At 70.7% G+C, this 44,562-nt stretch carries 35 protein-coding genes; 13 read left to right on the forward strand and 22 right to left on the reverse strand.

What is annotated here, in order from left to right; translation table 11 throughout:
- Window positions 1-557: 557 nt before the first annotated feature.
- Complete coding sequence (locus tag K8638_RS41805) at window positions 558-1,043, reverse strand: gluconokinase (protein ID WP_223760374.1); 486 nt, start codon at window positions 1,041-1,043, stop codon at window positions 558-560.
- Window positions 1,044-1,216: 173 nt separating this feature from the next.
- Between K8638_RS41805 and K8638_RS41810 the strand changes: the two genes are divergently transcribed.
- The 3 genes from K8638_RS41810 to K8638_RS41820 all read left to right on the forward strand — a co-directional run bounded on the left by K8638_RS41810 (window position 1,217) and on the right by K8638_RS41820 (window position 5,118).
- The gene (locus K8638_RS41810) at window positions 1,217-2,323 is read left to right on the forward strand and encodes a DNA ligase (RefSeq protein WP_223760375.1); all 1,107 of its coding nucleotides are present in this window, start codon (window positions 1,217-1,219) and stop codon (window positions 2,321-2,323) included.
- A gap of 354 nt (window positions 2,324-2,677) precedes the next feature.
- Window positions 2,678-4,078, forward strand: coding sequence for a serine/threonine-protein kinase (locus tag K8638_RS41815; protein ID WP_223760376.1), 1,401 nt, complete (start codon window positions 2,678-2,680; stop codon window positions 4,076-4,078).
- A 164-nt stretch (window positions 4,079-4,242) separates the two neighbouring features.
- A complete protein-coding gene (locus tag K8638_RS41820) occupies window positions 4,243-5,118 on the forward strand; it encodes a hypothetical protein (RefSeq protein WP_223760377.1) in 876 nt (291 codons plus the stop codon).
- Between the two features lie 21 nt (window positions 5,119-5,139).
- On the opposite strand, the gene K8638_RS41825 is transcribed toward K8638_RS41820, so the two are convergent.
- The 4 genes from K8638_RS41825 to K8638_RS41840 form a co-directional block, all read right to left on the reverse strand.
- The gene (locus tag K8638_RS41825; protein WP_223760378.1) at window positions 5,140-5,766 is read right to left on the reverse strand and encodes a hypothetical protein; all 627 of its coding nucleotides are present in this window, start codon (window positions 5,764-5,766) and stop codon (window positions 5,140-5,142) included.
- Window positions 5,767-5,867: 101 nt separating this feature from the next.
- The gene (locus K8638_RS41830; RefSeq protein ID WP_223760379.1) at window positions 5,868-7,916 is read right to left on the reverse strand and encodes a neutral/alkaline ceramidase; all 2,049 of its coding nucleotides are present in this window, start codon (window positions 7,914-7,916) and stop codon (window positions 5,868-5,870) included.
- 126 nt (window positions 7,917-8,042) lie between these two features.
- On the reverse strand, window positions 8,043-10,220 hold the full coding sequence (locus K8638_RS41835) for a PAS domain S-box protein (RefSeq protein WP_223760380.1): 2,178 nt from the start codon (window positions 10,218-10,220) through the stop codon (window positions 8,043-8,045).
- A gap of 154 nt (window positions 10,221-10,374) precedes the next feature.
- On the reverse strand, window positions 10,375-11,034 hold the full coding sequence (locus tag K8638_RS41840; protein ID WP_223760381.1) for an acyltransferase: 660 nt from the start codon (window positions 11,032-11,034) through the stop codon (window positions 10,375-10,377).
- A 127-nt stretch (window positions 11,035-11,161) separates the two neighbouring features.
- Between K8638_RS41840 and K8638_RS41845 the strand changes: the two genes are divergently transcribed.
- Window positions 11,162-11,776, forward strand: coding sequence for a DUF488 family protein (locus tag K8638_RS41845; protein WP_223760382.1), 615 nt, complete (start codon window positions 11,162-11,164; stop codon window positions 11,774-11,776).
- A gap of 30 nt (window positions 11,777-11,806) precedes the next feature.
- Here the strand turns inward: K8638_RS41845 and K8638_RS41850 are convergent, their stop codons facing one another.
- The 4 genes from K8638_RS41850 to K8638_RS41865 all read right to left on the reverse strand — a co-directional run bounded on the left by K8638_RS41850 (window position 11,807) and on the right by K8638_RS41865 (window position 16,115).
- On the reverse strand, window positions 11,807-13,555 hold the full coding sequence (locus K8638_RS41850; protein WP_223760383.1) for a histone deacetylase: 1,749 nt from the start codon (window positions 13,553-13,555) through the stop codon (window positions 11,807-11,809).
- 327 nt (window positions 13,556-13,882) lie between these two features.
- Window positions 13,883-15,094: a hypothetical protein gene (locus K8638_RS41855; protein WP_223760384.1), complete on the reverse strand. Its 1,212-nt coding sequence runs from the start codon at window positions 15,092-15,094 to the stop codon at window positions 13,883-13,885.
- A 390-nt stretch (window positions 15,095-15,484) separates the two neighbouring features.
- The gene (locus tag K8638_RS41860; RefSeq protein ID WP_223760385.1) at window positions 15,485-15,946 is read right to left on the reverse strand and encodes a hypothetical protein; all 462 of its coding nucleotides are present in this window, start codon (window positions 15,944-15,946) and stop codon (window positions 15,485-15,487) included.
- 19 nt (window positions 15,947-15,965) lie between these two features.
- The gene (locus K8638_RS41865; RefSeq protein WP_223760386.1) at window positions 15,966-16,115 is read right to left on the reverse strand and encodes a hypothetical protein; all 150 of its coding nucleotides are present in this window, start codon (window positions 16,113-16,115) and stop codon (window positions 15,966-15,968) included.
- Window positions 16,116-16,590: 475 nt separating this feature from the next.
- Here K8638_RS41865 and K8638_RS41870 point away from each other — a divergent pair, with 475 nt between their 5' ends.
- Together K8638_RS41870 and K8638_RS41875 are read left to right on the forward strand one after the other, a co-directional pair.
- Complete coding sequence (locus K8638_RS41870) at window positions 16,591-17,190, forward strand: hypothetical protein (protein WP_223760387.1); 600 nt, start codon at window positions 16,591-16,593, stop codon at window positions 17,188-17,190.
- Window positions 17,180-18,154 (forward strand): hypothetical protein, encoded by a 975-nt coding sequence (locus tag K8638_RS41875; protein ID WP_223760388.1) that lies wholly within the window; start codon window positions 17,180-17,182, stop codon window positions 18,152-18,154. The genes K8638_RS41870 and K8638_RS41875 overlap by 11 nt, the downstream gene beginning before the upstream one ends.
- A gap of 351 nt (window positions 18,155-18,505) precedes the next feature.
- Here K8638_RS41875 and K8638_RS41880 read toward each other — a convergent pair whose 3' ends face one another.
- On the reverse strand, window positions 18,506-19,225 hold the full coding sequence (locus K8638_RS41880) for an SGNH/GDSL hydrolase family protein (protein WP_223760389.1): 720 nt from the start codon (window positions 19,223-19,225) through the stop codon (window positions 18,506-18,508).
- Between the two features lie 178 nt (window positions 19,226-19,403).
- Between K8638_RS41880 and K8638_RS41885 the strand changes: the two genes are divergently transcribed.
- Entirely contained in the window at window positions 19,404-19,583 is a 180-nt protein-coding gene (locus K8638_RS41885) for a hypothetical protein (RefSeq protein WP_223760390.1), read from the forward strand.
- Between the two features lie 71 nt (window positions 19,584-19,654).
- Here K8638_RS41885 and K8638_RS41890 read toward each other — a convergent pair whose 3' ends face one another.
- The 4 genes from K8638_RS41890 to K8638_RS41905 all read right to left on the reverse strand — a co-directional run bounded on the left by K8638_RS41890 (window position 19,655) and on the right by K8638_RS41905 (window position 25,849).
- Entirely contained in the window at window positions 19,655-24,454 is a 4,800-nt protein-coding gene (locus K8638_RS41890; protein WP_223760391.1) for an RHS repeat-associated core domain-containing protein, read from the reverse strand.
- A gap of 184 nt (window positions 24,455-24,638) precedes the next feature.
- Entirely contained in the window at window positions 24,639-25,061 is a 423-nt protein-coding gene (locus K8638_RS41895; RefSeq protein WP_223760392.1) for a biopolymer transporter ExbD, read from the reverse strand.
- Window positions 25,062-25,072: 11 nt separating this feature from the next.
- Entirely contained in the window at window positions 25,073-25,495 is a 423-nt protein-coding gene (locus K8638_RS41900; RefSeq protein WP_223760393.1) for a biopolymer transporter ExbD, read from the reverse strand.
- Window positions 25,496-25,606: 111 nt separating this feature from the next.
- Window positions 25,607-25,849, reverse strand: coding sequence for a hypothetical protein (locus K8638_RS41905; RefSeq protein ID WP_223760394.1), 243 nt, complete (start codon window positions 25,847-25,849; stop codon window positions 25,607-25,609).
- A 140-nt stretch (window positions 25,850-25,989) separates the two neighbouring features.
- On the opposite strand from K8638_RS41905, the gene K8638_RS41910 reads away from it, so the two are divergent.
- Window positions 25,990-27,405, forward strand: a complete 1,416-nt coding sequence (locus K8638_RS41910; RefSeq protein WP_223760395.1) for an NAD-dependent succinate-semialdehyde dehydrogenase — start codon at window positions 25,990-25,992, stop codon at window positions 27,403-27,405.
- A gap of 52 nt (window positions 27,406-27,457) precedes the next feature.
- On the opposite strand, the gene K8638_RS41915 is transcribed toward K8638_RS41910, so the two are convergent.
- Window positions 27,458-28,630: a hypothetical protein gene (locus tag K8638_RS41915; protein WP_223760396.1), complete on the reverse strand. Its 1,173-nt coding sequence runs from the start codon at window positions 28,628-28,630 to the stop codon at window positions 27,458-27,460.
- Window positions 28,631-28,844: 214 nt separating this feature from the next.
- On the opposite strand from K8638_RS41915, the gene K8638_RS41920 reads away from it, so the two are divergent.
- Complete coding sequence (locus K8638_RS41920; RefSeq protein ID WP_223760397.1) at window positions 28,845-31,814, forward strand: sigma-54 dependent transcriptional regulator; 2,970 nt, start codon at window positions 28,845-28,847, stop codon at window positions 31,812-31,814.
- Between the two features lie 515 nt (window positions 31,815-32,329).
- A complete protein-coding gene (locus K8638_RS41925) occupies window positions 32,330-33,307 on the forward strand; it encodes a COX15/CtaA family protein (RefSeq protein WP_223760398.1) in 978 nt (325 codons plus the stop codon).
- 7 nt (window positions 33,308-33,314) lie between these two features.
- Here K8638_RS41925 and K8638_RS41930 read toward each other — a convergent pair whose 3' ends face one another.
- From K8638_RS41930 to K8638_RS41945, 4 genes are all read right to left on the reverse strand, one after another.
- Window positions 33,315-34,802 (reverse strand): glycine betaine ABC transporter substrate-binding protein, encoded by a 1,488-nt coding sequence (locus tag K8638_RS41930; RefSeq protein ID WP_223760408.1) that lies wholly within the window; start codon window positions 34,800-34,802, stop codon window positions 33,315-33,317.
- 95 nt (window positions 34,803-34,897) lie between these two features.
- The gene (locus K8638_RS41935; RefSeq protein WP_223760399.1) at window positions 34,898-35,650 is read right to left on the reverse strand and encodes an ATP-binding cassette domain-containing protein; all 753 of its coding nucleotides are present in this window, start codon (window positions 35,648-35,650) and stop codon (window positions 34,898-34,900) included.
- 22 nt (window positions 35,651-35,672) lie between these two features.
- Window positions 35,673-36,653: a hypothetical protein gene (locus tag K8638_RS41940; RefSeq protein ID WP_223760400.1), complete on the reverse strand. Its 981-nt coding sequence runs from the start codon at window positions 36,651-36,653 to the stop codon at window positions 35,673-35,675.
- 88 nt (window positions 36,654-36,741) lie between these two features.
- Complete coding sequence (locus tag K8638_RS41945) at window positions 36,742-37,413, reverse strand: DUF4142 domain-containing protein (protein WP_223760401.1); 672 nt, start codon at window positions 37,411-37,413, stop codon at window positions 36,742-36,744.
- 249 nt (window positions 37,414-37,662) lie between these two features.
- Between K8638_RS41945 and K8638_RS41950 the strand changes: the two genes are divergently transcribed.
- The 3 genes from K8638_RS41950 to K8638_RS41960 all read left to right on the forward strand — a co-directional run bounded on the left by K8638_RS41950 (window position 37,663) and on the right by K8638_RS41960 (window position 40,645).
- Window positions 37,663-38,607: a metalloregulator ArsR/SmtB family transcription factor gene (locus tag K8638_RS41950; RefSeq protein WP_223760402.1), complete on the forward strand. Its 945-nt coding sequence runs from the start codon at window positions 37,663-37,665 to the stop codon at window positions 38,605-38,607.
- 40 nt (window positions 38,608-38,647) lie between these two features.
- Window positions 38,648-40,126 carry an adenosylhomocysteinase gene (gene ahcY / locus K8638_RS41955; protein ID WP_223760403.1) on the forward strand — a complete coding sequence of 493 codons (1,479 nt, stop codon included), beginning with the start codon at window positions 38,648-38,650 and terminating at the stop codon, window positions 40,124-40,126.
- A gap of 162 nt (window positions 40,127-40,288) precedes the next feature.
- A complete protein-coding gene (locus K8638_RS41960; RefSeq protein WP_223760404.1) occupies window positions 40,289-40,645 on the forward strand; it encodes a hypothetical protein in 357 nt (118 codons plus the stop codon).
- Between the two features lie 402 nt (window positions 40,646-41,047).
- Here K8638_RS41960 and K8638_RS41965 read toward each other — a convergent pair whose 3' ends face one another.
- From K8638_RS41965 to K8638_RS41975, 3 genes are all read right to left on the reverse strand, one after another.
- Window positions 41,048-41,485, reverse strand: a complete 438-nt coding sequence (locus tag K8638_RS41965) for a hypothetical protein (protein WP_223760405.1) — start codon at window positions 41,483-41,485, stop codon at window positions 41,048-41,050.
- Between the two features lie 236 nt (window positions 41,486-41,721).
- Window positions 41,722-43,560, reverse strand: a complete 1,839-nt coding sequence (locus tag K8638_RS41970) for a hypothetical protein (protein WP_223760406.1) — start codon at window positions 43,558-43,560, stop codon at window positions 41,722-41,724.
- Between the two features lie 142 nt (window positions 43,561-43,702).
- Window positions 43,703-44,050 carry a hypothetical protein gene (locus K8638_RS41975; protein ID WP_223760407.1) on the reverse strand — a complete coding sequence of 116 codons (348 nt, stop codon included), beginning with the start codon at window positions 44,048-44,050 and terminating at the stop codon, window positions 43,703-43,705.
- Between the last annotated feature and the right edge of the window lie 512 nt (window positions 44,051-44,562).

Consider the following 44,562-nt stretch of genomic DNA (forward strand, 5'->3'; position numbering starts at 1 on the left):
GGTTCGCGCGCTGGCCCGTGGCGAGGAGGCGTCGCTGGTCGAAGAGGACGTCAACGCCGCGGGCCGGGCCCTCTGGAAGGCTTTGGCTGCGGAGGAGGACTCGCCCTCCCGAGGCTCCGACACGCCTCCTTCTGGGACGGCGAGAACGGAAGACTCCGAGCCCGGAAGCGCCAGCGCGCCAGCGCCCGGAGCGGAGCAAGTCGAGGCCGCGAAGACCGGAGAGCTCGCGTTGGCCACTGGAGCTGCATCACCAGAGGCGCCCATCTCCAATGGAGTGGGGCGAGGCCAGGCCCCCCGAGAAGAGGGCGTGGCCTCAACGCGCGCGGCGCTCCCGTGCGATGCTCGACAACGCGAGCGTCTGGCCGTGTCACCCGGCCGTCGCGCCGCCTGGCCTCCGAGAAACAGGTGTGCCCGGGTCCTCGATGGAGGGATGCGAGGGTCGAGCGCCTTGGCTCCCGGATGGCTCAGGCATCCAGAACACTGGCCTCACCACAAGCGTCCTGGCACAGCCCGGATGGAAGCAGTGCTGTCGATGACCAGGGCCGGCGAGTCCCCCGTCAGAGCCCCAGCCCTTCGCGGATGCGCGCCACCACCTCGCTCACGGGTGACGACACGTCCACCCGGAGCGCACCGGTGGGCACCTCCAGCGTGGCGAGCTGGCTGTCCAGCAGCGACGGCGGCATGAAGTGGCCGCGCCGCAGAGCCAGCCGGCGCGCCAGCACCTCGCGCGGCGCGTCCAGGTACACCCAGCGCACCCGCGCCGGGTCCACTTCCAGGACCTTCCGGTAGGACTCCTTCAGCGCCGAACACGCCACCACCAGTCCCCCGCCCTGCCTCAGCGCTTCCCCAATCACTCCCGACAGCATCCACAGCCAGGGCCACCGGTCCTCGTCCGTCAGCGGCACGCCCGCCGCCATCTTCGCCCGGTTGGACTCGGAGTGCAGGTCGTCCGCGTCCAGGAAGCGCCAGCCCAGCGCCGCCGCGAGCCCGTGGCCCACGGTCGTCTTCCCCGCTCCGGACACCCCCATGACGATGACGACCATCCCGTCCGTCCTCCCAGCACGGTGAAAACCGCCGCCATCCTGCGGCCCCGAGCCCCCCGCGCGCCACCCCCTTGGATGCCGGATGCCCACCCCGTCACGTCCTGGGAATGTCAGACCCCACCGGTACTCTTCCTTTCGTCGCCGCGAGTGACGCGGCACGGAGGGGGAAGTTCATGGCGGACATCGCGGACGGCGAGCAACTCTCGCTCCAGGGCTCCGGCTCCAAGCCCTACATCCTCAAGAACACCGGCGGCGTGTACTCGTGCACCTGCCCCGCGTGGCGCAACCAGTCGGTCGCCATCGAGCGCCGCACCTGCAAGCACCTGCGCAAGGTGCGCGGGGACGCCGCCGAGGACGCGCGCATCGGCGCCCCGGCGTCCGGCACCAGCGCCGCTCCCGCGAGCGCGTCGAAGAGCACCGCCAAGGCGAAGAAGGCCGGCGCCTCCGCGGAGTCCACGGAGGCGGAGGACAAGGCCCCGCCGCTGCTGCTGGCGCACTCGTGGGAGAACGACGTCGACCTCACCGACTGGTGGATGAGCGAGAAGCTCGACGGCGTGCGCGCGTACTGGGACGGCAAGCGCTTCTGGTCGCGCCAGGGCAACGAGTTCTTCGCGCCCGAGTGGTTCACCGCGGGGCTGCCGGACTTCCCGCTCGACGGCGAGCTGTTCGGCGGGCGCAAGCGCTTCCAGCGCACGGTGAGCATCGTCCGCCGGCAGGACCGGAGCCACGACTGGAAGGAGCTCTTCTTCGTCACCTTCGACGCGCCCTCCGTGGACGCGCCCTTCGAGGGACGGCTGGAGCACTGCCGCAAGTGGATGGAGGACGCGAGGCCCGCGTACGCGAAGTGGCACGCCCACGAGCGGTGCCGGGGCACGGCGCACCTGCGCGAGGAGCTGGAGCGCGTGGAGTCCCTGGGTGGCGAGGGGCTCATGCTGCGCCAGCCCGGCTCGCGCTACGAGGCGGGGCGCTCGCACACGCTGCTGAAGGTGAAGAGCTTCAAGGACGACGAGGCGCGCGTCATCGGCCACGTGCCCGGCGCCGGCCGGCACAAGGGCCGCCTGGGCGCGCTGGAGGTGGAGCTGCGCAACGGCAAGCGCTTCAGCGTGGGCACCGGCCTGTCCGACGCCGAGCGCGAGGCCCCGCCGCCCGTCGGCACCATCATCACCTTCCGCTACATGGAACTGACCGACGACGGCGTGCCGCGCTTCCCGACCTACGTGGGCGTGCGCATCGACGCGGCCCCGTTCCCCGAGAAGCCGAAGTCCCGCGCCCGCGCGTAGGGCCACGGCCGCGAGGTGGGGCACCCGAGGGCCCCACCCCGCTGCCCGAGGTCCCGGTCCGCTGTTCGACGGAACCGCCGCGCAGTGCCTTCTGCCGGAAGGCAGGCGAGTTCAGCGAGCGGATGCGCGCGCGAATGCACTGGACGGAGCGCGCGTCCACCGCCCTGCTCGAAATTTCGCGCTTACAGGAAACGACCTCGTGCGCCTGTGCGGTAGCGGTCATCGCAACGCCGCGAACCGGCGTCTCGTACCGGCGGCCGTCCTCTCCTGGAGACTCGCGCGGTCTAGAGACAAACGGTGCAAGCCCTTGCAGAAGCCAGCGACGCCCCATCCTGGTGTCTGCTTTAGACGACCATGCACTGCGAGCTCTGTCTGTCCGACCATCCCGAGGACGTACTCTGCGACAACGTGTGCTGGACACAGGTGGGCCTGGCCACCGAGGAGGTGGAGCCTCCCGCCGTGGACCTCACGGGCCAGACGCTGGGGCACTACACGCTGGTGCGCCGGCTGGGCGCCGGCGGCATGGGCACCGTGTACCTGGGGGAGCAGACGCGCATCGGCGCGAGGGTGGCGGTGAAGGTGCTGCACCCGCACCTGGCCCATGACGAGAGCCTGCGCGCGCGCTTCTACGCGGAGGCCCGCACCGTCAACGTGGTGAGCCACCCGCACATCGTCCACGTCTTCGACATCAGCGAGGCGCCCGGCGGCATCCACTACTTCGTCATGGAGTACCTGGAGGGCGTGCCGCTGTCGCGCCTGCACCGGCCCATGGCCCCCACGCACCTCGTTCCGCTGCTGGCCCAGGCCTGTGATGCGCTGCACGCCGCGCACCGGTGCGGCGTGGTGCACCGGGACTTGAAGCCGGACAACCTCTTCGTGGTGCGCAACGGGGTGGGGCCGCCGTCGCTGCGCGTGCTGGACTTCGGCGTGGCCAAGGCACGCCGCCCGCCCACCGAGGACGAGACGGCGGCGGGCATCGTCCTGGGCACGCCGGCGTACATGGCCCCGGAGCAGTGGGCGGGACAGCCGGTGGACGGGCGCGCGGACATCTACGCGCTGGCCGTGACGGCCTACTACATGGCCACGGGGCAGCTTCCCTTCGAGCGGGGGCAGATGGCGGAGCTGGCGCTGTCCCCGGGGCCGGTGGACCCGCCGCCGCCGCACGTGCTGGCGCCCGCCGTGCCTCAAGCCCTGTCGGACGTGCTGCTGCGGGCCCTGGCGCGCCGGTGCGAGGACCGCTACCCCACCGCGCTGCACTTCAAGGAGGCCCTGCTCGCCGCCACCCTGCCCCCCTCCGCGGTGGCCCACCCGGTGGCGGAGCTCTCGCGGGGGCTCACGCCCGTGCCCTCGCTGCCGATGCTGGAAACGGAAGGGGCCACACCGGAGCCGGGCACCCTCACCCCGCCACTCACCTGGGTGGCCCGGGTGCGCCGCCGCGCCGGCTCCGGCGACGTGGAGGTGCGCTGCACGGAGCTGAACAAGGGCGGCCTCTTCATGTGCTGCGCGGAGCCCTTCCCGCGCCTCTTCACCCGGCTGGAGTTCACCCTGCTGCTGGCCGGCGAGGAGGTGGAGTGCGTGGGCGAGGTGGTGCGGCACGTGGACTTCGCCCAGGCGCGCACCTGGAACATGTCGCCGGGCGTGGGCGTGCAGTTCATCAACCCCTCGCCCCGGCTGAGAGACCTCATCCACCGGGTGCAGCCCCACCGCCGGGGCACACCGCCGCCACCCGCTCCACCTCCCGAAGCCCACCTGTGAGCCAGGCCCCGGCCCGGAGGTACCGGGGTTCCCCGGGCACACTGGCGCTTTCGTTCATGAGTATTCCATCGCCGCGTGCCTTCGTTCCCTTCCCGACGCGTATGGGGTTTCCACGCCCGGGCGGGGCTTCCAGGGAAGTCCCAACCCGCTAGCCTCCGAGCATCATGACTCGCGAGGGTGTGGGTACGGGCCGGAGGCACGTCCGGCCCAGGGGAGTCGTCCTGGTCATGGCGGTGCTGGCGCTGCTGGCGGCGAGCGCGTGTCAGGACGCGGCGAGGGCGGCGGGGACGGCGCTGTATGTGACGACCGAGTTCGACCCGCTGCTGCAGCTCACCCAGTTCCGGATGTCCGGCCGGGTGGACGGTGGGGACCTCCGCCCCGCGCTGCTCCCGGAGCACCCCGGGCGCATCCTCCAGAGTGGCGAGACGTTCCGCGTGCTGCTGCCGGACGCGCCGGACGGCGCCCGCGTGACGCTCCGGCTGGAGGGGATGCGCGGGAGCGAGCTCGCGGCGCTCGGCACGGTGGATGCGGCGGTTCGCGAGGGGTACGAGGTGGACGTCCAGGTGCGGCTCGCGCCCTGGCCGGAGCGCCCCGACGCCGGCACTCCGGACTCCGGCACGCCAGACGCGAGCACCTTCTGTGTGAGCTGCCCGGACGGCTGCTGCCGGAACGGCTACTGCGTGCCGCGAACCTTCCAGTCGTGCGGCGTGGGCGGGGTGGACTGCACCGTGTGTGACGGGGCGCGGGCCAATGCCTGTTCGGCCCTGGGCACCTGCACCTGCGGCGGTGGCCCGGCCTGCACCGGAACCCATGTGGACCGGTGCGCCGACGGCCAGTGCAAGTGCGGCGGCAGCGGCCCATGCGGGGCGGGCCAGGAGTGCGTCAACGGCGAGTGCCGCTGCACTCCCGGCTCCTGCCCCGACGGCTGCTGCGTGGGCAGCACCTGCGAGCCCGGCAACGAGCAGTCCAAGTGCGGCACTGCTGGCCAGGCCTGCCAGCAGTGCCGCAGGGAGTGCACCGCCGAGCGCGTCTGCCGGTAGACGCGCCGGTCCACGCGGGCCCTACTGCTTCGGCTTCTCCTCGCCCTGGGGCTGGCCGGCGCCGCCGACGCCGGCGGGCTGCTCGTCACCCCAGCCCGGCTCGAAGAACGCCTTCCACTTCCACTGGCCCTCGCGCTTCACCAGGAGCCCGGCGCTCCGGCCGTTCCGCTTCTTGCCCTCCATGGTCGCCGTGTAGGTATCGGTGTAGCTGACCATGGAGTCGGACAGCACGGTGATGTCCAGCTTGTGGTTCACCTGCATGTCCGCGGGCATCTGGTCGAAGAAGGGCTTCATCATCTCCGAGTACTTCTGACGCTCATACGACTCGGCCGAGGGAATGCCCTTGCTGTTGTCGGTGGCCATGAAGATGGGGAAGTCGACTCGCTCGAGCGACGCCTGGAAGTCGCGCCGCTTCATGATGGCGTCCTCTTCCTTGATGAAGGCCTCCACCTCCTTCCGCGTCTTCGATTCGTTGGTCGGCTTGCGGGTCCATGGCCCCATCTTCGACATGTCCATGGGCGCGCCCGAGCCGCCCGTGGCGGAGGGAGACACCTGCTTCTCCTGCTGCTTCTCCTGTTCCTGCTCCTGCGCCCAGACAGGCGAGCAGAGAGCGAACGAGACGAGTCCCAACGCGATTCGACGCATCATGACGTCCTCCTTCCTTCTCGCGCGAAGGTCGTGGCCCACCCGTCCCCGGACAACCCGGCCCGTCCGAGGCCGCCCGTCCCGGGCGTCTCCCCGGACGTTGGCTACCGCACGGAGAAGGGGCGCGAGCTGCCCGAGTACGGGCGCACGCGCCCGTCCCAGCCGGACTTCCAGTTCCCGTCGTGGACCAGGCGATAGGTGCCCGCCTCCGCGTCCGCGGGGATGTCCCACTCCACGGTGACGTGCGAGCAGGCCAGCGTGGGCACGCAGTTCTCACGCCGCCAGCGGTAGCGCGTCTCCCAGTCCCAGTCGTACGCGACGTCCACCCACTCCCCGCCGGGGCCCAGCCGCTGCACGCGCAGGTACGTGCCCTCCAGGCGCAAATCGTTCTTCGGGTGGCCGCCCCAGAAGGTGACGCTCACCGTCTCGCCGCGCGAGTAGGCGCCGCGCGCGTCGGTGACGACCTCGCCGAAGTCCACCCACAAGAGCTTGTCGTCGAAGACCACGCCCGGCTGGAGGCTCGCCAGGACGGAGCGCAAATCCCGGGGCGTGGGCCCCGGGGGCACGGGCTTCCCGTCGCGCAGGGCCACGGCCAGCGTGTCGAAGCCCTGCTGGAGGGCGGCCAGCGTCCACGGGCCGAAGTGCGTGGAGGCGCCCTCGTAGGCCTGGCGTGCGTACTCCTCGCGGGTGGCGACGTAGCCCGCGTACGCGTTGGACAGTCCGGCGATGACCACCTCCGTCACCCCCACGGGCGCCAGCCGCTCCAGCACCGTGCGCCGCAGCCGGCGCCCGGCCATGGTCGTCACCTCGAAGGGCACCGCCACCAGCGCGAGGCTGCCCACGGTGACGAGCTGCAAGGGGAGCACCTCCGGCGTCCACGGGTAGGGCGTCATGCTGCCCATCTCCAGGACGATGGGCTTCTCCCCCTGGCAGGGCGTGGTGAAGACGGCGCAGGTGAACTGGCTCCACACGTCGTGGATGGCGGCGCAGGAGGCGCCCTCCACACCGAAGCCCGGCCCGTCCTCCGCGCCCGCCAGCATGGACAGGCCGATGGCGGCGGGACAGGTGCGGCGCGGCGTGCCGTCCGTCCAGGCGGGCGCCACGTCCACCGCGTCCATCTTCAGATAGAGCTGCCGGAAGTCCACCCCGCCCGTGATGGGCGTGTTGGCGATGGCCCACAGCCGCGCGGCGAAGTCGTGCTGCCGGCGGGCGGAAATCTCCGTGTCCTCGAAGTCGTCCGCGCCGCCGCCGTCCGTCCCGCCGAGCACGTTGGGCGTGACGTCGCCCTCGTTGGAGTTGGCGAAGGCGGCGACGAAGCCCCCGCCGCGCGCCTTCTCGAAGAGGTACGAGGCCAGGCCCTTGTTGTCGCCGCTGATGAGGGTGTTGTCGTTGCCCATGGACGTGGCGTGCACGGCGAACCAGTTGATGAAGCCCACCTCGGTGCCGTCCGCGCGGGTGAGGCGCACCAGCGTCATCCGCGGGTCCACGTCGTGCGGGTACCGCGCGCGCTCCTCGGGCGGGTTGAGGCGGTAGGCCTCCGGCGAGCGGTTGCGGCTGGCGCCGAGCAGCTCGCCCGCGGCCAGCCGCAGGGTGCCCTCGCCCAGGCTGGCGTGGGCGCGGTCGATGGAGGCGACGATGCCGGAGACGATGGCGTCGAAGTTCCGCGGCACGAAGCCGAGCGACGTCAGGTTGTAGAAGGTGTAGTGCGAGAAGCCGCCCGGGCCCGAGTGGGTGTGCGTGGCGCTCAGGAGGACGTTGTCATCCGAGTAGAGGCCGCCGTAGCGCGAGCGAAGCTTCTCCACCACCTGCTGCTTCACGCCCTGGAACACCATGCCCAGGTCCGCGCTGACGAACACCACCCGCTTGCCGTTGCACGGCGAGGCGATGACGAAGGCACGCGAGCGCAGCCGCTGGTGGATGCCGGACGTCTGCTGCGCGAGCTGGCCGTAGCCCATCATCCCCACCTCGGCGGCGGGGCCGGTGATGTCGCCCATGCCGGCGCCGATGAGGAAGCGCTGCTGGCCCGCGCACGCGCCTGGCGGGCTGGCCGCCATGCCCTCCGGGGCAGGCACCGAAGCGGGGGGGGTCGCCCGGGCCGCCGGAGCGAGCACGAGGACGAGCGCCAGGGTCAGCCGGACGAGGTGTGTGCGCATACCCATCTCCGGGCGCCTGGGGTGGACGCCTCCTGTAACGAAGATGGTACCGGCGCGCCGGCCCGGGCAGGGGCCTTCAAGGGCGCGCCGTCATGCGGACCACAGTCGCGCGCGGGGAGGCGCCGCTCACGCGTCCGGCCGGCCCGCCGCGCCCTTGGAAGGCGCGGGCGGGGCGACGTTCAGCGCCACGCGGAAGGTGGTGCCCGCGCCCACGGACGACTCCACGGAGATGTGGCCGCCCATCCCGTTGATGATGGTGTCGCAGATGGACAGGCCCAGGCCCGTGCCCAGCCCGGAGGCCTTGGTGGTGAAGAACGGGTCGAAGATGCGGCGCAGGTGCTCCGGGGGGATGCCGTGGCCGGTGTCCCGCACCGCCACCACCACCCGCCCCCCGTCGTCCAGGTAGGAGGTGAGGCGGATTTCGTTCGACTCCGAGTGGCCCTCTTCGATGGCCTGCGCGGCGTTGATGACGAGGTTGAGGAACACCTGGAACAGCTTGCCCTCGTTGCCTTGAACGGGGGGCACCTCGCCGTACTCCTTCACCAGCTTCGCGCGCGCGCGCACCGTGCTGGCCGCCATCTGCGTCACCGAGTCCAGCACCCGGTGCACGTCCACCGCGTCCTCCTTGCCGTCGTCCACCCGGGAGAAGACGCGGAGCTGGCGGACAATCTGCCGCATGCGCTCGGCGCCCTCGCGGGCGTCGTCCAGCACCTGGCGGCACTCCACCAATTCGTCGTGCGAGAGGGGCCGCGAGCGGGGGCCCACCGTGCCGTGGAGGTAGTCCAGGTTGGACAGCACGTAGGCCAGCGGGTTGTTCAGCTCGTGGGCGATGCCGGCGGCCAGCATGCCCATGGAGGCCATGCGGTCGGTGAGCATGAGCTGAGCCTGGGTGCGCTTGCGCTCGGTGAAGTCGCGCGCCACCGTCACCCGCGCGGGCGCCCCGTCCACGACGACGGCCAGCGTCACCAGGTCCGCCACCACCACCTCGCCGTCGCGGCGCATCAGCGGCATCTCCACCGCGCGCGCGGAGCGCTGGCCCTCCATGGCCTGCCCCAGGTGGAGCCGCGCCGCGTCCCGGTCCTCCGGCCGCACCAGGTCCAGCACGTGCCGGCCCGCCAGCTCGGAGGCGTCGCGGTAGCCCAGGTACTGCACCAGGGCCGGGTTCACCGACAGCAGCACTCCGTCCCCCACGTGCACCATGACGGGGTCCGGGAAGGCCTCGATGAGCAGGTGGACACCGGCCTCGGTGCGCCGCAGCGTGCTCTCCGTGCGCACGCGGAGCGCGTTGTCGGTGCGCTGCTCCAGCGCCAGCGACAGCGCGCTGGCGGCGCCGGACAGGAGATTCACCTCGACGGGGCCCCACGGCCGCGCCTCGCGGCAGTTGTCGAAGCCGATGACGCCGAAGAGCTGCCCGTGCACGTGCAGGGGGAGCAGCAGCACGGACTTGACGCCCTGGCCCTCCAGCACCGGCGCCAGCATCTCCGTGAAGCCCCGCGGCAGGGCCTGGACAGGGAGGCCCCGCATCAGCCGCCCGGACTGCTCGGGGTGGAGCGCCTCCAGCAGCGGCAGGCCGTGCATCTCCGGGTCCTCCAGGTTGGGAGGGACGCCGGCCTCGCACCACTCCGCGCGCTGGGAGGCCAGCAGGTTGCCATCCGGGCCGCGGTGCATCTCGAAGACGTAGACGCGGCTGGCGGCGGACACCCGGCCCAGCGGCTCCACCACGGCGCTGTACAGGTCCTGGGGCCGCTCGTGCGGCATCATCCGCCGCTGCACCTCCACCATGACCTCGAGGTAGCGCTCTCGCGTGGTGACGGCCTCCTCGGCCCGCCGCCGGGCGGTGACGTCCGCCAGGGTGCCCACCACCTCGCCGGGCGCGGCCGGCAGGGCGCGGGCGGACAGCGCCACCCAGCGCATCCCCCGCCCCTCCGCCGCCTCGATTCGCAGCTCCTCGCGCGGCGCCAGGCTGCGCTGGGTGGCCGCGGACTCCAGCAGCGCCCGCGCCCGCTCCTGGTCCTCCGGGACGAAGACGTCCACCAGCGGGCGGCCGAGCCAGGAGCCCACCAGCATGCCCGTGAGGCGCTCCCAGGGCTTGCTGACGTGGGTCAGGCGCCCGTGCGTGTCGAGCTGGAACACCACGTCCTGCATCAGGTCATCGAGGATGCGCGCGCGCTGCGCCTCCACCGACACGCCGGGCGGAGAAGCCGGAAGTGCCCGGGACGAGTGCGCCTCGCACTCGCCGGTACACGGCTCGGGAACCGGCCCTGGGGCGTCGTCGCGCCCCGCTCCCCGCTGCTCGTCCGCCAAATCCGGCCTCCTGTGCCCACGGCGAGGGGCCGGAGCCCTGACAGCACCGAAGGCTGCCGGGAGCACCTCCAGACCCTGATCCCCTCCCGGTGGCGACGTCGTCCCGGAGTTTACGGCGACCGAATGTCCGGAAGTCAATGAAGGTGAGTGGGGTTCACACTCCGTCGTCGGGCTCCCACCCCCCAGGAGCACCCGAGCGAGGGCGCTGCCGGCGGTCTCCCATGACACGGGCGGGCACGCCCCCGACGATGGCCCAGGCGGGCACGTCCCGGGTAACGACGGCCCCCATGGCCACCACGGCATGGTCCCCCACGGTGACGCCGTCGGTGATGCCGGCGTTGGCGCCCACCCAGACGTCCGCGCCAATGACGATGCCGCGCGAGGTGACGGGCTGGTCACGCACGGCCCGGTCCGGCGCCAGCCCGTGGTCGAAGGCGTAGAGGGTGGCGCCGGTGGCGATGCGGGTGCCCTCGCCGATGCGGATGCCCGCCGCCCCACCGTCCAGGCTGGCGCGGGCGTTGAGGCTCACCCGGGGGCCCAGCACCACCGGCCCGTGGAGGAAGACGTCCGCGGCCACGCTGCAGCCGGGGCCGATGGAGACGGTGCGCCCGGGCTCCGCGAAGATGCGCGCCTCCGGGGCGATGAAACACCCCTCGGCGATGTCCACCGTCTCCAGCTGGCGCAGCCGCTCCTGCACCTCGCGCTGCCAGGCCTCCGCCCACTCGCGGTGGCGGGGCTTGAGGGAGAAGTAGAGCCACGGCATCCAGGAGAGCCGGAGCTTGTGCTGCTCGCGGCGAAGCGCGTCCAGGTCCACGCCCCCTGACTACCATGCCCCGGGCCCACTCCGGTGCCGCTCGGCCCCTCCTTCTGCCGCCGGGCCCCGGGGCCTGCATCGCCGCGCGGCCGGCACCATCCTCCCGGGGAAGGAGGGCTCCAGGGACATGGCATCCGCGCTGCCCAGGCGGGCATGGGGGTGGGGCAAGGCCCGCATCTTCGCGGTGGGCCACTCCACGCGCACGGCGGAGGAGCTGGTGGCGATACTGGAGGCGCACGGCGTCGGGGTGCTGGCGGACATCCGCACGGTGCCGCGCTCGCGCACCAACCCGCAGTTCAACGCGGACACCTTCGCGAGGACATTGGCGCGAGTGGGCATCCACCACCACCACCTGCCCCGGCTCGGCGGCCTGCGGCATCCCCGGAAGGACTCGCCCAACACGGCGTGGCGCAACCCCAGCTTCCGCGGCTTCGCGGACTACATGCTGACGGAGGACTTCGAGAAGGGGCTGGAGGAGCTGCGGGTGCTGTCGCGCGAGGGGCCGGTGGCGATGATGTGCGCGGAGGCACTGCGCTGGCGCTGCCACCGCTCGCTGGTGGCGGACGCGCTGTGGACGCGCGGCGTGGAGGTGCTGCACCTGACGAGCGCAACCCGCGCCGAGCCGCACCGGCTCACCCCCTTCGCACGGGTGCACGGCACGCGGGTGCTGTACCCGGGCACTCCGGAGGAGGCCCACCTGAGGCCGGTGGCGGAGGGACACGGCGGGCACCCGGCGCCGTGACGGTGGGCTGGAAGCGAACGTGGCGCCGCGCTACGTGGCCGGCACCATCGTGAAGTGGCAGCGCTCGCGCTCGGCGGCGATGACCTCCACGTCCGCCGCCGTGGGCTCCACGCGCGACACCATGTCGTCCGGCTCCCAGCGGTAGGGCTCGCCGTTGAGGAGCACGCGGCCGTCCACCACCGCGCGCGTGGCATCCAGCAGCGCGTGGCCCGCGAGGTCCCTCACCATGGCCTCGAAGCGGCCCTGCCGCAACGGGTCGGCGAAGCGGAAGCGGAAGCGCGCCAGCGCGGCCAGGTGGAACCACATGGGACGGAACGCCACGCCCGCGAGCGCCAGCCGCTTCGCCATCAGCAGCAGCATCTCCGTGGCCTCGCGCGCCAGGCCCAGCCCCGGCACGTCCTGTCCGGGAAGCTGAGGCCGCAGCTCGCTGAAGCGCGCGCGCGGGTGGCGCAGGCTGAGCCAGTTGACGAAGAGGAAGGGCTCGTTCGCGATGGTGCGCCGCTCCACGACGACGTCCACCAGCAGGTGCTCCTGCCCGGCCGACCGGCCCATCAGCTTGATGCGGTCCCCCGCGCCCGTGGAGCCCACCTCCACGCGCAGGCGGCTGTAGCCCAGCCGCTCCAGGTGCGACAGCAGGCCGTAGCGGAACAGCGCGTACTCCAGCGACTGCGCCGTGTAGTAGCCCAGCACCTTCGGCTGCAGCGCTCCGCCCAGCCCCAGCGAGCCCTCGAGGTCCTCCAGCGACAGCGTGATGTCCTGCGACTCGCCCTCCTGGGAGAGCAGCCGGGAGATGCGCTGGTAGCGCGCGCTCAGCGGGTCATAGCGCGCGGTGATGCGGCGGGAGCCCTTCCCCGCCAGCACCAGCACCGTACCGGCGAAGACCTTCCAGGAGTCGGCGTGGTAGCCGCCGCCCGGCAGCCACACGCTGGGCACTCCGCGCAGCGCGTGCGCCAGCGCCCTGTCGCGCCGCCGCGCGCCTTCCAGCGTCAGCCCCACCCGGCCGAAGCGGTCCCCCGAGAGCACGTCACCACCGGCAATCACGAAGGCCACGTCCGGCCGGGGCATGCGCGCGAGCAGGCCTTGCAGCAGCGCCAGGTAGTCGTTGTCGCTGGTGCCCTCGGGGACGCGCGTCTCGTCCACCTCGAGCGGGAGGGCGCCCCAGTCGCTGCCGGACAGCGAGCCAATCCACGCCTTCTCCTGGCCGGCGAGACACTCCGCCGTGCCGTCGGGAGGGTGCGCGTCCAGGTCGAGCACCACCGCCTGCCCATCGAAGCCGTCCGCGTGGAGCGCCGCGAGCGCCACCGCGATGTCGTTGATGGCGCAGAAACCGCCGCCCCGGCCCGGCGCCGCGTGGTGGAAGCCGCCGGCCATGTTCACCACGGGGCCCCGGCGCGCCATGGCCAGGCGGGCCGCGCCGATGGTGCCGCCGCACACCAGCCGCATGTTGGACAGGAGCGTGTCCACGGGGATTTCGGACGGGTCGGTGGCGAAGATTCGCGCCAGCGTCTCCGGCTGGCCGAGCGATTCGAGGTACGCGGGCTCGTGCACCCGGGCCAGCTCCTTGTAGCTGGCCGGCATCGGCCGGTGCACGTCGTCGGGGCGCACCACGCCCTTCTCCAGCAGGTACCAGGTGGTGAAGTCCACCCCACGAGGCTCGATTCCCACCGAGGACTCGATGCCGGTGAGCGGCAGCCGGTAGGACTCGTCGTAGAAGATGGGCACCGACGTGCCGCGGCTTCCCCCGGGCACCCACCGCGCCAGCCAGTTCCACACGCTCATGCGCGACACCTCGCGCAGGGCCAGGAGGGGGACGGATGGAGCGATGGAGCGAGGCGGGGGCTGTGCACGGCGACGGCAAGCTTCGCGCAGGACACGGCGCTCCGGGGGCTTTTTTGCGTCCCTGGACTGTCCCGCGATTCACTCCAGGCGGAGAACGAGGACTGGAGTGCAACGCGCCAGCCCTCCCGGGCTACTTCTGCACGGAGAGGATGAGCCACCTGCGGGTATCCACCGCGTAGATGATGGGGATGTCCGAGAGTGGCGGGCCTTGCAGCTCGCCGAAGCTCGGCCAGCACGAGCGGAGCGGCTGCTGGGAGGCCGAGCGGACTACCGGACCCGGGCGACGACCGAGGCCGCCCCCGCATCCCAGGCCTTCCCGCCGTTGATATCGGAGGTGTGCTCTCCGGTCCCGACCACGAAGAGCCGGTACGGTTTGACCTCGGCGTGGGGGCTCCCCTTCAGCGTGACACGCGCCTGGAGGTCGGCTCCGGCGGGCACCTTCAGCTGGAGCCAGTCCGCGCCGTCGCGCAGGCTGGACCGGCCGATGACCTTGCCGCTCGTGTCGAGGATTTCAAGGTCGAAGTCGTCGAAGTGCTTCGCGAGGTCCGCGGCGGAGTCCTTCCCCGCGGGGCCCGCCTCGGGCACGACGGCGCCCGTCGTCGGAAGGACGAGGACGGTGACGTACTGGTCGACCCGGGAGTGGAAGTTGTAGGTGTCCGAGTCCCGCTTCTTCTCGAGCTGGCCCTCGACCATGAAGGAGGTGTCGTTGTCCTTCATGGCCTTGGCGTGGGCCTCGGTGTAGTTCTCGAACAACTCCTCGGTCTTCACCGCGTCCAGGCCCCAGTTGACGTTGAGGGTCCGCTGGACCTGTCCCTTCGAGTTCTCGTATGCGCCCGCTTCATTGGCGCGGAAGCCATGAGCCCCCGTGGGGCCCAGGGGACCGAGGGCGCCCAGCGCGCCCAGGGGACCCGCGGGCCCCAGGACGGCCTCGGAGCCACCGGGCCGCAGCGGCTCCACCACCCCATTGGAGGCCTGCTGGCTCAAGGGCCCGTACTTTCCGAGAGGGCCCAGTGAGCTGAGGGGCCCTCCCAGCATCGTGTTGAGCTGGGCCCAGGACTCCCAACCGAAGCTCCCGGTGATGTAGCGGGAGGGGTTCCAGGCGTTGCGGCCCACGGGGCCCATGGCGCCCAATGGACCGCTGGGACCGACGGGCCCCAGGTAGCCCAGCTCGCCGGCCGGGTTCTTCAAGCGCAGCGTCACCTGGGGCGCCTTGGTCTTGGCCTCGGCACTGACCACCGGATCGATCTTGCTCACCCCCCGCGCGCCCGCGGCGCTGCCTCCGACAGCCCCGGGGGCGTTCGTGCCCGGCTTCTTCTCACTGAAGCCGTCCCGCGCGACCGCGGCGCTCTTCACGCCGGTCGTCGGGGGCGCTTCCTTTTTGCTCGCGGGAGCGTCCACACGGGCGCCGACCTTCTTCGCGTCGGGCTGCGGGGATGTGAGAGGGGGGGTGCTGCGGTCCGTGGAGCGAACTGAGGACATGTGACCTCCTGGAGGGAAAGGAATGGAGCCGTGGAACTGGCGGCCCCCATGTGTTCGGGACTCCTTGTGGCAGCCACATTGACGGAGCGTGAAAACTGAATCAACATTCAAGTAAAGAATTCCGCGCGCAAAATGTGCGCCGGGAGCAACCGGGGACGCGGCGGAGCGATGGGTCCCCGTCTGTCGTGGCACCGCGCTTCGCCCGGGAAGCCGTGGGTCATCACGTCCGACCCGCCTCACGTTGGACAGCAGCGTGTCCACCCGCACCTCGTGGAGGAGCTCACGAGAGAGGAGTCCGACCGCCTCCACGCCGAGGCGCCTCCTGGCTGCCCGCCTTGAGCCGCCCGCCCCGCGCGAGCCATCACGCGAGGCGGGCGGCGAGCGGTCCCTTCAGAACAGGGCGGCGCTCATCGTCGGAATGGTGAGTCCATACAGCGACACCGAGCCGCGCTCATCCAGGTCGGTCAGCCTCATGTCCGCGGTCATGACGCCGCTGCACCACTGGTAGTGCATCACGCTGGACGGGTCATACGGCGTCAGCGCGCGCCAGTCCGAGTCCTCGAAGCACGTCCCGGACGCGGGGTGGGTGTGCTCATGACGGAAGCCCAGGATGTGGCCCAGCTCGTGGCGCAGCACGCCCTCCGTCGTCATGTTCGGCGCGAGCGTGTCCCAATCCGGATTGGTGTCGAAGTCGTCGTAGTCGATGACCAGCGGCCGGGCGACACAACCCTCGCCGCTCGGCGTGCTTGATACGGTGGTGGTCTCCTGGTCCGCTGGCCCGCAGCCCGCGAGCGCTCCCAGCAGGACCATGGACGCCAGCCCCCGCCACGGAGGTCTGAATTGTCTTGTCATGATGGCGTCTCCCCGCACATCACATCTCGGCCAGGAGCATCTTGATGTAGCAGGTGCCGCTCACACCCTCGTACGCGATCTTCATGTTGCGGCGCGCGAGGCCGCCCGTGAGGATGCTCTTGGAGAGCTGGTCGAACAGCGGGGGGCTGGGAGATGACCAGACCGTCATTGCCAGGACACGGGTTCACGCCATTGGCGTCCGGGAAGTCGTTGATGCGCGTGCCGGCGCTGTTCTCGACAGACCTGCCAGACGTAGTAGTTGCTGGTCGGCGTGGTCTTCCCGGGCATGTATTTCGCATCGCGTGGATGCCTATCACCGCGTTTCCGTCGTGGGAGCCGGCGCAAGACGCAAAGGTGGGGGTGGTCCAAAAACGGGTCCACTCCACTGCCTTGGTTTGCGACAGGTGTTCGCCGTGACCCGGAACAGGTGTTCGGGCCCGTCCGGGGCACGCACCTGAATCAATAGCCAGACCGCGCTTCCCCATCCGTATACAGGTCAGCCCGGAGACAGTCCCGGGTTCAACCCAATGAGGGGGAAGATGAAAATCATCATGAATTCATGGAGTCGGCGAGCAGCGATGCTCGCCCTGGTGTTCTTGGGAGGCGCCAGCAATGCCCAGACATCCGCACCGACGAATGAGGAGGTGGAAGTCCGGGCAGCCATCTGGGGCTTGCGCACCGCGCGCCTGGAGCGGCTCGACCCGGGCACGACGGCCCGCATCCAGAACGCCGAGGCACTGCTGCGGAAGCATCCCGAGACGGCCATGCGCCTGTTGACGAAGCAGTACAGCGAGCTTTCGCCGGAGGCCGCGGGAGAGCGCAAGGAAGTCATCGTCGCCATCGCGGCAAGCAACTCGCCGCTGGCCGCGGACTGGCTCGCCACGCTCATCCGAGAGCCCCTTCCCCCGCTTCCCCCCCGGCCTCCCGCCTCCACGCAGACCGAGGTGATGGGGAGCCCTCGCGAGGAGGAGCTCGTCGTCCGCTACGCCGCGTTCCGGGAGCTGACGCGCCTGGCCCAGGGCGGCCAGCGCCGCGCGGTGGTGCTGCTGGAGTCGCTCACGGCGGAAGCCGACGCGGACCGGATTCTCCCGGCGGCCCAGCACCTGATGGAGGTCGCGCCCGAGCGCCTGCGCATCCTCCGCGACCGGAGCCATGGCGAGCGCCGCAAGGTGCTCAGCTTCGTCATGGGCGAGGGAAGCGCCGAGCTCGCAGTGGACTGGGAGGCATTCACCCGTGGCAACTGACAAGACGATGACGATGTTGGGCGTGCTCACGGTGGCGCTGATGGCCTCCACCCCCGCCCTCGCACAGGAGACGTGCTCGTTCCCGGCGCCAGACCCCTATCACCACGCAATGGACAACTTCGTGTGGGACTACTGGCGGTGTGACCCCGCCGTGTGGCAGGACTACGACACGCGCTTCCAGCTCTCCGACGGAGAGAACTGGGAGGGCTACGGCCTCCACGAGAAGTGCAACCTGGACCTGCCCTATGCGCGCACGCTCAACGCGCTGTACCTGGTCCAGCACTCCGCGCCGGCGTCCAGCGTCGGGACGGGCAAGATGAACACCGGCTGGTCCTATCTCGACGACAAGATTCCGCGCATCGGCGCCGGGTGTACCTGCGACTCCGGCTGTGTCGCCAGGTACTCTCCCGGGTTCTGGCCCTTCGCGCTGGAGCGCGTGCAGGTATTCACGCCCTTCTACTACTCGCGCACCGTCTCTCATCGCGCGGCGGTCCTCATCCATGAGGCCCGTCATGACGAGAAGAGCCACAACGAGTCCGACAGTGCCTGCGGGTCCGGCGGGAGCTGCGACAGCGACTGGGCCTATGACGGCTCCAACCGCTGGCACATCTCCTGGCTGTCGGACTTCGAGGTCTGGGGGAACATCCGGAACCAGGCGATGCGCGATGACGCGGTCAGCTGGGCCAACTACCTCATCGATAATCGCTTCAAGTACACGCCCGACCTCAAGCATGTCCCCGGTGTCGGGCTCAAGCAGAAGTGCTACCCGAACTGCGTGGTGCATACCTGCCAGGAGTACGGGCTGTGCGGCACCTACCCGAGCTGCTACAACTGCAATCCCTGCTACCGGACGGGCGATAGCTCGACTGGCACCTCCGAGGCCGCGGCGTTCTCCAGCCAGGATGGCAAGGCGGGCAGCACCGGGCGGGACGCGCCGCTGCCTCCTCCGGAATGCATGCTCTGAGCCGGTAGCACGCCCCTGGCTGCCTCACGGAGCCGGGGTGCCTCCTCGAGGGCTGGCCCGAGATGATGGGCCGCCGCCAGGCGGCTGGTGAAGGAGCACAACCCCGTGGCGCCTTGCTGGCGCCACGGGGCCCATTCTTTCAGACCAGCAGCAGCGTCCGGTAGCGCCGCGCCAGCACGAGAAACCGGTGAGTGTCAACGTGGGTGACGCGAGAAAGGATTCAGCCGTGCGATTCAACTCCGGCACTGCCTGGATGGGGGCGGAGAGGGACCGAGGCCCCCATCTCCAGCAGCGTGCATCGCGCGACCGCCCCCTTGCGCCTGCATGGGGGCGGCCGGTCCCCAACCGTGCTCAGTGCAGTGCCCAGTAGAAGAATCGAGCCAGTTGCAGTGCGCCCGTCGGATTGGGATGGGCGCCGTCAATCGTGTAGCCGCCAGGTGCCGGCGAATAGGCGTTTCCGAAGTTCACCACCTGCACATACTTCTCCCCCGGGCCGCGGTCCTGGTTGAACGCGTTCGCCGCGCTGATGATGGCCTGGTTCAGGGCAACCGCGTTCTGCGCGGCCTCCGTGCCCGAGGTCTCCCAACCCTCCCAGGTCACCGCGGATGGATCGATCGGTGGGTAGGTCACGGCGATCGGGGTCGCGCCGTAGACATCGGCGATGGTCGTCCAGACCGAAACAATGCAGCTCACCGTTTCCTGGACGGTCCGGCCGCCCAGGTTGACGTCATTGATGCCAATCATGACCGCGATCGCCGCTTCGTTCCTGTCCTGCAGGCGGTCGCTCAGGGGCTGGGGATTGTTGCTGGCACCCAGGCAGGTGCTGCCACCGACGCCGTCCACGGCGACGACATCGAACACCGGCGTCGTCGTCCACGAATACGGATGAGCGACATAGCTGACGAAGGAGGAGTCGGCGCGGTAGGCCGCACATTGTTCGGACGTCATGCCAAGGCCATCGCAGTTCCAGCCGCTGCGGTAGGTGAAGCTGTCGCCGTAGAACGAAATCGTGGACCAGGCATGCGCGTTGCCGGCCAGTAGCAGGCCGGCCAGAAGGAACTTCTTTCTCATCGGGTCATGACTCCAGGAAGGTGAAGGCCAGAGAACCGGCGAAGGAATGTTAGACCGCCGCCCTGTCGTGCAGCCATGCCGAACACAGGTCAGCCCTGGTGTGCTTGATACCTCCGCTGGGCACTCTGAGAATCCTTTCCTCCCGTTCCCGGCTCCAAGAGGAAACGAGGAGGTCGTCATGTGCAGCCAGGTGAAGTGCGGGAAGTGCGGGAAGCCGACGTGGAGTGGGTGCGGGCGCCACGTGGAGCAGGCGCTGGCGGACGTGCCGCACGAGGCGCGCTGCCGCTGCCGTGAGGAGCGCGGGGACGCGGACAAGGCCGACACGGCGCCCCGCCGCCGTCTCTTCGGGCGCTTCTGAGTCAGCGACGCCGGGCGTGGCCTCCCGAGGCCCGGGGCTCCTCGGGAGGCGCTCCGCTCAGGTTGCCTCGCTCATCTGAACTCCTCATCGAGCTTCGGCTGCTTCTTGTCCGGTGGTGGAGCCGCGACGGCTCCAGATGCGACGGACATCAACTCCGAGGCCTCAGCTTTCAAATAATTCACCGTCTGCACTACAGCAGCAGCAATCACGCCCGTTGGTGACATATCGGGTGGTCCGTCGACATTGGCGACATCCATTGCCACGGCATCCACAACAACCCCGATCTTATCGGCGTTTTGTGCAACAGCGACGCCAGCCCTCGTGGAGGCGGCCTGCTGGACGGCGGTTTCGGCACCTGCCACTGCCGTGCGGACGAGGGTGGCGCCTGTGGCGACTGTCCCGGTAGCGGCCAGGGCCCCTCCCGTGGCCCCCAGCACGGCAGGGGCCGCGACCACCGCCATGAACTCCTTGTCTCCCCTGGATGCCCCAGGAATGGGCGTGTACACCGACCGTTCGTTCGGGTTGATTCCGAAGAAAAGCAGCATGGAATCACGGAAGTCACGCCCGTCAGGGTCGACATAGCGATAGGGATTGTTCCCGGCGTACGCGTACCGGTTGAAGCTCTCTCCCGTGTTCGAATCCGTCTTGACCGGGTCGGCGGACAGGAACCGTCCAAGCATCGGGTCCTGGTACCGCTGCTGCATGTAGACCAGCCCCGTCGCCGCATCCATGGCGTGACCGGTGAAGCCAATGCCATCCACGCCGCCGCTCACGGGCAGGCCGTAGGGGGCGTACTCGGTGCGGTCCAGCACGGCGCGGTTGGCGTCCGTGGTCGCGATGGGGCTGCCCAGCGCGTCGGTGTGCTTGTACGAGGGCGTGAGCGCGCCGTCGCTCCAGCGGAAGAACACGTCCGCCACGACGTGGTTGCCCAGGTACACGTGCGTGGTGGCGCCGGCCTTGCGGTTGTCGGCGGTCAGGCGCAGCTTGCCGTCCAGGGCGTACACCGGCACGGCGCCGGTGCCGTCGGCCCGCCAGATGACGATGCGGCGGCCGTGGCCGTCGTACTGGTAGCTCTCCTTGCCCACCACGCTGGCCAGGCGGTTGGCCCGGGTGAAGCTGTACGTGTTTCGCCCGTCCGCCGTGATGTTGCCACGGGCGTCCACGCTGTAGCTCCAGGCCGGCGAGCCACTGCGGGTGACCGAGGTCGGGAGATTGGTGGTGGTGTCGTAGGCGTACGTGTACTGGGTGGTGCCCAGGCTGCTGGTGCGCAGGTTGTCCAGCGCGTCGTAGGTGTAGTTCGCCGTCCCCCAGATGCCGGGGGCCGAGGCCTGGGTCAGCCGGTCCAGGTCGTCATGGGTCATGGCCCGGTCGCGGGCGGTGTTGGCCAGGTCCTCGATGCGGGTCACGTTGCCGTTGGCGTCATAGGTGTTGCGCAGCTCGAAGACCCGGTTGCCGCTGTAGGAATCCGTGCTCACGTGCGGCAGTTGGCGGGCGTTCTGGGTCAGCGTGTGAACGATGCCGTTGCCGTAGGTGAACTGCTTGATGGCCCCGTTCGGGAAGTACTGCACGCCGGTGGCGTAGGCGCCGGCCCGGGTGGGCTGGCCCAGCGCGTTGGGGGCGTAGTCGATGTGCACCTGGGTGTTGTTGATTGCCGACAGGTTGCCCAGCGTGTCGTAGCTGTAGTCGTGGATGTAGTCGCTGTAGAAGAACAGCTTCTCCCGCGTCAGCAGCCGGCGCTTGTTGTACTGGTAGGTCCAGACCGAGCCGTCGCTGCTCAGGCTCGCCAGCTTGCCGTCCGGCGTATAGGTGTAGGTGGCGTCGTTGGTGCCGTCCGGATAGGAGAGGGTCCGCAGGCGGTTGCGGGCGTCATAGGTGCGCACCGTCTTGTCGGACAGGGGCACGCTGGCGGCGTCGCAGCTCAGGCTCGTCAGCGTCGAGCCGTCGGCACTGCGCAGCAGGTTGCCCATGGCGTCGTACTCGAAGTGGGTGGCCCCCTCCTCCGGCACGATGGACTTGCACAGGCGGAGGCGCGGGTCATGGACGTACCTGCGGTCCAGGTCCTGCGACCCGCCCGACCAGGAGCCGGTACGCCGCACGCGCTCGGTCATCCCCAGCACGTTGCGGTAGAAGGTGGTGGTGATGCCCAGCGGCGCCACGATGAGGTCCGGGGCGGACGTGTCGGGCTGGTCGAAGGCCTGGAAGCTGGTGGTGGTGACCTTGCCGCGGGGGTTGGTGACCCGGGTCTGGAAGTTCGTCAGATACTGGTACTGGGTGACGAGCTGGCCCAGCTCGGAGTCCTGGCGGACCGCCGTGGGGCGCCCCAGCACGTCGTAGTCGGTCCAGGTGCCGGTGGACAGCGAGGAGCTCGTGCCCGGGTAGGACGCGAAGCTGGGCTTGCCCGTGGGGTGGTAGTTGAAGCGCTTGAACCGCTGGGTGCCGCTGCTGTTCGCGTTGTCCAGCTCGCGCTCGACCAGCGGCCGCCACATGGCGTCGAAGTACGTCAGCTTCCGGTAGTCGCCGCGTGAGACGGTCTGCCGCCAGTGGCCCGCGGGGATGCCGTATTCGCTGCTGGCGACCTGCGCGTAGCTGATGGCGGTCGGCGCCCAGGCCACGCTGTCGCCGGCCGGGTAGGTGATGTTGGAGAGGCGGCCGCCCGCGTCGTAGTCGTAGCTGGTGGTGAAGCCGTTCTCGTCGGTGACACCGCGAATCTGCCCCAGGGCATCCACCGTGGCCGACCGGGTGGTTCCATCCGCGAACTGGATGTTGCGCGGCACGCCGCGGTACCAGTTGCTCAGAGTGGTGGTGCGGTTGTTGCCGTCCGTGGCCGTGGCGATGGTGCCGTCCGCATTGTACGTCAGCGTCTGCATCAGCAGGGGCGGGGCCGAGCTGTCGACGGTGCCGGCACCGTAGAAGCGGAGCGGCAGGGCGGTCGTGGTGTTGTACTCGGTCTTGCTCAGGATTCGGCCCAGGTCGGTGTTGGCCGTCGTGGCCACCTGGCCCAGCACCCATTTGGAGAGGTGGTCGTAATAGGTGGTGGTGTCGGTGCGGCTGTCCCCCAGCGAGCTGAAGCGGGTGGTGCCGGTCGGACGCGCGAAGCTGTCGAAGCTGTTGGCCTGCCAGGTGAAGGCGGTGTCCTGCTGGCGGATGACCGTCTTGAGCAGCGGGCGGTGGTACTCATTCGGGAAGCTGTCGCCGTTCGCGCGCTGCCCCAGTCCCCAGCGCGCCTTGTAGACGCCGTCGGTCATGGACAGGTCGTAGGTATGCGTGGTGGTCCGCAGGATGTTGTCCGCGCTGGTGCCGACCTCGACGCTGATCAGCTTGCCTTCGTCATAGCGATAGGTGTTGCCGTGCTTGTACCGGACCCACTCGCCTCCCGGGCCCGTGACGGTCGTGGTGCTGCGGCCCGCACAGCTGTCCGAGGTGCAGGGCGGCTTCATGCAGTTCTCGAAGCCGATGGTGCACACCGGGTAGGTGCGCGTCGTCCCGGGGTACATGTGGAAGTTGCGGCCCGACGTGTAGGAATAGTCCCACTGCGCGGGCGTCAGGCCCGGGCCGGTGACGTGCTTGGACTTGAGCGTGAACGCGTCGTACTCGAAGGGCCAGAAGGCCGAGTCGTCATTGGTGTCGTTGCCGGTGCCATTGGGGTAGCCGACCCAGGTCGTCACGTTGTTGCAGGACAGCGGCACGCGGCTGCGGCCATGCTCGACGATGCTCGTCGTGAACGTCCCCACCGCGCCCGAGGGGTGGGTCACCGTGCCAACGGCTTGCAGGTCGTAATTGAGCGGAGTCTCGTTGTTCAGGCAGCTGCGGTAGATTTCACCGAGCAGGAACACCTCGGTGTAGAGAATCTCGGCATTGGTGAAGGCCGAGAAGTTGATTGTCCACTTGCTGGTATCGGGAAGGGTGACCTGGGTGAGCGTGCCACGCCCGGAGGCCGTCGTGCCGTAGGTGTACGTCCAGGTCCGGGTGCCGTCACTGACGCTCGAGACCGCGCCCTGGCTGTTGTAGCTCAGCGTGAGCTGGCGGCCGTCGTTGGCGCTGACCTGGGTGAGCCGGGCCCGCTGGTTGGCGGCATTGGTGTACGTGTAGGTCACCACGTTGCCGAAGCGGTCCTCGACGCGCGTGGCGTAGAGGATGTTGCGTCGAATCTGGATTTCCGCCTGCAGGTTCGTGCCGCCCGGGAGCACCATCGTACTGCCGCGGCGCAGCGGCGGCTCATGGTGCTGCGCCATCCAGTCGAACCAGTATCGGGTGCCATCCGGGGTCGTCGCGAGGAAGCCCTCGCCGGTGCCGTTCTTGATGGTGGTCAGGCAGCTGATGTGGACCTGGTCGTTGGTCATCCAGACATAGGGGCCACCCGAGGCCGGCACTTGCGTGCCGGGCTGCGTACGGAGCAGCTCTCCGCCGGAGACGCCGGGGATGTCGAGGCTGCCTCCCTGCCAGAAATCCGATGCGGAGACTCCCTGCATGGGGCTGGGCGCCGGGCCGCCCACGGAGCAGCGATTGCCGGACCCGTCCGAGGCGAGCCATTCGGTGGCGTAGACCCCGCTGATGCTGGGCGCGTCCACGTCCCAGTCGAGCATCATTCCGTCAGCCTTCCGGTGCCGCCAGTCACGCACCTGGTAGCTCCGGGTAAAGGCCACCGGCAGGCCGCTGTTGCCCGGCAGGCTCACGTCCGTGAGGGAGAAGGACAGGGCTCCGTTCGACAGACTGACCTGGTCGCCGAAGAGGTTGGGGCCCAACGGGCTCACCGCCTCGCTGGCCTTGATGCGTTTGCCGTACTCCTCCCATGGGGCCTTGCCGACCGCGGATTGGGCGAGGGCACTGGTGGAAACCAGTCCCACCAGCAAGAGGCAGACCGCTCGCGACATGTTCAGTCCTTTCGGGATGTCAGTCATTGGTGTACCAATGACTCATAACACGCCACGCATTCTCGCGTCCCTGGCGCAGGCCTGTTCCACCCAATCGAAGCCCTGTCACAGCCGCGTCACCATGCGCCCCTCGGCCAGGCGGGACTCCGGGGTGCACGAAGTGTCGGCCGCCGTCCAGGGCCGGCTATTCGGTGAGCACGCCCAGCTCCTCCGCGCCCGCGGCCTTCGCTCCATCCAGCGCCGTCACCAGCCGGCCGTAGCCCGCGCGGTCATCCATCTTGAAGAACACGTGCCGCTGGCCCCGGGGCCTCGCGTCCAGCACCTTCTTGAGGCGCGGCACGTAGTCCCCGTCCTCCACGGGCTCGCCGTTCAGCGTCAGCCGTCCCTCGGGCGTGAGGGCCACCACCCACTGGGGCTCGGAGGGAGACGACACCGGAGCACTGCTCTCGGACACCGCCGGGAGCTGCACGGCAATCTCCCTGTTCAGCAGCGGCGTGAGGACCATGAAGATGATGAGCAGCACGAGCACCACGTCCACCAGCGGCGTGACGTTGATGTCCGACTGCACGGCCTGGGGCCGCACGAAGCTCTTCTTCGCGGTGTGCATGGCGTCCCCTCTCACCGGGCCTCGAGCTCTTCCACGCCGAACGACACCCGCTCCACCCCGGCGACGCGCGCGAGCCGGATGACCTTCCGCACGTCCCCGCACGTGAGCGCCTGGTCCGCCTTGAGCAGGAACCTCCGCCCCGGCTTCCGGCTCAGCTCGTCCCGGAGCCGCGTCTGCAAGGCCGCCTCGTCCGGGTACGCGTCCGCATCCACGAACACCTTGCGGTCCGGCGTCACGGAGAGGACCACCGGTTCCTCCTTCTCCTCGCGCTCCACCTGGGCCGCCTTGGGCAGCACCACGTCCTGCCCCCGGCTCTGCATCTCGGGGACGAGGACCATGAAGATGATGAGGAGGACCAGCACCACATCGACGAGCGGGGTGACGTTGATGTCGCTCTTGACTCCACCCCGGCCACCACCGGCGGACATTCCCATGCGCGGCTGCTCCTTGCTGGAAGGGACAGCCTCAGGGGAACACGGCAGCGGCGGGGCGTTGGCGGACGCCCGTCCAGCATTCCGTCATCATTCCGTCATGACGTCGGCGCGCTACCGGGGCAGGAGGACGCGGTCCCTGCCCGCGCTGCCGAACACCGCGCCGAGCACGCAGAAGAAGTGCAGGAAGAAGCCCGGGAAGAAGAAGAACCAGTAGCCGGCGCCCACCGCCAGGAACCACGCTATCGCCCGCAGGAGCTGCCCCTTGTAGAGCTGCCCCAGGCCGGGGATGAAGAAGGACAGCACCCCGGCGATGAGGGCACTGAAGCGGCGCTCGTGGATGACGGCAGTGGGCATTCGGGCCTCCAATCCTTGCCCTCCCCATATAAAGGAGGGGACGGAAGAACGAAAACGACGTGTCCGGCCGGACGCTTGGCGCACGAGCGGCGTTGTCTCCCCGCGCCCGGCTGCTATCACGGGACTCCAGGAGGACTTCCATGGCCATCGCCACCATCGACCCGACGACGGGCAAGACGCTGCGCACCTTCGCCACGCATACCGCCGAGGAACTGGAGGCGAAGCTCCAGCTCGCCGAGGACACGTTCCGCACCTACCGCCACACCTCCTTCGCCGAGCGCGCCACCTGGATGCGCCGGGCCGCGGAGCTGCTGGAGGCGGAGGCCCCCCGCTACGGCCGCATCATGACGGAGGAGATGGGCAAGCCGCTGGAGGCCGCCAAGGCCGAGGCCCGCAAGTGCGCCAGCGCCTGCCGCTACTACGTGTCCAAGGCCGAGGCGCTCCTGCGCGACCAGCCGATTGAGGTCGGCGGGGACCGCGCCTACGTGCGCTTCCAGCCGCTGGGCCCGGTGCTGGCCATCATGCCGTGGAACTTCCCCTTCTGGCAGGTGGTCCGCTTCGCCGCCCCGGCGCTGATGGCGGGCAACGTGGGCCTGCTCAAGCACGCGCACAACGTCCCGCAGTGCGCGCTGGCGCTGGAGGAGCTGTTCCTCCAGGCGGGCTTCCCGCGCGGCGCCTTCCAGGCGCTGATGATTGAGACGTCCGAGGTGAACCGCGTCATCGAGGACCGGCGCGTGAGGGCGGTGACGCTCACCGGCAGCGAGGGCGCGGGCCGGGCGGTGGGCGCGGCGGCGGGCAAGGCCATCAAGAAGGTGGTGCTGGAGCTGGGCGGCAGCGACCCGTTCATCGTCATGCCCAGCGCGGACCTGGACAAGGCGGTGGAGACGGCGGTGACGGCGCGGCTCATCAACAACGGCCAGTCGTGCATCGCCGCCAAGCGCTTCATCGTCGCGGAGAGCATCGCCGCGGACTTCGAGCGCCGCTTCGTGGAGCGCATGAAGCGCGTCACCGTGGGCGACCCCATGGACCCGAAGACGGACCTGGGGCCGCTGGCCACCGAGGGCATCCTCAAGGGCCTGCACGCGCAGGTGGAGGAGAGCGTGAAGGCCGGCGCGCGGCTGCTCCTGGGCGGCAAGCCCCTGGAGCGCCCGGGGAACTTCTACCCGGCCACCGTGCTGGCGGACCCGCCGCCCCAGGCCCCCGCCTTCCATGACGAGCTGTTCGGCCCCGTGGCCACCCTGCTGCGCGCGCGCGACGTGGCGCATGCCCTCGAGCTGGCCAACGCGACGCCGTTCGGCCTGGGCGCCAGCGTGTGGACGCGCGACGAGGAGGAGCAGCGCCGGTTCATCGACGGCATCGACTCCGGCATGGTGTTCGTCAACGAGATGGTGGCGTCGGACGCGCGGCTGCCCTTCGGCGGGGTGAAGCACTCGGGCCACGGGCGCGAGCTGGCGGACATCGGCATCCGGGAGTTCGTCAACATGAAGACGGTGCGCATCGCCACCACGGGCGGGGCGCAGCAGCCGCCTGCGCCGCGCGGCGCGGCCAGCGAGTAACACGGGGGACAGGGGCCCGGCGCTCTCTCGCGGGAGCACCGGGCCGTCACTGCTACCGCGTGCGCGTCCGCCCGTCCGGCGCGCGGTGGACCTCCTCCAGCGCCTGCGTCACCGCCTCCACCTCCGCGCCGAGCTGCTCCACACTGCGCCGCAGCCCCGCGCCGGCGACGTCCTCGCCCACCGTGTCCGCCGAGCGCACCCGCAGCACCTGCGCGTACAGCCCCTCCAGCGTGTAGTAGAGGCGCGTGTGCTCGGCCTCCAGCCGGTCCGCCGCGGTGGCCAGCTCCGCGCGCTGGCGCCGCTGCTCATCCAGCGCGGCCAGCGCCCCGGTCAGCCGCTCGCGCACCACCGCGTCCTGCTCCGCCGACACCCGCGCGGCCAGCGCCTCGCGCTCGGACTCCAGCCGCCGCGTCTCCTCCGGTGTCGACAGTGCACGCAGTTGCTGCTCCCTCCGCGCCAGCTCATGGCAGCTCTTGCGCAGCGCCTCCACCGTGCGCTCCGGCGCGTGCACCACCTCGCGCAGCACCGCCGGCCCCTCGCGCAGCTCCGCCAGCAGCTTGCCGCACAGCACGTCCACCTTCGCCACGCGGGGGTCCACCGCCGCGCCCGTGGAGGGCCGAGAGCCGTGAGCCTCCGTGCGCCGGGCGTCCGCCTCGTGCGAGGCGTCCCCCACGCCATGCCCCATCCCCCAGGAGCGCGCCCCGTGCGGGGATGCCCCCGCCTCGGCCTGCTCGCCGTTCTCCGTTCCGCGGAGCTCCGCCGCGCCCACCGAGGCCCCTCTGTCACCCGGCCCGCCCTCCGCGCCTCGCGGCTCGGCCCCGCGCATGGACGGCCGCGGCTCCGGCTCGAACGAGACACCGCGCCGGGGCCGCCCCAGGTGCCTCGCGGCCAGCAGGAAGAACACCAGCGACACGAAGACGAGCCACCAGAGGCGCCGGGGCTGGGCCAGCGCCATCAGCACGCACGTCACGGCCACCGTCGCATACATCCCGCCCCGCACCGGGTCGCGCGAGCGGGCCTCGCGTGCCTCCCGCTCGGCGCGGCGGGCCGCCCGCTTCGCCTCCCGGCGCCACTTCTTCTCCCACTTGCGGCGCACCTTCCGGGACGGCATCCGCCCGGTATGGCGCACCCACTCCGCGATGAACGCCTCTTCTCGCGCCCGGCCCTCCGCCAGCGCCGCCTCGAGCCGGCGGAGGCGCGCGTCCTGGAGTCCTTGGGACGTCAAAGACGTTGGAGGGGGAAGTTGTTCACGGTCCACGCCAGGAACGATAACGACTTCCCCGACATCGAGGGAGCTGGAGCGCCCGCTCTGTCGCCTGCCCCGAGAACGAGCCGAGCTCGCGGGTGTCTCAACAATCGGAAATACTCAATCGTTTGCTTTCCCCTCGGAAAAGCCCGAAGAAAAGAAATCGGTCGGGGGGCCGTAAGGGGACTGCGTCGTGGTGAGCACGGAGGAGAAGGAGGCGTCACGCGGGCTGGGTCCCGAGGTCATCCGCGCTCTGCGAGGTGACCAGAGCCGTGCCGCCTTCGCCCGCCTGCTGGGCGTCACTCCCCTCACCGTCTACCGCTGGGAGCTTCCGGTCGAGGCCCCGCAGGCGCGCCGCCCACGCGGGCGGGTGGCCCAGTCGCTCCGCCAGCTGCTCGACAGCGGCCTGCCCGCCACATCCCTCTCCGCGCCCTCCGCCTCCAAGCGCCAGCCACTCCGGTCCGAGGAGTCCAGCCGGCTGGCGCCGTGCCTCGCCCGGCTGAGGAAGGCGGAGTGGCGGGCGGCGGAAGAGGAGCTGCTGGCCCTGCTGGCCTCGGGCGTGCTGCGGACGCCGGGCGCGCGGGCGATGGCGGCGGTGGGGCTGGCCTACCTCCTGCGCTGGGGACGCGAGGACTGCCGCGGCGCCTTCGCCACCCTGCTGCCCCACCTGGAAGATGCGGCCGAGGGCCTCCTCCCCGAGGCGGTGGAGCTCCAGGTGCACACCCTGGCCGCCAACTTCTACGCCTCGCCGGACGGCAAGCTGTTCGACGCGGACAAGTCGGACGCGCACGTGGCGCGCGCGGAGGCGCTGCTCGCCGCCCACCCGTCGTGCCTGGACACCGCCCCCTCCTTCCATGGCGTCGCGGAGGTGCGCTGCCACCTGCGCATGGTGCAGGTGGCCAGCGCCTTCTACCTCGGCGAGGCGGACCGGGTGGCGCGCTTCTCGGGACGGATGGGGGAGGCGCTCGCGGGGGTGACGGACCCGGTGATGCGCCTGCTGGCCGAGGACACCCTCGCGCACGAGGCCACCATCCGCGGCGAGTCCGTGCAGGCCACACGCCGCTTCCGCGAGGTGGCCCAGGGCGCGGCGCGGCTGGGCTACCCCTTCCTGGAGGCGCGCAACCTGGCCTTCCTCGCGCAGCGGCGCCTGGAGGAGGCGTGTGAGCCGCAGGAGGCGCTCCAGCTCGTGCGCCGCGCGCGCGAGGCCGCGTACGGCGGGCGCATGGTGCGCGGCTTCTCCTTCGTCTTCGCCGCGCGCTCGGAGGCCGATGCGCTCATGCGCCTGACGCGCTTCGAGGAAGCGGGGGCGGTGCTCGACGAGGCCAGCGCGGTGCTGGAGGAGCTGAGCTGGACGCCGCTGCACCTGGTGGTGCAGCGCGCGGTGCTGTGTCTCATCACCGGCCGCCACGCGGAGCTGCGCGGGCTCGCCGGGCGGCTGGCCGCCTATGACGGCCCCATCCAGCGGCGCCTCACCCACGCCTACGGCCTCTTCGCCGAGGCCATGGCGGACCTGGCGGAGGGCCTCCTCTCCCGCGCCGCCGAGCGCTTCGCCGCCACCTCCGCGCACGTCGTGGAGCTGGGCGGCTGGCCCTTCCTGCGCCGCGAATGCCTGGTCTACGAGACTGCCGCGCGCGCCTTCTCGGGGCAGCTCGCGGAGGGCCGCGTGGTGCTGCGCCGCGCGCGCGTCTTCCTGGAGCGGATGCCGTCCGCCATGCACTCCGCGGTGCTCAACCGCTTCGAGGGCGTGCTGCTGGCGCTGGAGGGCCGCCCTCGCGAGGCCCGCGAGCAGATGGAGGCGTCGCTGGGCACGGCCCAGCTCGCGGGCGACCTGTGCATGGCCTCCTTCACCCGCCACCTCCTGGCGCTGGTGGCGAGGCTGGAGGGAGACCCCGCCGCCGAGGAGCTGCTGGCCGCCAGCGAGGCGGAGCTGCGCCGCACGGGCATGGCGATGCCGCAGGACTTCACCCGCTCGGCGGCGCGCCCGCTGCTGGCCCCCGCCGCCCTCGCGGGCCCGGCGCGGCTGGGCGCGGAGGCGCTGGTGGTGCCCTTCGAGCGGCTGTCGGTGCGCGGCATGGGCGCCTCCCTCATCCAGCGCGAGCTGCTGGGTGTGGTGGAGGGCCTGTTCCCCGGCTGCGCGCCCCGGCTGGAGGAGCTGGACTCCCAGGGCCACGCCACGCGGGTGGCCGGCGTGGACACGGTGCCGGCCACGGAGGCGGTGGAGTTCGGCGACGGGTGCGGCCGGCGCCTGCGCCTGGGCGTGGTGGGCCCGCTGCCCGCGGACGGCCGCGCGCTGCTCACCGTGCTGTCGCGCCTGGGGGGCTTCGCGCTGGAGGTCGCCGCGCTGCGCGGCTTCGCGGAGCTGGAGGCGCTCACCGCCCCCCCGGGCAACGCCGAGTCCGAGCGCGACGCGGAGCTGCCGGGCTTCATCGCCGCGTCGCCCGCCATGAAGCGGCTGCGCGCGGAGCTGGCGCGCCTGTCCTCCAGCCGCGCCACCGTCATCGTCACCGGCGAGTCCGGCTCCGGAAAGGAGCTGGTGGCCAGGGCGCTGCACTCGCTGTCCACGCGCTCGCAGCGGCCCTACGTGGCCTTCAACTGCGCCGCCGTGCCGAAGGAGCTCTTCGAGGGCCAGCTCTTCGGCTACCGGCGCGGCGCCTACACCGGCGCGGCCACGGACCACCCGGGCGTCATCCGCGCCGCGCACGGCGGCACGCTCTTCCTGGACGAGATTGGCGAGCTGCCCCTCGAGGTCCAACCCAAGCTGCTGCGGTTCCTGGAGAATGGCGAGGTCTTCCCCCTGGGTGAGATTCGCCCCGTGGAGGTGGACGTGCGGGTGGTGGCGGCCACGCACCGGGACCTGGGCCAGCTGGTGCGGGAGGGCCGCTTCCGCGAGGACCTCTTCTACCGCCTGAACGTGGTGCCGGTGCGCGTACCGCCCCTGCGCGAGCGGCGCGAGGACGTGGTGGCGCTGGCGAAGCACTTCGTGCGGCTGCTCACGCCGGAGGGGCAGGAGCCTCCCCAGCTGGCGCCGGACGCGCTGGCGGCCCTGGTGGCACACCCGTGGCCGGGCAACGTGCGCGAGCTGCGCAACGTGATTGAGCGCTCCATGGCCTACGGCCCGCTGCCGGCCGTGCTGGGCGCCGAGCAGATGCGCATCGCGGGCTGAAGGCCAGAGGAGAGTAGGTCCCCAACCCGCGATGCGCTCCGCCCTGTTTCCCCACACCCCTGTGGGAAATGGGTCAGAGGTCGCACTCCGGGCCGAGGAGGGGGGAAACCCCGACCCGGAGCGCCGTGTTGCTCAAGCCTCTGAAAGAACACACCCGCGGGCCGGAGAGGGGGGAAGCTCCGACCCGGGGTGCCGGGGCCACCGAAGCGGCCACCCAACAAAAGTCACGTGCGGCCGGCCTCTTGAGGAGAACCGTCATGCACTGAGCATTCTCTTAAGCACCCCGCGTGCCAGCGCCCGGAGGCCCCGGGAGGGCAAACGGAAATCATCCTTTGCGGTAGACACAGGGAGCACACGTATCCAACCGGCGGGGTGGGATATCCGAGTGACCATTTCCGGATATATCGGACGGTGGAGGAACTCAGGAACCGAGCAGCCTCGCTGATGGCCGGGGTGAGGCTGGATGAGGGGTGTGGGGGCAGCGGGAGGGGGCGAAGTGGGTTAAGGGGAGCGCGATGAACCACGCCGCCTCGTCCCGCCGGTTCCAAGTCTTCAGCGTTGGGGTGCTCGCCTACACGCTGGCCGTGATTCTGTGGGGTGCCTTCGTCCGGGCCACCGGCTCGGGGGCGGGGTGCGGGGACCACTGGCCCGTGTGCAACGGGGAGGTGGTGCCACGAGCACCCACCGTGCAGACGCTCATCGAGTACACGCACCGGCTGACGAGCGGGCTGGCCCTGGTGCTGGCGGTGGCCCTGTGCGTGTGGGGCCTGCGGGCCCACGCGAAGGGGCACCCGGCGCGGCGCGCGGCGGGGTGGGCGCTGGTGTTCATGGTGACGGAGGCGCTGGTGGGCGCCGGCATCGTCCTCCTGAAGTACGTGGCGGACAACGCGTCGGTGGGCCGGGCGATTTGGATGGGCGTGCACCTGGTGAACACGTTCCTCCTGGTGGGCGCGCAGTCGCTGGTGGTGTGGTTCTCCCGGGGGCGCGCGTCGCTGGCGCTGCGCGGGCAGGGGCTGGTGGGGACGCTGCTGGGCACGAGCGTGGCGGCCCTGCTGCTGCTGGGCGTGAGCGGCGCGATTGCGGCGCTGGGCGACACACTGTTCCCCGCGGAGAGCCTGGCGCACGGGATTCAGCAGGACCTGTCCGAGACAGCGCACGTGCTCATCCGGCTGCGGGTCTGGCACCCGGTGCTGGCGGTGGTGACGGGCGCGCTGGTGGTGCTGGTGGCGCGGTGGGTGGCGCGGCTGCGGCCCTCGGAAGAGGTGCGGCGGGCGTCGACGGCCATCATCATTATATATGCGGCGCAGCTGCTGGCGGGCGTGGTCAACCTGGTGCTGCTGGCGCCGGTGTGGATGCAGCTCGTGCACCTGCTGCTGGCGGACCTCGTGTGGATGGCGCTGCTCCGGCTGTGCGCGGCGGGGCTGGCGTCCGACGCGCCGAGGGCGCTGCCCGTCTCGCAGGGCTCGCCCGCGTCCACCGCCGGAACGGTGTGAGCCGGGCTCAGCGCGACTCCGACTCGGCGCGCAGGCGCAGTCCCTTCGGTACGACGGCACGCTCCACCGCCTCGAACAGGCCACTGGCGAGCAGCGCCAGCGCGGCGGCGGGCACGGCGCCTTCCAGGATGAGGCCCACGTCGTCCAGCCGGATGCCGGTGAGGATGGGCTGCCCGTAGCCCCCCGCGCCCACCAGCGCGCCCAGCGTGGCGGTGCCCACGTTGATGACGGCGGCCGTCTGGATGCCGGCGAGGATGGACGGCGCGGCCATGGGCAGCTCGATTCGCCACAGCCGGGCGCGGGACGGCAGGCCGAGCGCCTCGGCGGACTCGCGTACCTCCAGGGGGATGCCGGCGAGCCCCGCCGCCGTGTTCCGGACGATGGGCAGCAGGCTGTAGAGGAACAGCGCGGCGATGGCCGGCCGCGAGCCGATGCCCAGCAGCGGAATCATCACCACCAGCAGGGCCAGCGAGGGCACCGTCTGGATGATGCCGGCGAGCCCCAGCACGCCCTGCCCCAGCCGGGGCCTGCGCGCGGCGAGCATGCCCAGCGGCACCGCCAGGGCCATGGCGGACAGCAGGGACACGGCCACGAGGAACAGGTGCTCACGCGTGCGGCGCCAGACGCGGGCGGACAGGCTCTCGCCGCGCACCTCGGCGGTGACGCCCAGCGCGCTCGCGAGGAAGTCGGCGGCCACGCGGGCCTCGGGCACGCGCTCCAGCCTCGCGCGGGCGTTGAGCTTCACCATCTCCGCCTCGGACAGGCGGCCCTCCAGCCGCAGCAGCGCCGCCAGCGCATCCGGCGCGCGGGGCTCCAGGTCGGCACGGTAGAGGAGCACGGCATCGTACTCGGGGAAGTGGTGCAGGTCGTCCTCCAGCACGCGCAGCCCGTAGGCGGCGATCTCCGCGTCGGTGGAGTAGAGGTCCGTGAGTTGAATGGCCCCGCTCTCCAGTCCCCGGTAGGCCAGGTCGTGGTCCAGCCCGCGCACGTCGCGCTGGGGCAACCGGTAGCGCTCGCGCAGGGCGGGCCAGCCGTCGGCGCGGTCCATGAACTCGTTGCTGAAACCGAAGCGCAGCTCCGGGTGCGCGAGCAGGTCGGAGATGCGGCGGATGCCCAGGCGCTCGGCCTCGGACTCCTTCATGCCCAGCGCGTACGTGTTGTTGAAGCCCAGCGGCGCGCTCAGGCGCAGCCCTTCCTCCGCGAGCGCCTCCCGGAGGGCCGCGTCGTCCGGCAGCTTGCGTCCGGACAGCAGCTCCTGCCGCAGCGTGCCGGTGTACTCGGGGTAGACGTCCAGCTCCCCCCGGCGCAGCGCCTCCCAGAGCACGGTGGTGCCGCCCAGCTCGCGCCGGTGCACCGCGCGCGCCCCGGTGCTCCTCGCGAGCTGCGTCACCATGTCGCCGAGGATGACGGACTCGGTGAACTTCTTGGAGCCCACGCGCACGGTGGGCGTGCTGTCAGAGGAGCCGGGCGGGCCACCGCCGCACGCGGCCAGCATCAGCGCGAGCACCAGCAGGAGGCTGGAGCCGGAGGAAGACCTCACGACTCCTTGGGCGCACAAGCCGCGCACGAGGCCCGAAACATGCGAGGCACTCACGCCGCCGCCCCTCCGCCCGGCATGGGCCGCTGCGCCTGGATGAAGCGGGTGACGAACGGGTCGGCGGGCTGGGCCTCCAGCTCGGAGAGGCCGCCCTGCTGCACCACACGCCCGTCGCGCATGAGGACGATGTCGTCTCCGAGGAAGCCCGCCTCCGCGAGGTCATGCGTCACCAGCACCACCGTCTTCCGCAGTCGGGCGAAGATGGCGCGCAGGTCCCCTTGCAGCTCATGGCGCACCAGCGGGTCCAGCGCGCCCAGCGGCTCGTCCAGCAGCAACACGGCCGGGTCCAGCATGAGCGCACGCATCAGCGCCACACGCTGCCGCTGCCCACCGGAGAGCTGCGCGGGATAGCGCCCCAGCGCCTCCACCGGAAAGCGTGTCAGCTCCACCAGCGCCCCCAGCCGCTCACGCGTCCGGGCGGCGGGCCAGCGCAGGTGCCGGGCCATGAGGGTGACGTTCTCCTCCCCGGTGAGGTGCGGAAAGAGCCCGCCGCCCTGGAGCGCATAGCCCACCCGATGACGCACCGGCAGCAGCGCCTCCGTGTCCCGGGGCAGCGGCTGCCCGTCGAACAGCACGCGCCCGGTGTCCGGAGACAACAAGCCATTGAGCAACCGCAGCAGCGTGGACTTTCCGCAGCCACTGGGCCCCAGCAGCACCGTGGTGCGTCCCGTGGGCAAGCGCAGCGTCAGCGGGTGCAGCGCCTGCGTGGAGCCGAAGCGCTTGGACACACCTTGCAGCTCGTACACGAGGCACCGCCCTCCAGCGGAGTCAGGGAAGAGAGAACGCACCATTGCACACGGCGGGGAATGGAGCATCGGAGGCCAGGAAGCTGCACGAGGCGTAGAGCGCGCGGTCCTTCCACTCCGTCGCCGCGGCCCAGACCACCAGCGGCCCCCGCCCGGTGGGCGCGGTGAAGCGGGAGCAGCGCGCGGGCAGTCCCTCCAGGCGGCACGGCACCTCCTCCACGGGCCCGGAGCCCGGCAGCGCTTCCGCCAGCTCCGCCACGCCATGGTCTCTCCACAGCACCGTCACATCCGTCCGCGCGGGCATGTAGACATTCCACGCGAAGGAGGAGTCCTCGCAGCGGATGCGCCCCGCGCGGGTGGTGGACGCGGAGACCTGACAGCCCTCGGGCACGGCCAGCGTGCGCCACGGCAGACGCGGCGGGAGGAGCAGCGCGTCCGCGCCCAGCACGTCGCCCTCGGGGTTGCCGTGAGACGCGAGGTACTCGAGCAACTCCAGGCATCGCGCCAGCAGGGGCCGCGCGTTGTCTCGCGCGATACACCCGAGCCCCCGCAGCCGCCCGGGCCCCGCGGAGACGGCGGAGTAGTAGCCCCCGGCCCGGCAGTTCTCGCCGGTGTCCGCGCCTCCATCCGCGCGCTCACACACCACGAAGCGAGCGGAAGGCCAGGGCTCCCCCGCGAGCGGCAGCTCCCCTGGCACCTCCTTGAAATCCTCCCCTCCGAAGCGTGACGTGACGCGCTCCCAGGAATAGGTGAGCACGTCGGCCAGGCTCTCGGTCTTCACCTCGGTGAGCCACACCGACAGGCCGCCGCAACGGTAGGTGCGCGACTCGGCGCTGTCTGGGACGGGCGTGCACCCCTCGAAGAGGGCGCGGGCCTCGGGGAGGAAGGGGCCCGCCGGGGTGGTGCCCTCGGGAGACACGGGTGGCACCCGGGGCGTGGGCGCCGTGCACGCGCACAGCACCCCCATCAGGCACGCAGGCAGCAGCCTCGCAGCGGCCCGCATGGAAGCCGGGATAGGCGCCACCGCGAGGCACGTCAACGGGCGCGTCGCCTCAGCGACAGGCGCCGTACACAGTCGTGGCAGCGCCGGGTCAGTCGAGCACCTTCTCCAGGCTCTTCCCGCGCGCCACCTGGCGGTCGATGACGTTGCTCGTGTGGTTGAGCAGGAGGCCGAACGTGGCATCCGCCCGGTACGTGTCCATGCCGTCCTCCACCAGCTCCAGCCCGTCCTCCTGGTCGTCAATGACACGCGAGATGAAGGCCCTGTCGAACTCCGCGCCTTGCTTCGCCCGCACCTCGTTCAGGTCCTCCTGGGCGTCGCCGACGTCCTCCTCCAGGCGCTTGTCCACGCCCTTCATGCGCGCCTCGTAGCCCTCCTGGATGCCGGCGCTGCCGGAGCCACCGACGCCCTCCTGCCCCTCCGGTATGGCCAGGTCGATGACCGCCACCTCCAGGGACTGCGTGTCGGCCCAGTTCCGCAAGTCATTCAGGTGCTTGCGGTGGTCGGCCACCAACTGCCTCGCGAAGCGGCGCACCTGCGGGTCCTGGGAGCGCTGGAGCGCCAGCTCACCCAGGGCAATCTGCTTGGCATCGAAGAGCACGAGCTGGCCCACGTACTGCTCCCGGTCCGCCGCGGCCTCGCCAATGCGGCGCTCCTGCTTCCGCGAGTCATCCGCGTGGGCGGAACAGCCCACCAGAAGGCCCACCACCAGTGCGGCCGTCAGCCCCGCCGCGCCAAGACCTCTCCCGAGGATTCCAGCCATGTGCACCTCCAGACGAAGCAATGCCCGAAGGTGGGAGCACGCCCGGAGGCACCGCAAATGGGCCACGCCTGTCCGGGCCTCCCCGTGGGGCGGGAGGTCCCATCGAGGGCTTCACATCGCTCGGCCGTCCGCCCGCCGCGCCAGGAAGGAGCCGGTGTCGCATCCCGCCCGTCCGGCATCTTCTCCTTGACCGGAGCCCGCCCCCTATCAATACTCCATCCGGATTGACGGATTGAGTTTTCCCCACGCATGAACACGGCGCCCGCCATACTCGGCTGGATGACGTCGCTCGCCGACCCGACCCGGGTGCGCCTGCTGCGCCTGGTGGAGCGTCACGAGCTGACGGTGGTGGAGCTGTGCGCGGTGCTGCAACTGCCCCAGTCCACGGTGAGCCGGCACCTGAAGGTGCTGGCGGACGACGGGTGGGTGGACTGGCGCCCCGAGGGCACCAGCCGCCTGTACCACATGGCGCTGGACGGGCTGCCTCCCGCGGCGCGGCGCCTGTGGATGCTGACGCGCGAGCAGATGTCCCAGGCCATCTCCGCGGAGCAGGACGACCAGCGGCTGGCCTCCGTGCTCGCCGAGCGGCAGAGCCGCAGCCAGGCCTTCTTCTCCAGCGCGGCGGGCAAGTGGGACAAGCTGCGCCGCGAGCTGTTCGGCGAGCGCTTCGACGTGCTCGGCCTGCTGGCCCTGCTGGACCCGGCGTGGCGCGTGGGAGACCTGGGCTGCGGCACGGGGCAGACGTCGGAGATGCTGTCGCCGTACGTGCGGCGCGTCATCGCCGTGGAGTCCTCCGCGGCCATGTTCAAGGCGGCGAAGGCCCGGCTGGGGAGCCTCCCCAACGTCGAGCTGCACCGCGGGGATTTGCACTCGCTGCCGCTGGATGACGGGGCGCTGGACGTGGCGCTGCTGCACCTGGTGCTGCACCACGTGGCGGAGCCGGCGGCCGTGCTGGCTCAGGCCGCGCGGGCGCTGGCGCCGGGCGGGCGCGTCCTCATCATCGACATGCAGCGGCATGAGCGCCGCGAGTACCAACAACAGATGGGACACGTCTGGCTGGGCTTCGAGCCGGAGCAGCTCACCGGCTGGCTCACCGGCGCGGGCTTCACGGACGTCCGCATCCACCACCTGCCCGCGGACCCCGCGGCCAAGGGCCCCGCGCTGCTGTCCGCCGTGGCGGTCCGCGAGAAGTGAAGAAGCACCTCCAACCCGCAGCTTTCAACCGGAGTCGATGATGAGCACTGCGCTGAAGACGAAGACGGCGGACCGGCCGGCTTTCAAGGTGAAGGACCTGAGCCTGGCCGAGTGGGGCCGCAAGGAAATCATGCTGGCCGAGGACGAGATGCCCGGCCTGATGGCGCTGCGCGCCCGCTATGGGCAGACGAAGCCCCTCAAGGGCCTGAAGGTCATGGGCTCGCTGCACATGACGGTGCAGACGGCGGTGCTCATCGAGACGCTGTCCATCATGGGCGCGGACGTGCGCTGGTGCTCGTGCAACATCTTCTCCACGCAGGACCACGCGGCGGCGGCCGTGGTGGTGGGCCGTCCCGAGACGGGCGGCACGGTCGAGAACCCCAAGGGCATCCCCGTCTTCGCCTGGAAGGGCGAGACGCTGGAGGAGTACTGGTGGTGCACCGAGCAGTCCCTCATCTGGCCCGACGGCTCCGGCCCGGACCAGATTGTGGACGACGGTGGTGACGCCACCCTGCTGGTGCACAAGGGCCTGGAGTTCGAGAAGGCCGGCAAGGTTCCCGACTTCAACGCGGCGAGCGAGCCCGAGGAGTGGGGCGTCATCCTCGGCCTGCTGAAGGACCTGCAGAAGCGCGATGCGCAGCTCTGGCAGCGCGTGGCGCCGAAGATTCGCGGCGTGAGCGAGGAGACGACGACGGGCGTGCACCGTCTGTACGACATGCAGAAGGCCGGCACGCTGCTGTTCCCGGCCATCAACGTCAACGACAGCGTCACCAAGAGCAAGTTCGACAACCTGTACGGCTGCCGTCACTCGCTGGTGGACGGGCTCAACCGCGCCACGGACGTGATGCTGTCCGGCAAGGTGGCCATCGTCTTCGGCTACGGCGACGTGGGCAAGGGCTGCGCCCAGGCGTTCAAGGGCCAGGGCGCGCGCGTCATCATCGCGGAGATCGACCCCATCTGCGCGCTCCAGGCGGCGATGGAGGGCTACCAGGTCGACACGATGGACAACTGGGTGGACAAGGCGGACATCTTCATCACCGCCACGGGCAACCGCGACATCGTCACCGCGGAGCACATGGCCAGGATGAAGGACAAGGCCATCGTCGCGAACATCGGCCACTTCGATAACGAAATCGACATGGCCGGGCTGAAGAAGGTGCCGGGCATCAAGTGCACCAACATCAAGCCGCAGTACGACATGTGGACCTTCCCGAGCGGGAAGAGCGTGCTCATCCTCGCCGAGGGCCGCCTCTTCAACCTGGGCTGCGCCACGGGCCACCCGAGCTTCGTGATGTCCACGAGCTTCACCAACCAGTGCCTCGCGCAGCTCGAGCTGGCGACGAACCTCAAGGCGTACGAGAAGAAGGTCTACACGCTGCCCAAGCGGCTGGACGAGGAGGTGGCGCGGCTGCACCTCGACAAGCTGGGCGTGAAGCTGACGAAGCTCACCCCGGACCAGGCCTCGTACATCGGCGTCTCCGTCGAGGGCCCGTTCAAGCCGGACCACTACCGCTACTAAGAGCGCGGTGAGATGACAGGCCCGGGTCGCCGTGCTTCGGCGGCCCGGGCCTTCTTGTTCGCGCCATCTCACGGAAGCGCGGCGAGCCGCTGCCGCTGCCGCACGGGCAACCGGTTTTCCGCGAAGCCTTCGGTGTCATATGAGGGGATGCCTCAGGGGGCCATGGACAGGATTGCGTTCTACGGGACCCTCGAGACGGGCGACTCCGAGGCGGTCTCCCGCCTGCTGCGGGACTGGCTGCGGACCGAGCGGCTCGACATGAAGGTCGGGCGCGTGGGCGTGGAAATCGTCCACGAGGTGGAGGGCTTCTACCTCTACTGCCACGAGACGGGCTCGCAGCCCGGCATGGCGCCCTTCTATCTCCTGGAGGGCCACCTGGATGGCACGCTCGACACGGCGAGCGCGCGGCTGAAGGAGCTGGCGCGGCTGTGCGCGGAGCGGAGCATCGGCCGCAGCCTCGAGTACGTCCAGGTGAACGAGGACGGAGACGAGCTGAGCGAGCAGTTCACCGTCAGCTGACGCATAGAGGGATGGGGGCCCTGTTGAGGGGGAGGGAGGGTGCAGCGGGGCCGAGGGGGGCCGCTGACGGGGCCGCCCGCGCGATGCTCCCGGCCGGTGGACAGGCCGCTTGAGCCCCCTTGGGGGACACGCCTGCCCAGGCCGCGCTCCCTTCAGGTGCGTGGCAGCGGCCGCCGGCCTGTTGGCTGTCTTGAGCCTCGCGCTGGTGCTCGGCGAGCGTCTCCGGGGAGAGCACGCACACGGCGGTGAGGGCTGGCGCCGCGGCGCAGAGGGACGCGGCGGTGCGGAGCGCGCGGAAGTCGGAAGGGCCGCCCCGCACGCGCAAGGCCGGTGCGCGGTCGAGGGGAACAATGGATAGCAGCGCCTGGAGCGCCGCGAGCGGGTCTTCCTGGATGACCTCGCTCACCGTCGCGGGAAGGGCTCCGGGCGAGGACGGGCAGGGGGTTCCAGGAGGCGGCGGCTCAGCTCCCAGGTGGCGGAGCCGGCGTGGGGCGGCGTCAGGCCCTCCAGGAGGGCGCGGCGCTCGTGGAGCGTCTTGCCCCGGAAGAGCAGCTCGCGCCGGTGGCCCGTGGGCTGGGAGAGGACGACGAAGGCCTCCGCGTCGGCCGTCAAATCCCGCTCGCGGGCGAGCGCCGTGGCCCACGCGGAGACCATGGCCCGGGCGTCATCGTCCTCCGCCACGACGACGCTCAGCCCGTGGCGGTGGACCCACTCGGTCCACAGGGCGAGCGCGCGCTCCGGAGGGCCGACGAGGGTGCTCAGCGTGGGAATGCCTTCCGCGCGCCGCCGCGCATGGCGGTCCAGCGAGTCGAGCAGCGCGTCATCCACCGGCGGCAGCAAGCAATCCCCCCCACGCCGCGTGGCGGAGACCCGCCACGCTGGGGAGGAAGCCTGCGCCTCTTCCGGTGTCGTGGCAAGTCAGGGGGGGATGGGGTGTCGAGCGACCTACCACCGCATGGGTATGGCCGAGTGTCTGTCTTTGAGTGCTTCCAAGCCGTGGGCCTTGCAATCGCACTCAGGCTCACTCACGACCCGAACCCCCGCGCCGTGCTCGTGCGCGGGGGCGGGGCCCTCACTCAGCGCTGGGCGGGGAACCCACTCAGGATGCGCGAGGCCTGCTGCCACAGCACCTTGAGCTCCGCGTCGGTGTTCTTGTCGTTGGCCGCGGAGTCGAAGAACTGCTTCAGCCCTTCGCGGTTCTGGGCCGGGTTGTTCCGGAGCGTCCGGAAGAAGGGCTCGAGCGCGCGGTCCGCCTTGTCTCCATACCGGGAGCTGGCTTCCGTGATGACTCCATCCAGCAGCTGGTGGAGCTGGTCACCGTTCAGCCCGCCGCTCTTTGCCAGCTTCTCGACGGCGGGGATGGGCTCGGGGTCCAGCCCGATGCTGCCGTTCGTGAGCTCGGGATACTTTCGCATGAGGTTCTGGAGCTGGTCCGGCGTCAGCCCCAGCTTCCCCGTGAGGAGGTCGATGCGGTCACCGCCCGCGTCCATCAGGGCGTCCTGGAGCTTGCCCTTGATGCCAATCTGGTCCAGCAGGCTCCGGCGCTCGTTGTCGAGTCCCTTCTCCTCGATGACGTTGCCCAGCAGCTCTCCGACCGCGCTGATGCCGGCGCCGATGCCGCTGGCGACGGCGCCCGGCACCTGGCCTCCCGGGAACGAGCCCAGCGCGCCGCCGAGGACACCGATGGCATCACCGAAAAGGGCCACGGCGTAGCCGGGGTTGCCGGTCTCCTTCGCCTTCTGGGTGTTGACGGCCAGGGACGCGGCGCTGGCGACGGCCCCGAGCCCCGGGGCGAACCTCAGCGCGAAGTCCGCGGCACTCAGCGCCTTGCCTCCATGGCGGAGGGCCAGCCCGTTCTCGGCGTTGCGGCCCAGGTCCACCAGGCTCTGCGTGGCGCCCGCCACGAACTCCAGGGTCCCCTTGCCCGCGCCGGCGAACTCCTTCACGGCCTCCACGTACTCGCCCTGGTTGGCCTTGGCCGCCCCGGTGTGCGCGCTGAACGCGATGAGGCCGGCGGTCAGCAGCTTCTGTCCGGCGCTCTGGTTGGCGAAGTCCTTCCCCAGTTCCTCGAAGAAGTCGTAGTTGCCGTTGGCGGCCTGCTCCATCGCCTTGAGTGCCATGGAGGCCTGCGCCGCGCCGTCCTTAGCGTCGAAGAGCGGCTTGCCAAAGTCGGCGAAGGTCTTGTCGAGCTGCTTGAGCTTCTCCACGTACGCGCTCATCGCGCTCTTCGGGTCCCCGTTGTTCTCCACCAGGAGACGGGCGGCGAGCCCGTTGGCCGCGGGCTGGAGGACCTCCTTGTTGAAGTCCTTGAACTCGTTGAAGGCCCGTCCGACGGCCGGGTCCTTGAAGAGCTTCTCCACCACGTCCGCAGCCCGGGCGGACGCGGGGGAATTGGCCAGCGACTCGAGCGACTCGTAGAGCTCCTTGCGCGCCTGCGGGTCCTTGATGGCCGCCTGCCCCAGCGTGGCCTGGTTCTTCTCCAGCGACTCCGCGAGCGCCTGCGCCGCCTTGGCCTCCTCCGCATAGGCTTCCTTGTTCTCGGGCGCCTGCTGGAACTTCTGGATGAACTGGGCCTTCTGCTTGTCATTGAGCGCCGGGCCGAAGTTCGCCAGGAGCTTCGACAGCCGCTCGTTCTTCGCCTGGGTGGTCTCGCGCGCCTTGTCGAGCCGGGCCTTCGCGCCCTGGACTTCCTTCCGGGCGCCCGCGGCGTTGGTGGCGGGCGCGGCGGCGGTGGGGCCCGACGCGGGCTCGAAGCGGCTCTGCCCCTGGTGGGCGCGCACGTCCGGGTGGTTGCTCGCGGCGGAGGGCGAGTCCTTCGGGGCAGGGGAGGTGGACTTCTTCTTCTGCTCGGGGGCCGGAGGGGGAGGAGTGGAAACGGTGTCACGGCGCCGGGTGATGTTGTCGATCGTGCCCATGATGGTTCTCCGCAGGGGAATTGGCGGGAAAACACCCACCTATGCATGAATTATCCGACGTCGACCCGAGAAGTTGCCTACAGACAACTCCTTTGTGGATGTTTGTAGTTTGGTGTGCGCTTTGTGGGAAATCAGGGATTTGTCAGGAGCAGCGGAGTCCCAGCGCCTTGCGCAGCACCGGCAGCCGTGCCAGGGGCACCGCGCCGAAGACGAAGCGGTCCGGGCGGACCACCGTCACGTCCACGCCGTGTCGGGTGAACCACTCCGCCAGCCTGCCGGTGTGGTCCTCCACCGCGTCGGAGTCCGTGCTCCGCATCCCCGCGGGGAGGAGGGTGAGGGCCCTTCCTCCCAGCGCCTCCGCGAGCTCTTGCGCGGCCTCCACCGCCGGGCCGCCCTGTCTGCTCAGCACGGCGAAGCCGGGGCCCAGAGCGTCGTCCAGCAGCCGCTCCTCCCCGGACGCGAGCCGTACCCGCGGCTGCGGGAAGAGCATAAGAGGGATGTGAGGGGGAGGGAGGGTGCAGCGGGGCCGAGGGGGGCCGCTGACGGGGCCGCCCGAGTGATGCTCCCACGAGCAGCTCGATGCTCCGACGCGCGCCCTCGTCCCGCTCCAGCGCTTCTACTGGCCCGTCCGGTAGCCCTCCCGGGCCTATGGGGCTTCTTCAACGCGGCCCGCTGGACTCGAAGTGGGCGGGCGCGCCGGGGGGTAGGCGGGCGAGTAACACACGCCCTTGTACACGTAGGTGTCCTCGCCACAGTCCTTCAGCTCCAATGCCGTCTTGATCCAGCACCCACCATTGATGGGAACCTGGGACCGGGGGCAGCGGCCCGTGGCATCCGGACGCCTTTGTCCCGGCAAGGGCCGGGGTGGCACTTCTGCGGAGAGGGGCGACCCTACGGAGGGCGCCCGGGTGAGCGGCACCTGTGTCGTCAGCACCGAGTCTCCGACCGCCACGGTGCCTCCATCCCGGGCCTCCTCGGGCGCCTCCGCGCGCACCGTCTCCG

Source organism: Myxococcus sp. RHSTA-1-4 (assembly GCF_020037125.1).
GTDB lineage: Bacteria > Myxococcota > Myxococcia > Myxococcales > Myxococcaceae > Myxococcus.

Excerpts from the sequence above, each read along its gene's own strand:
- K8638_RS41805 (WP_223760374.1), bottom strand. The coding sequence starts at position 1,043 with ATGGTCGTCATCGTCATGGGGGTGTCCGGAGCGGGGAAGACGACCGTG.
- K8638_RS41810 (WP_223760375.1), top strand. The coding sequence starts at position 1,217 with ATGGCGGACATCGCGGACGGCGAGCAACTCTCGCTCCAGGGCTCCGGC.
- K8638_RS41815 (WP_223760376.1), top strand. The coding sequence starts at position 2,678 with ATGCACTGCGAGCTCTGTCTGTCCGACCATCCCGAGGACGTACTCTGC.
- K8638_RS41820 (WP_223760377.1), top strand. The coding sequence starts at position 4,243 with ATGACTCGCGAGGGTGTGGGTACGGGCCGGAGGCACGTCCGGCCCAGG.
- K8638_RS41825 (WP_223760378.1), bottom strand. The coding sequence starts at position 5,766 with ATGATGCGTCGAATCGCGTTGGGACTCGTCTCGTTCGCTCTCTGCTCG.
- K8638_RS41830 (WP_223760379.1), bottom strand. The coding sequence starts at position 7,916 with ATGCGCACACACCTCGTCCGGCTGACCCTGGCGCTCGTCCTCGTGCTC.
- K8638_RS41845 (WP_223760382.1), top strand. The coding sequence starts at position 11,162 with ATGGCATCCGCGCTGCCCAGGCGGGCATGGGGGTGGGGCAAGGCCCGC.
- K8638_RS41850 (WP_223760383.1), bottom strand. The coding sequence starts at position 13,555 with ATGAGCGTGTGGAACTGGCTGGCGCGGTGGGTGCCCGGGGGAAGCCGC.
- K8638_RS41855 (WP_223760384.1), bottom strand. The coding sequence starts at position 15,094 with ATGTCCTCAGTTCGCTCCACGGACCGCAGCACCCCCCCTCTCACATCC.
- K8638_RS41860 (WP_223760385.1), bottom strand. The coding sequence starts at position 15,946 with ATGACAAGACAATTCAGACCTCCGTGGCGGGGGCTGGCGTCCATGGTC.
- K8638_RS41865 (WP_223760386.1), bottom strand. The coding sequence starts at position 16,115 with ATGACGGTCTGGTCATCTCCCAGCCCCCCGCTGTTCGACCAGCTCTCC.
- K8638_RS41880 (WP_223760389.1), bottom strand. The coding sequence starts at position 19,225 with ATGAGAAAGAAGTTCCTTCTGGCCGGCCTGCTACTGGCCGGCAACGCG.
- K8638_RS41885 (WP_223760390.1), top strand. The coding sequence starts at position 19,404 with ATGTGCAGCCAGGTGAAGTGCGGGAAGTGCGGGAAGCCGACGTGGAGT.
- K8638_RS41890 (WP_223760391.1), bottom strand. The coding sequence starts at position 24,454 with ATGTCGCGAGCGGTCTGCCTCTTGCTGGTGGGACTGGTTTCCACCAGT.
- K8638_RS41895 (WP_223760392.1), bottom strand. The coding sequence starts at position 25,061 with ATGCACACCGCGAAGAAGAGCTTCGTGCGGCCCCAGGCCGTGCAGTCG.
- K8638_RS41900 (WP_223760393.1), bottom strand. The coding sequence starts at position 25,495 with ATGGGAATGTCCGCCGGTGGTGGCCGGGGTGGAGTCAAGAGCGACATC.
- K8638_RS41905 (WP_223760394.1), bottom strand. The coding sequence starts at position 25,849 with ATGCCCACTGCCGTCATCCACGAGCGCCGCTTCAGTGCCCTCATCGCC.
- K8638_RS41910 (WP_223760395.1), top strand. The coding sequence starts at position 25,990 with ATGGCCATCGCCACCATCGACCCGACGACGGGCAAGACGCTGCGCACC.
- K8638_RS41925 (WP_223760398.1), top strand. The coding sequence starts at position 32,330 with ATGAACCACGCCGCCTCGTCCCGCCGGTTCCAAGTCTTCAGCGTTGGG.
- K8638_RS41930 (WP_223760408.1), bottom strand. The coding sequence starts at position 34,802 with ATGCTGGCCGCGTGCGGCGGTGGCCCGCCCGGCTCCTCTGACAGCACG.
- K8638_RS41940 (WP_223760400.1), bottom strand. The coding sequence starts at position 36,653 with ATGCGGGCCGCTGCGAGGCTGCTGCCTGCGTGCCTGATGGGGGTGCTG.
- K8638_RS41945 (WP_223760401.1), bottom strand. The coding sequence starts at position 37,413 with ATGGCTGGAATCCTCGGGAGAGGTCTTGGCGCGGCGGGGCTGACGGCC.
- K8638_RS41950 (WP_223760402.1), top strand. The coding sequence starts at position 37,663 with ATGAACACGGCGCCCGCCATACTCGGCTGGATGACGTCGCTCGCCGAC.
- ahcY (WP_223760403.1), top strand. The coding sequence starts at position 38,648 with ATGAGCACTGCGCTGAAGACGAAGACGGCGGACCGGCCGGCTTTCAAG.
- K8638_RS41960 (WP_223760404.1), top strand. The coding sequence starts at position 40,289 with ATGGACAGGATTGCGTTCTACGGGACCCTCGAGACGGGCGACTCCGAG.
- K8638_RS41970 (WP_223760406.1), bottom strand. The coding sequence starts at position 43,560 with ATGGGCACGATCGACAACATCACCCGGCGCCGTGACACCGTTTCCACT.
- K8638_RS41975 (WP_223760407.1), bottom strand. The coding sequence starts at position 44,050 with ATGCTCTTCCCGCAGCCGCGGGTACGGCTCGCGTCCGGGGAGGAGCGG.